Raw genomic sequence first — 47590 nt, forward strand, 5'->3', positions numbered from 1 at the left:
CAAGTCAGAGCTGGGTTTGGAGTCGCCAAGGCTATGGTTTTGGGACAACCGCATGAAGCTGATGAGTATCGTCACCTTGGTCTATGACTTCATGCTCCAGATATTGCGCAACTGGAAAGGCTGGGTTCCTCTTTTTTTAAGAAATTACTGTCATAGAACTGGAAAGCGGTACCGAGATGCCTTGGTACCGCTCTACAGACTTAGAATGGCCATCTCGATTTGCCTCACTTTAATGTGGGCTCAAAATTCGGGATGACTCATGTTTTTGTTTGCTAAACAACATCATTCAGACAATCTCCGCAAAACGAAGTAAGTTTACACCAAGTATGAACTTACCCCTTTTCTTAGCCAGGAATGTTGCCAAGGGCGGCACCCAATCGATCTCTCGAACGATCATTGGCATTGCCGTAGCGGCGGTGGCAATATCAATGGCCACAATGGTCCTGGCCAGCGCGTTGATTTCTGGATTTAAATCTGAAATATCCACTAAAATTTTTGGCTTTTGGGGGCATATCCATATTACGGCGGATGCGGCAAGTTATCGGATACTGGATAGCTACAATTATCCTATTTCGACTAAGCAGGATTTCTACCCGAGCCTGGATACTATTAGTCAGGTAAAGATGGAGCCATTCGGTAGTTCACTGGGGCTTGAAGCTGGAGAAGCTGAATCAACTAAAGGAGGTGTTAGCCATATCCAACAATTCATTGTTCTGCCGGGGGTGGTTTCTGTTTACGCGAAAGGGGAGCGATTACCAACGCAGGAGGCCATGATTCTGAAGGGAATCGCTGAAGACTATGACTGGGACAATTTTGGACGCTACCTGGAAGAGGGAGAGCGCCTGGTCGTTTCTCCGGACTCTACTAGCAAGAGCATCATTATCAGCTCAATTACGGCCAAAAGGCTTAAGGTCGGCCTGGGAGATCGGATCGACTTCGCTTACATCAGCAGTGACCTTAAGGAGCGGCCGAGGGCATTTACCGTTACGGGCATTTATAAAACGGGATTAGAGGAATACGACCGCCAGTTTGCGCTGGTAGACATTAAGCAACCCCGGGCTCTACTTGGATGGAAAGATGATCAGGTGGGCGGATTCGAAGTAACCATTGATGATCTCGACGACCTGGAACTACTCAGCAATTACATCCACTACGAAGTCTTGCCCCAGGATTTGTACGCTGAAAGCATCCGACGGAAAGTGAGCGAACTGTTCAACTGGCTGGACATCCAGGATTATAACTGGGCGATCATCCTGACGTTGATGATCATCGTAGCGATCATCAACATGATGACGGCGCTGTTGATCCTGATCCTGGAAAGGACGAATATGATTGGAACGCTTAAAGCGTTGGGACAAAACAACTGGAGCATCCGGAAGATATTTTTGTACTACGCCGGCTTCATTATTATTGGTGGCTTACTGCTGGGTAACGGTATTGGCCTTGGCTTATGTTGGATTCAGGATACATTCGGCCTGGTCCACCTGGATGAGGAATCCTATTATTTATCCGTAGCCCCAATCGAGGTGGATTGGCTGACGATCATGGGGCTGAACCTCGGCACGTTCCTGGTCACACTCGCGTTTCTGATTGTTCCTTCTTACCTCGTTACCCGGATTGATCCGGTGGAGGCAATCAGGTTCAAGTAGTTTGACTTTCAGGATACGTTGAGGGTAGCGCTCACATTATCTTGGCTATCTCGGCTTCCAGTTTGCCCTTTTCTTCTCTTTTCAGGAACTTCCGGACAACCTTATTTTTGCCGATCCTGCCTTTACTGTTTTGGTGAAAGGCCATGACCGTGCGTACCGCGGCGAGATTAGTGGCCAGCAGATCGTCATTTCCGGACTCAATGATTTGGCGCGGCCGCAGGTGCAAAACAGGCTTATAGGCAGGGTCGGTAGGGTTAAAGCGAGGTTCCTCCAACTTTTTAAAAAGTTGGAGCAGGTGCCTGCAGATTCCCTACGGATACAGCAAATACGGCGCTCTTTGCTGTCCGAAGGCGGTGATGTTATCAGTGATACTTGCCTGAATCTGATGTGCCTGGTTACCGTTCTCGATCATGGTTCGTAGTTCAGGTCCACCGGCCAGCAGGTCAAAGTGGTCCGGACGGGTAAAAAACTTGATTCCCTGCTCCGTAAGGTCCTGATAAGCACGGATCAGATGGTCTAATTGCCACTCGGCCTGGCGGAGTTCCTCAAGGCTCATTTTACTGAGGTCTACGCCCCGGCAAAGTTCCCCGTTTAATTTGGGGTCGGCGCTTCCCGGCCCCGGGGTAGGGGTGAAGCGGATATCTCCGTACCGGAGTTTTGGGTGCCCGTACAGCTGGAATTGTTTCCGGGTTCCCCGGCCTACAGAAACGGCCGTTCCTTCGAAGAAGCACAGACTGGGGTAGAGATAGATGCTGTGCTGGTTAGGCAGGTTAGGAGAGGGGGGAATTGGTAAGTCATACACCTGTTGGTGATCATAACCGGGCATGGTGATTACCTCCAGCTTTGCTCGAACACCTCCCACAAGCCAACCTTCCCCATTTACCATTCGGGCAAACTCGCCTACTGTCATCCCGTGAACGACGGGAATAGGTGCAATACCAATGAAGCTTCGGGCTTCAGGATAATCTAGCGTCCGCCCGGCGGTATAATGGCCATTCGGGTTTGGCCGGTCGAGGACCATGACCGTTTTTCCCTGCTCAGCGGCGGCCTCCATGACGTAATACAGCGTCGAGATGTAGGTATAGAACCTGGCGCCGACGTCTTGAATATCGAAGAGGACCACGTCGATGTCGGCAAGGTCAGCAGCCGAGGGCTTTTTGTTTTTGCCATAGAGCGACTTGATGGGTAGGCCCGAGCGTACGTCCCGACCATCGGCAATGGTGGCTCCAGCGTCTGCAGCTCCGCGGAAACCGTGCTCGGGGGCGAAGATCTTTTTCAGGTCCAGTCCCAGACTTTGCAGGCTGTCAACCAGGTGCGTACTACCGATGGTGGAGGTTTGGTTAACGACAAGGGCGAGGCGCTTGCCCATCAGCATAGGGACGTAGGTCCCCGTTTCCCAGGCGGCCGGGCGGCCTTTCTCCCCTTGCTCCTTTACCTCTTCCCCTTTGGGAACCGAGCCGCCAGGCGAGGATAAGGGGGGCTGCACCTGCGTCCGCGCCTGATCAGAAACGACAGAATTACTACAATTTGCGGTAATTGCAAGTAAAAAACAAAAAAATATACCTACCTTGGCCATTGTATTAGTATTTAGTGGGTAGTCCATAGTGGGGAGTAAGTATTCAGTAGTGGATAGTAGCATTGTAAAACTTCCAGCTAACCTTAATTGTCAATTACTATCCACTACCTACTAATGTAGTCACTCAAAATGAAAAACAAAGAATACGCGATCATCGACGTGGAAACCACGGGTGGCAAAGCCAGTCGCTGCCGGATCACCGAGATCGGTATTGTGATCTTTGATGGGGAAAAGGTAATCGAAACCTACGAAACACTCCTTAATCCAGAAACATATATCCCCGCAGGCATCACTGAACTGACTGGGATAACGATGGATATGGTGAAAGATGCGCCGAAATTTCACGAAGTGGCTAAGCGGATCGTAGAATTGACACAAGACCGGATCTTTGTTGCGCACAATGCGCGTTTCGACTATGATTTTGTTAAGGAGGAGTTTCGCCGCCTTGGCTACACGTTTACCCGTAAGCAACTTTGTACGGTTCGCCTGACGCGTAAGACTTACCCCGGCCTGAAGTCCTACAGCCTCGGCAACCTGGTAAAACACTTTGGCATACGGCTGGACAACCACCACCGTGCCCTGGCTGATGCAACTGCCACCACCGAATTATTGCAGTTCTGCCTCGCTGGCCCAGACTCCGCAGAACAGGTTTCACTGCTCGTTAACCAGGGCATCAGTGAGACGAAACTGCCAAAGCAAATGAAGCTGGCGCAAATTGAGAACCTGCCGGATGAATGCGGAGTCTACTACTTTCATGATGATACCGGCCGGGTGATCTACGTTGGTAAAAGTAAGAACATTCGTTCCCGCGTTGCCCAGCATTTTAACGATCGGACCGGTAAAGGTAAACTGATTGCCAGCCAGGTGGCAGAAATCACCTTTGAGTTAACGGGGTCCGAGTTGGTTGCTCTCCTCCACGAAAGCGAAGAGATTAAGCGATTACAACCCGGTATCAACCGGGCGCTGCGCCGCACAAAATTCCAGTACGCCATCATCTCGAAACTCAACGAAGCCGGTTACCGGTGTTTCGATATCGTGAAAAACACGGCCCAGGTACGCAAGGAAGAAGATGTGATCAGTGAATTTCCCACCCTTACCAGAGCTAAGGGGCGACTGGATTTTGTCCGTAAGCAACAGGAGCTTTGTGGCATATTAACCAAGCAGCAAAGTGGAAATATCTGTTTCTACTATCACCTTAAGCAGTGTCGGGGCGCCTGTCACGGCGTTGAAAGTCCTGAGGAGTACAACCTCAGGGCGGAGGAAGCCCGCCTTCACCTCCGTAATGTATTCGACTACGATTTCCTGCTCTTTGACCGTGGGCGTGCACATGATGAAGAAGCTGTGGTCCTGGTACAGAACGGCAGGTACCGTGGGTTCACCTACGTGAATAAAGAACAGGCGCATGATGCTGAATCGATTCTTGAAGACATCAAATACCTGGAAAGCCATCCGGATACCGCGCGCATCATTCAACGGTTTGTGGCCGAGAAGGGCGGGCGATTGGTGGATTTGGCTACGGGGAAGCGACGCAGTTTAGTCTAGCAGTTTGGTGGTCTTGTTGTCTTGTAGTACCGCCGCATGAGGCAGCTCGCTTGTGGCTAAGGGCATTTCGCGTTTAGGTGATAAATAAAATTTGCCGACGCACCCTCGGTAATTTTTCTAGACTACCAGACTACCGCCGAATAGCCACCACAGGGTCCAGTCTGGCAGCCTTCCGCGCCGGATACGTGCCGAAAACAATACCGATCAGTAGGGCAACCACACTAACTACGAGTAAGGTGTTCAAGGAGAAGATGGCCCGGAATTCCAGATCGTCGACAAAATAATTAAGGATTGGCGCAGCAACCAGTGCAACAGCCATACCCAGTAGAACCCCGAAAAAACAGCCGATCGCAGAGATGGCTACAGATTCGGACAAAAACTGAATGATGATGTTACGCCGGTTGGCACCCACAGCCTTACGAACACCGATTTCCGGGGTACGTTCAGCGATGGACATCAGGAGCACATTCATTACACCTACACCGCCGACGACTACAGCAATACCGATTAAAAATCCCATCACCAAACGAAATACAAGAATACCCTGTGCCAATTGCTCAAGGTAGCCCGTGCGGGTAAAACTTTCGGTTGGGTCGGAGATGTCGGCAAATTGCCGCTTCATCCAGGCGTCAGTAAACTTTTGGGCGGCGAGAACTTCATTGACATCGGCTAGGGCAATGTTGAGGGTGGGGTGGGGGGTGGCGGCGTCGGCCAGAAGCGTCAGCGTTGAAAGTGGGAAACCGATGGACAGAGATTCCGGGTCATCAGTTTTTACGATGCCGGCAACGGCCAGGGAGTCGCCCAATAAGTAGATCTGTTGTCCGATGGCCCGGTCGAGGGAGGCACTGTCGCCAAGAATCCGGCTGGCCACCGTCTCGTCCACGATGACCAGTCGTGCTCCCGTTGCGGCATCCGCCTCAGTAAGGTACCTGCCGTGCAATAGAGAACTATCTTGAACGGGATCCAAATGAGGCAGGGTATAGGCCTGGTACCTGAGTCCCATCTTCGTGCTGTCGCGAGTATAACCGATGGTGGAGTTATTGTAAGTGAGTTGCGTGGTTGCCGCGTAGGGCAGGGAGTCCATTAATTTGGCCACCAGGGCTTCGTCAATGGTCGCGATGGTATCCCGTTCGGTATAAATCCCGTCGACGCGCGTACCGGTATTGGCTCGGATGAGCAGGTTCTCGAGAGAACTGCCTGCGGAGATTTGTTCCTTGGCGTATGCCTCCAGTCCATCGATCATGGCAAGCATGGCCACCAGAGCACCAACGCCGATGATGATGCCCAGTACGGACAGGAAGGTCTGGAAAAAATTGGTGCGCAGGTTGCGGAAGGTCTCTGCGAAAGCACGGGAAAAGGCGGACATCATAGCTTAGGAATCTGTTGCCCGCTAAGGTAAATCTTGACTCCGGCGGAAAGGTATTTCTTCTACGAGCGGTGAGTTATAGTAGCCTAAGGACTTTTTTAGCGGGATCGCAGGTGCAAAGGAGCGCTAAGAAGCCATCTTTTTGGATAAGCTGAAGGCAATGTATGCTCGCTCCAATAATTTTTTTTTGCACCTGCGGCCCCGCCACTTTATGCATATCTGATGGCCCGGTCATCAAAAGGGCAGGCCTTTCCTGTCGTATTACCGACCGGTGTTGTTGATTGTAGCGACCGAAACATCGGGCGAAGACGTTCCACTTATTATTATCCGTTATCTTACCCGTGTACTCCAACGCTTCGTTGCTGAAAACCAGTAGTGCATTTTGTCCGTTACCTCTTGAAGAAGGGGCAATCGACTTCTTAAAAAATTGGACCCAATGGCAAAACGAATACTTTTTGTGCTTCCCCTGCTGATGCTGGGCTTCCTGATGAAGGGCCAGCAATTTGCTCAATACAGTATGCCCTGGCAGGATCCTGTACAATTTAATCCGGCTTATGCAGGTCTTGATAATTCACTCAGCATTACCGGAGCTTACCGAACCCAATGGGCTGGCCTCGAAGGGCAACCGGTGGGCCAGCGACTGAGTGCGCACCTCCCCATCTATTACCTGAGTAGTGGCTTTGGGATCGAGGTCGAACGCGACCAGCTCGGTGCCCGTCAACTGAACAGCTTTGGGGTTTCCTATAATTACCAATTGGTACGCGGGGCTTCAGTTTGGTCGGTAGGGCTATCGGCCAGAATGCTGCAACTTGGCCTGGACGGAAGCATTTTACGCACGCCCGATGGATCTTACGAAGACCCGAATACAATCATCCATAACGATGACTTGCTGCCAACCGGGGCAGTGGATAACAGTTCTCTTTCGCTTGGTGCCGGGATTTTTTACCAATCGGAGAAGGTTGAAGGCGGCCTGTCTGCCCGCAACCTTAACTCGGCAGTAATTGCCTTTCCTGGGGTAGATTATGTACTTAATCGGGAATACCACGCTTATCTGCGGTTAAAATTTGATCTGGTACGTAACTGGGAACTCCTCCCAATGCTTTATGCCGTGAGTGACGGGACGCAACATCAAACTACGGCCGGTGCCACTTTCCGGTTCCGTGAGAATGTTTTTGCCGGAGCGGCATACCGAGGGTACAGCGGGCCTACCTCCGATGCGGTAGTTGTGATGGGCGGACTTAACATTAACGAGAAATTCTCAATGGCTTACGCCTACGATATCACACTCTCTCCAATACGCAGTGTGCAAAACGGAAGCCATGAAATCAGCTTGAAATACAACCTGCGTCAACGCATCGGGGCCGGTGTACCTCCCCCCGTTATCTTCTATCCGCGCGCCAAAGAGTAAGAGATTGTGTTAAAAGTTGGTTTAGGTGCCAACTTTAATACTACGACGGCAGAATAGATCGTTTCCGTCACGTACGTAGCTACCTTCTTGGTTGTTAAAACTTTTCCAACTTGTCTGGAAAGTTGTTTAGCCACGGTAACTCGTATATCTTTGCAACGCTTTTGAAAACTTAAGAGGAAAAACTCGGGTCTTTTAATGAAGAATTTTATTTACCTCCTCCTGGCCGCATCCCTTATGGCCCTCTCTCTATCCAGCTGTGGTAGCCGCGAAACCGGCGAACTGGTTGGCGCTCTTGATCGCCCTGACTGGAAAGGCATCCTGCCTTACGGCATGGTCTACGTTCCACCGGGCACTGCCCACGTTGGCAATAGTGATCAGGATATCTCGGGAACATTCATCCAACGTCCAAAGGCCATTACCATTAATGGCTTCTTCATGGATGATACCGAAATCACCAACAACGAATACCGCCAGTTCATCTACTGGGTTCGGGATTCCATCGCTCACGACATGATGGGAGACTTCGATGAAAACGGTAACATCGATTGGGAAATTGAACTGGACTACGCAGACGAAACACTGGCCGACCTTTGGTTGGACGAAACTTTCGCCGGTAAGCGCCAGGTCAACACTAACCTCTACGAGTACACGTACAAAGAAGCCGATTGGGGCGCTGCCGCCCGCGCACGTCCTGATGGCCGTAGTGGAGAAGGAATGAACTCCTTCATCACCGAGCGTACGGTAAACATCTACCCAGATACACTGGTGTGGGTACGTGACTTTGCCTACAGCTACAATGAGCCAATGGCACGTAGCTACTTCTCTCACCCAGCTTACGACGATTACCCAATTGTTGGTGTAGACTGGCACATGGCCCGCGCCTTTAGCTACTGGCGTACCTCCCTGTGGATCACCTACAATGAAGATATCATTGAAGAGTTCCGCCTGCCAACCGAGTACGAATTCGAATACGCTGCCCGTGGTGGCAAGGAAAATGCTCCATACCCATGGGGTGGTCCTTATGTTCGTAACACGAAAGGCTGTCTCCTGGCCAACTTCAAGCCTGGCCGTGGTAACTACCCCGATGATGGTGGTGCTTACACCGTAGCAGCTGATGCGTACTACCCGAACGACTACGGCCTTTACAATATGGCCGGTAATGTTGCGGAATGGACCATTACCCAGTTCAACGAAAATGCAGGAAGCTTCATCCACGACTTCAACCCGGATATTCGCTACAATGCCAAAGAAGAGGACCCCATCGCACTTAAGCGGAAGGTTATCCGTGGTGGTAGCTGGAAAGACGTTAGCTTCTTCCTCCAGAACGGAACACGTACTTACGAATACCAAGACACTACGAAATCTTACGTCGGCTTCCGTAATGTAATGTCTTACACCGGTCGGTCTATCAACGACTTTTAGGACAGACTTCTATCCCGAACCTCGACAAAAACGGTCATCTCCAGCATGGGGGATGACCGTTTCTGTTTTGGGGTGAAGCGTTCTTTAACGTAATGGTGAAGTGGCCTGCATTGCCTCTTGACGAAGGCGCCTGCTCTACCTGTTTCTCTTATAGTTTATATTAGATTAAGATAATTATAACCTATCTTGGGGAAACAAAAAGACTACCCCACACCGTTTTCTCAGCGCAAACCAACATCAAATTATGTTAAAGAACTTTCTACTCCCCCTGGTCATACTATGTCTCACGGGAAGTTTAATGGCGCAGAAGACTTTCCCTACTCCGGATCTGGTTACCATCGACCAACAAACAGTTGCACTGTCAGACTATGTGGGTAACGGAAAACCTACGGTAATTGCCGTCTGGGCGACCTGGTGCCAGCCCTGTCATATGGAGCTGGACCATATGAAAAACTACCTGAATAAGTGGGAAGACGAATACGGTGCACAGTTCCTTGCCATCAGCATTGACCAACGGTACATGATGAACCGGATCAAACCTTTAGTAAGCCGTAAAGGCTGGAAATACAACATCCTGGTTGACCCAAATGGTCAGCTGCAGTCAGCGCTGGGCTTTCAAAGCATTCCCCAAATGTACATCCTGGATGGAACGGGTAAAATTATCGAGCAATTCAGCAGATATGAAAATGGACAGGAAGCTAAGGTAGATCGTCATTTAAAGCGGCTGGCTTCAAAATAAGCTAACAGTACCGTTCAAAAAAAGAACGCCGTGCCAGGAAGCAATTCCGGCACGGCGTTCTGATTTGTACTTGCGTCCAACGACTATACGTCTACTTCAAAAGTAAGCTTTACGTTTACCCGAAACTTGTCGACTTTGCCGTCTTTTACGGTAGCAGATTGCTCGTTGATGTAGACGGAACGGATGTGACGCACAGATTTAGAGGTAGACTCTACTGCATTCTTAATGGCGTCTTCGTAGCTTTCGCCACTTTCGCTTAGTACTTCGATGACTTTAAGGACTTTGCCCATTGGTAAGGAATTTGTGATCGTCAGAAAATTGACAATCGGATTTATTCTCTTTCTAGGATGCCGACGAGGAGGAACGCGGGTGTTTTGCCCCGTTCAACTTCCACCCGGAGGTCAAAGGAACTTCCTGGTGGACAATCGTAGGAAATTAAAGGAAACGCATCGGGACCATTATCCATGGCTATAATACGCTGCGTTTCATTTGCCAAATATAAGTCAATGTTCTGAAGAATTCGGCTTCCGGTGGCGGCAATAATTTTTGGCCCGGGGCCAGGACGAAGCCCAATAATGGAGATCCCTTCATTTTCGGATAAGGAATATCCAAAGGCACACCATTGGGTCGGAGTGGCTAGCCAATTCGTTCCGGAGTAGGCTGCTTTAACATCTTCAACGGAATTGAAAAAGGAGGTCGCAACCTCCCGGTATTCACTTTCGAGGATCGACCGGCCGGCAGCGCGAAGTAGACAAACCGCTACAAACTCCCGTGGATGGCGGGAGCTGACCAAGTGGACCTGTAATTGATAGGTACCTGCGTAGTCCGTCCGAAACTCAATGATTGGCGTGGCATCTGGTTCTTTATCTGCACCAATGACCGCTCCGGAAGAGTCGCGTAGGTAAAGGTCTGTGTCTTCTTCGTCCGCCGTAGTAGTGGCGATGAAAACATAGTTGGTATTTGCTAATAGGCTTACGTTGAGGCTGATGGTTTTACCAGTCTCAAGCGATGCTACAGCCATGTTCAGCCCGGGGCGCCACTCCACGCCCGAAAGGGCTACCATGAGGTTGGCTTTTTCGAAAGCAGCAGTAAGCGCCCCGCGGGGGCTGTCCCGCTGAGTATCCTCAATTGGTTGTCCCGCCAGCAACTGACTGCTCAGAAGTAGTAGCAGGAAGAACAAGCGAGCAGCTGTCTGGTACAGTAAATTTCTAATGGGATAACTCATGGATGTTCTAACGGGAGCCAAGGCTAATCAGTTTCATGATGGTACTGCTGGTTCGTGCTCCGGCCCCCGCTAATTGATCGCTCAGTTGCATTTGTGCACCGGAAGCCGATTTACGCGATTCGGTGTTGAGGAGAAGTTCCAGCACGCGAAGAAGCTCTTCTGGTGTTTGTACGGTAAAGGCCCCTCCTAGTTGCATTGCCGCTCCGGCTTCGGGAAATTTGTGATGTTTGGGACCAAACATTGCGGGGAGGCCATAAGCCATTGGTTCCAGCGTATTGTGCAGACCTGTTTTAAAGGCACCACCAATGTACGCGAGGTCGCCGTACCGATAGGCACGACTAAGCACACCGATGGTGTCAAGGATCAATACCTTGCTATTAAGGGCTGCTGCGGCATTCGTATGGGTGTAGCGTAAGGCATTGAAAGCGGCGGACCATTCAGCAATTTCTTCCTCGTGGAGTTGATGGGGGGCTAGCAACAGCCGGCAATTGTCGGGAAGTTTTTTCCATACAGCTTTCCACAAGTCAACGTCTGGCGGCCAGACAGAGCCGGCAATAATCGTCACGCCAGATGCTTTGGTGAAAGATTCAAGTATGGGGTCCGAAAATGAGCTTTGCGCTAATTGCCGGGTGCGATCCATCCGGGGATCACCGGCTACAACGATGCTGTTTTTAGGGTAATTTCCCCGCTTGGAGAGCAATTTTTGGTCGTTTGGTGTTTGTACGGCGATGGCGGAAAAGAAACGAAGCATTTTGCGCCACCAGCCTCCCCAGGGCCGGAAAAATGGTTGATCGATGCGGAAGCTTGCGGCAACCAGAAAGGTGGGGATATTTGCCCGATGAAGCGCCCTAAGGTGAAAGAACCAGAATTCGTACTTAACGAAAATGGCCAGGTCTGGTTGAATGTCATCCACCCATTTACTGGCTCTGCCGGGGCCATCGGCGGGTAAGTAACCTACGAAATCTGCCGCATCGCTGTCTTTACACCGTACGTAGCCGCTGGGGCTGAAAAAGGTGAGCAGTATTTTATGCTCAGGGAGTTGCTGGCGTAAAGCTTCAAGTACGGGCTGCCCTTGTTCCCACTCTCCGAGGCTGGCACAATGCATCCAAAGGAGGGGATGTTTTCTTTGGCGAGGCCGCAGGTGCAGGGGAAGGTTGGCAGAAGCAGGGTCTTGCCTGCCTCCCACCCAAAGCTTCGCTTGCTTCACGCCTAAGACTGCCGCTAGCCGTATGGCGAGATGGTAAGCAGATATGGCCAGGTAGTAAAGAAAGGTTTGCATGCAGGTTGCAGGTTGCAGGTTGCAGGTTGCAGAACTGCAACTGGCAACACTTGCTAGTAATATATTTGGCGCCCCTCTCCAAAGTAGAAAGGAATGATCAGGCCAGCCTTCACACCAAGGACCAAATCTGTCCTGCCCTCTTGTGATGGAGGTCCTCCGGTGGGGATGTCAAAGTTTCGCAGCCCTTTAGTAAAGCCTGCCGTTATTTCTCCACCGATATAAAAGTTAAGCCTGCGATCGAGGGCTAATTGCTGGAAGCCAACAAACTGATGAACGGCCAGGCCTCCGGTTAGCCGGTCGTAACCCGGTTCTAATTCCGGAGCGACCTGGGGGACGCCCTGTATGGGGTCCTGCTGGAGACGAATACGATGAAAAAAGTAGCCGATACTGGTCTTCACGTGAATGCCCGCCCGCTTGTTTTCACCAATGCTCAGGGTATAACCCAGGCTGGGGCCGACAAACAATTGGCGTTGACGAAGTTGAATGTCAGCCGGTTCCCGCTGGTTTCCGATCAGGAAACCTTCTCTGGTGCGCAAGTCCGCCAGGACATCCTCTTTAACCTGGTCGCCAAAGCCATACTGTGCCCGTACGCCAAATTCGAAATTGGTGCCGACCGGCAACCAGTACAGTCCACCGTCGATCGACCAACCATTACCGAATCGGTTGACTAAATCACCACCGCTGGAGTAAGGACCATAACCAAGATTGACCATCAAGGCCCGGTCAAGGTTTCTGGCTCCGGCAAGGCCTTGAGCAGTTAAGGGCACAAAGCATACAATCAATAGTAGGGATAGACTAATCCGTTGGATTAGTTGGGGGAATCTTTGCATAGGGACAAAGGTAAGAATTGTTGCAGGGTCGCTTCGCTCCCCTTACAGGTCGCAGCCACTCACTTCGTTCGCTGTTGCAGTGCGCCTTCGGCGCATTGCAGGTTGCAGTTACCGCACTCGCTTTGCTCGGTAGACGGCCTGCGGCCCTGGTAGAAGGTAGATGGTAGGCTACCGCACTTGGCAGCTCGCTTCGCTCGTTTCTGACAAGTTCTTTGAAAAAAATGTTGAAAAAATTTGCTCTAATTGCCTTTTGTCCTTTTTTTCCTGCAACCTGCAACCTGCAACCTGCAACCTGCAACCTGCAACCTGCAACCTGCAACCTGCAACCTGCAACCTGCAACCTGCAACCTGCAACCTGCAACCTGCGTCACCCCATCAACTTCTCCTTCTGCTTCTGGTATTCCTGTTGCGTGAGCACACCGGCATCGTGGAGCTCCCGGAGGCGGGTGATCTGCTCAAGCAGGTCGGGACCGGGAGGCGGAGCATCGGTCGACAACGGAGTGGTCGGCGGGCGATTGAAGTCTTCCAGGACTTCTTCTTCAACAATCTCTGGGGAGGCTCTTACCGCTGGCGTCGTCAGCTCAATCAAATTAAGGCGACGGAAGTTATTCTCGCGAAAGGTCGCGTAGCTGGAGTGCTTGCGCAGCGCAGAAAGGGCTGGGTGCTTCTCGATGCGCTCCGGTTTCGGCAGGCCGAAAGTAACGGACAATTCAAGGTGGCGAAGGGCTTCGCCAAACTGACCAAGTTGAGCGTAGGAGCAGGCTAGATTAAAGTGCGTGCCCGCGTCTCCGAGGTCGTTGTTGGCAGCATCGAGGAATGCTTCGATGGCCAGGTCATAATCACCAGTACGGTAATACCGGATACCTTCGGCTTTGAGACTTTTGGTGTTAGCCGGGGGCAGAGCAGCGAATCCCTGTGGCTGTCGGCTGTTTGCCAAAGCTTCTTTATCGTATTTGGCCTGCCACTTTTCTTGTGGGGTAGCCCAAAAAACGATGGCGGTAAGTACGGGAGCAAGGCACAGGGTTGCCAGCAGGATACCGAAAACTTCTTCTACATCATTTGGCGGGTTAGTGTTGAGAATCGCAATGATGCCCCAAAAACCTGCAAACTGTAAAGCACCCCGGAACCACTGACCGAGGTAGAAGCGGTGCACGCCAAAGACGCCCAGGAAAAAGGCGAAAAATCCGGCAAGGGTTTTGTTCAGCATAGTAAGAGTAAGATAGTTGTTATTCGGAACCGTGGCAGGGCAAGATAAGAAGGCTTACTTATAGATACGGTTTCGAATGGAAAAGGATGTACGATGAGTCCATTTTTTTCGACGGGAACACGACTCCACTCCACCAGTACCTTGCTCCTTTAACCATTTTTGCACCTGCGGCCCCGCCTGGAAAGTAAATAATTGAAGGATAGAATAAGCTACCGCTGTTTCTACTCACTGCGCTTTACTTGTTCGCCCGGTGAGGGAGCGCAGCGAGCCGAATGGTATTTGCGGTCGCTATTCTCTCATTCAATTATTCAAGCATTCACTTCAGCTCTCCGTGTTGATATCGCTTCCTTCAGTGTCTCTTCCACTCCCAGAAAGCGGAAGTAGGGTAGAATTCGCTCTATATTATCGAGTGTCGGACGGTCCTCGGCAGTTTTAATGGAGCGAAGGAAAAAGGCTTCTTGCTGCGCACCCAAAGCAGGTTGTCGGGCAGCTTTCTTCAGGGCTGCCACGTTCATCAACCGATACCGGGAATGGAGACTGTGCCGGACCAGGATATCGACCATGGCGGCCGGATCCGCCAGGCTATCTATTTGCTCACCGATGATGTCGATGGCCACGGTGGATATCTTGTCGAACCTGGAGTCCACCAATTCTCCCAGGCGTAACTCAATGCCTAACGGTAAAGCTGGTGGCAGGTTGGCAGATTTGACAATGGCTTTTAGTTGTAACAGAGCATTTCGCTGCAACCGGGGCTCTGTCCGTTTCAGGTAGTTTTCGATGGTCTTCAAAGCGTGTTGTTGTGAAGTTTCCACGACCAGTTTCAACCAGTTTTTTTCCAGCAGTTGTGGCCAGGTTACCTGGGCCGTATCGGTGAAATGTTCTGATGCTACCTTTTCGTTCATATCAGCCAGGGAGATGCCTGAGCCTGGAGCCGCGAATCGGTTGATGACCCCCAACAACAGGTCGAGGACGAAGTAGTTACCTTCCTTGTTGAACTGCTTAATCAGGTGAGCGACGGGATTTGGAACGTCATTAGCAGAAAGTAAGCGATAGACTTCGAGGGCCTGCTCCGGATGGTCTTCAAGAACCTGCAGAGTAAGGTTTACCACGTCGTCTCCCCGATATTTAAGCAGCATTTCCAGGTAGAGTTCCAGCAGGTCCCGATGGCCGGATAAGGAAGGGTACAGTGCCAGGAAGCGTTGTTTACTAGCCTCGTCGTGGTAGGTTGACAGCCCCTTCAGTAGCCCTTTTGCTGCAATATGGCGACCAGGCAATTCTAGTTGGGAGAATACGTACTCGCGAGCGGAATCGGTGTGCAGGTTTCCAAGTAATTCGAAGGCAGGCAGTAGCGTTTCTCCGTCCAATAAAGGTATAAGGGCTTGCAACCAGGGTTCGAGCACCGTAGCATTGTCCGGGCCAAAATGCTTATCCGCAATAGTTTTTCGGGCCAGGAGAGTTAGTTCGTTTTTCGGGTTTTGGGCCAGCAGGAGCAATAGTTTTTGCTCGTTAGTATTTCGCTTCTGCCAGAATTCAGCCCGCAGCCGCCACGGAGGTAAAGGCCCTTCTTCGTTCAGCGCCCCGGGGCGATGAAGGGAAAAAGCTTCCTGCAGATTCTGATAGCCGGGAAATTTTTTTCGCTTCCAGACGATGAATTCAAGCGGATAACGGAGATAGTTTGTCAGGTCTTCAAAATAGTTGCGTACGGCTTCCCAGTTGTCACCATGGGTGAGCCTGAAAACTGTTTCAGGTAATTTGGCTGCGGCGGATTCCACGTTCACGATCTCCCCTCGTTCGGTGAAGGTGACCAGGAACCCGGCGGGGCCGTAGGGAGTGGTTAAGTGGATGGTGGAAGTCATTAGGTTTCAGGTTGCAAGTTTCAGGTTGCAAGTTTCAGGTTGCAGGTTTCAGGTTGCAGGTTGCAAAGGGATGACGGTACATGCAACCTGCAACTTGCAACTTGCAACCTGCCTACTTACGTTTCCCTTCTTTCAATTCAAAGTTGAACCCATCTTCTTCCAGTTCCCGGTACCTTCCCTCATCAAAGCTGTAAAGCTTGGCGGGCCGGTGGGCTACACCTTTTTGGGAGCGGCCGAGGTCTTTAAGCAAATTCATGGAAAGGATCTTTTTACGGAAATTCCGTTTTTCAAGGTCCAGTTCCCAGATGGCTTCGTATAGGTGCTGCAGGTCCGTAAGGGTGAATGCCGGAGGTAATAGTTCGAAACCGATGGGGCGACTGCGGATGCTTCGCTTGAGGCGATGGAAAGCTACCTGGACAATCTCTTCGTGATCGAAGGCCAGGCTCTCGATATCACTTACGCTGTGCCAGGCGACTTCCTGCGCCACGCCGGCAGCGTGGAGCTCAAAATCTTCCACCTTTACCAGGCTATAGTAAGCGATGGTAATAACGCGGCCGAAATCATGCCGGCCGGGGGTGCCAAAGGCTTTTACCTGTTCGAGGTATACGTCCTTCAAGCCGGTAACTTCTCTTAAGACACGCTGCGCTGCGGCATCGAGATCTTCGCCTTCCCGAACGAAATATCCGGGCAGACCCCAGTAATTGTCAAACGGTGCTTCGTTACGCCGGATGAGGAGGATTTTTAACTGACCATTGTCAAAACCAAAAATTACGTTGTCAACAGTGAAAGCAGACTTAAAGTATGCGTCAAAGCTTTTTTGCGGTTGGGCCAAAATGGAATAAACTTACGTGTGGGGGTAAAGATAGTGTGAAGTGTACAATAACCAGTGGTTTAATACTTCCCTTCGGGAACATTCAGCCTGGCTGTTACCTTTACCCGTTAATAACCAACTTTCCTGATGAACCAACCCGGCCCAAATTCTAACGCTCCCATTCTTACTGAAAGTCAGCGAGCGGTACCTCAATTAAAGTGGATAGACGGTTTTAGCCGCCTGCTGGACACTAAATTCAGAATACCGGGTACAGACATAAGGTTTGGCGCTGATTTCCTGCTTGGGCTCGTACCCGGTGCCGGAGATATGGTGTCGTTGGCCATGTCTGGCGTCCTGGTGGCAACAATGGCCAAAAACGGTGCCAGCGGTATGCTGGCCGCTAAGATGCTCTTCAACGTAGCTTTGGACGCCCTGGTGGGGTCCATTCCTATATTAGGTAACATCTTCGATCTCTTCTACAAGGCAAACTACCGGAACGCTGTTTTAATGCGGGAATATTATGATGAGGGCGAACACCAGGGAAGCGTTTGGCCCGTCGTCATCGGCGTATTGATCGGGCTAGTGATTATCTTCGGATTATTGATCTGGGCACTCGCAGCAATGGTCGGCTGGGTGTTAAGTTAAGTGTGGAATACACCCAGTTCGTTAAAATAAGCATCTGGTATACGGGACGGTAAAAGCTGAACGCTAATATCAAATACCCAATTTAGCAGATTATTCAGGCGGTTGCTTGCAACTTGGACTGTACACTACGATATTGTGAGTACCTAAACACACCCAGTATGAAATACCTTTTTACCCTCTTGGCCATATTGGCCATTACTCTTTCTGTCTCCGGCCAAAAGGAGACAATCAACCTGGAAGCTTCCATCTATTTTGCTTCGGCGAGCCACCAGCCGGCCGAAGTGGAGATGAATAAGCTGGCGGAGTTTGCCGATAAGCTTACGAGCTATGCCGATTACACACTGAAGATCGAGGCCTTTACCGATGAGCAGGGAACAGATGATTATAATGCTGCCCTGGCCCTCCGTAGAGCAGATGCCATTGCTAAAGCCCTGGCCCTCCGCGCCGTCGTCGCTACGACCACCAAAGTGATTACTTACGGAGAGGAACTGGCCCGGACGAATACCACCGATGATGCCGAGAGGCGCATGGACCGACGGGTAGATCTTGTAGCTACGGTTGTTCGTTGGACTGATGCCGCTGCCGCCATCCAGGCGGCCCGTGCAGGCCAGCTGCAAAGCCTTACGATTGGTGATCCAACCGTACGCCAGACGATCTCCGGCAGGAATGGTGGTGTGTTTATGATCGAGGGCAATAGCTTTGTTCGGGCAGACGGAACTCCCGCAGAAGGAGCCGTATCGGTGGAACTCGTTGAGGCCTATGACCTGTCGGACATGATCTTAGCGGGCCTGACCACTACCTCCGCCGGCAAACGATTGGCCACCGGTGGAATGGTCAACATCACCGCGACCGATGCCACCGGAGCGGCTCTACAACTGAGGGATGGAATCGCACTTACTGCTTCTATCCCAACGGATGACTTTAACGAGCGAATGCGGATTTTCTCCGGTGCGGAACATAATGAAAGTGGCGCGCCTACGGACTGGGCGCTGACCGAAACCGGTGTTGCTCCCACCGCAGAAGCCTTTTTCGTCGTGGATAATGCTCTATTGGACATCGATGTCTTTCGGGTCTCTGCCGAGAGGGCCGTTGGCCAGCGTCTGGCGGTTTGGAGAAGGACTAACCCTGAACCTAAGAAGCCGAAGCTTTTACGCCCTAAAAGCACGAATAAGCCACCGGTAAAGGTAAATGTTGAAAAAATCGCTTACGAGCCAAAGGGCCTGAAGAAAATCTTCATGTCAAAGCAAAAGCGGGCAGAAGAAACTGCTAAAAAGAGAGCAATAGCGGAAAGAACTTACCAACGGCGGCAAGCGCGCTATGAGGAAAACCTCGAATATGAGCGGACTCGCCCCGCACGCAACCAGGAAATACAAGAAAATTATGAAAAAGAGCTTGCTACCTGGGAAATTGCCTTCGAGGCAGCTAAAAACGGCTATACAGAGGAGGCGACTCAGATTCTTTCAGCTGAGGCAAAAAAGCGTCGGGAAGCCTACCTGGCAGCCCGCGAAGCCCGGATTGCCGCCTTGGGCGATGAACTGGCTGGAATGGAGGACCTCTCCGGCCGTAGCGGCGACGTTAGCCGGTATTTCTTTAGCGTAGCCCGCCTTGGCTGGACCAACGTCGATATTTACACCTCAGATGAAGACCCGATCCAGGTACTGGCCTCGTTGCCGAACAGCACTGAAAGGGCGACCGTCGTCATGGTCCCGACCGATCGCCGAAGTGTGATCGCTTATAACCCTGACGGCGAGGGCAACTGGAAACGAGGCGGTATTCCGCGGGGCGTTGCCTACCATGTTGTTGCCTACCAGGTATTGAACGGACAGCTGATGATGGCGCATCGGTTTGTTGATGCTGCCGACGATAAGACAGTGGAGACGCTCAGTTTCGAACCAGTCGCGGTTACGGAGTTGAAGGATAAGCTGGCGGGGATTTTGGGGAGCTGAGTTAGTTCATAGTTTAGTAGTTCATAGTAGATAGCCTGCGGTCAGTCCTGCTACCCACTATGAACTACTAAACTATGCACTAAATAAGGCGCGGCCGCAGGTGCAAAAAAAGTTAAAAGAGCGGGGTAACGGTGTCCTTCACCTCTGAGGAAGATCGGACGCAGCGCTTTACAAGCGTAAGGGCTAAACCCTGTTGTACTTGAAGTGTTTTCAGTAAATGCAACCCCTGCAACCCCTGCAACCCCTGCAACCCCTGCAACCAGAGCGAAGCGACCCTGCGACTGGAGCGAAGCGACTTTTGCAACGCATCGCCCTGGGTGGCGGCTGCCATTGGTGTACCGAAGGCGTCTTTGTTTCCCTGCGCGGCGTAGCCCGCGTGGAGCAGGGGTGGGTGGCCTCCACGCCACCGCATGATGCTTTCTCCGAAGCCGTCATCGTTCATTATGACCCGGCGGTCATCTCCGCTGAAGACCTCATCGCCGTCCATCTGGAAACCCACGCGGCCACAAAAGCGCATGGACTACGCCACCGCTATCGGTCGGCGATCTACGCTTTCTCTCCGGAAGACGAAAGACGGTTCTCGACCATTCTCGCCAATCAGGCGAAGGACTTCACCGACGCACTCATAACCCAGGTGTTCCCTTTTGTTGATTTCAAGCCCTCCCTACCCGGGCACCAGGACTATTACCGGACGGACCCGGAACGGCCGTTTTGTGTGCGGTTTATTGCGCCTAAGTTGGAGATGCTGCGGGAGCGGCGGCCGGGGCTGTTACAGGAGCAATAGTAATAAGCTAAATTCAATAAACAGGAGCTGCTTTTCTTGATTACAGCCATATTACGGAGCCTGGTAGCTTACGTATATTACAATACATGGAAATAAAACGTATATTTATTACAAATAAGGTTGTATCGCCTTAGTAAACACCAAATTACTCACACACATACCCATTTAAATAGACGCCATTATGAGATTTGTTTTTACGTTGGCTGCAGCCCTGCTGTTGGCCCTACCTTTTACGGCCCAAACCGAGAACCTGGTTCTTAATGCCGGCTTTGAAGCTACTGAGGTAGCGAAGTCCGAACTTAGTGACCAGCAACCTATAGCAACAGCTACTAGCTGGACCTCAGCCAACGCCATGCCAGCAAGCCTGTTTACCAGCGATGGTAAGAACATCAACGATTCTTACGGGTCCGACTGGCCGTTTGCTGCACATGACGGAGACCACGTTGCCGGTATCGAAATTTACGGCAACCAGCGTGAATACGTGCAGGGAACGTTGGCCCAGCCGCTGGAAGTCGGCAAAGCCTATAGTTTCTCTTTTTACGTTCATTACCACTGTTCCGGAGCCAACGGTATTGGGATTGCTTTTCTACCATCTGCCGTACAGACGGACGATAATGGACTTCTTTCCCTTATTCCAGTCACCTATCAGAAAGATCTCACCCGCTACGAGAAAGGTAAATGGGAGATGATTTCGGGAACCTTCGTCGCTCGTAAGCCATACCAGTCTTTCATCATTGGTAACTTCTTCTCTGATGATGACACCAAGGTCCAGGCGGATGCCTTTGACCACTTTTATGCCTACATAGACGATGTGTCCGTTCGGCCGTCAAATGGTAGTACAGAGGGAGAGACGAGCGCAGACGCCGCAGCTTGGGAAGGCAATGTGGAAAAGATGGCAGGTAAGGAACTTTCCGTCAAAGTTCCGCTAATGGAAAAACGTTCTCTCGGGGAGCTCACCTTTTCTTCCGGCAGCAGTCAGCTCAATGCGGCTTCCCGCCAGCTGCTGGATGACCTCATCGCTCAAATGGAAAATACGCCAGCAGCGCTGATCTCCATCGCTGGCTACGCCAGCACCGATGGGCCCGCAACACGCAATCAGGCGCTTTCCGAAGACCGTGCTTTTCGGGTGTTTGATTACCTGATGGGGAAGGGTTTTGCTCCGGAGCGTTTTATCGTAAAGGGGAATGGTGAGGCTGCAGAACCTGGCCCTGAACAACGTAAAGTGTTGATTTCCTTGGGGGCGGAGTAGCTTCTTGATTCATTTTCGTTAAATGATGCTGCGCCAACTTGCTCTCGGGTAGGCTAAGGCTGCTTTGTCAAATTCTAAGCTGCTGGAAGTGTCTACGATGTCTTCCTGCAGCCTAAGTTGAAGTAGCTGCGGGAGCGGCGGCCGGGGCTCTTGGTTTCCCGGCCTTCAGGCCGTGAAGGTTCACCGACCTTCAGGTCGGAAGCCTTCGGCCTAGAGGCCAAAGGCACCCCCACGGCATAAATGCCGGGCAACGATCATTCTAAAAGGTAAGTCAACTCCGCCCGATCAAAGTCCAACCCGCCGCCAGCGCCAATAATATCCTCCGCCAGCTGTTTTTTCCGCCGTTGTAGCTTGTTGATCTTCTCCTCGATGGTATCCTTGCTGAGGAACTTGCGGGCGAAGACGTTGCCCTCCCGACCGATCCGGTGCGCCCGGGCAATGGCCTGATCTTCGATGCTGGGGTTCCACCAGGGGTCAAGGATGAAGACGTAGTCGGCAGCAGTGAGGTTGAGGCCGGTACCGCCGGCCTTGATGGAAATGAAGAAGGTCTGTACCGTCGGATCCTCCTGAAAGCGTTTAACCTCGGCGGCGCGGGTTTTGGCGTTAACCGAGCCGGTGATCCAGGCATGGGGCTCATTAGTGGCCAATAGCTTTTCGCGGAAGAGCTCCAGGTGTTTGACCATGCTGGAGAAGATGAGGACCTTGTGGCCGGCCCGACGGATGATGTCCCACTGCTCTAAGACCTCGGAGAATTTACCGGCGTCTTTGTCGTAGTCCTCGTCCATTAGTACGGGGTGGTTCGCCAGCTGGCGCAGGCGCGTCAGCGTCTGCACTACGCGGAGTTTGTACTGTCCGTCGTTGGGGGTGAAATTGCCCAGCAGCGCATTGCGGGCGGCAGATTTTTCCGACTCGTAGGCTTTGCGCTGCGCTTTGGTCATTTCGCAGTAGAATACCTGGACGTCAAGTTCGGGGAGGTCGGGAGCGACCTCCTCCTTGGTCCGACGCAGGAGGTGGGGCATGACTAGTTTGCGGAGCTGCTCCTTCTTTAGCTCGTCGTCGTGGAGTTCGATGGGGGTGATGAAGGCCTTCTTGAAGAAGGCGAAGTGTCGCAGCAGGCCGGGGTTGATGAACTGCATCTGACTCCAAAGGTCCGACAACGAGTTTTCAATTGGGGTGCCAGATAGGCTGATGCGGTGGCTGGCCTGCAGCTCGTTAAGTGCTTTGAATACTTTGCTCTGACGGTTCTTTATCTGCTGGCTTTCGTCCAGTACGATGTATTCAAAGTTGATTTGTTCCAGGACTTCCTTGTCGCGGAGCGCCGTCTGGTAGGTCGTTAGGATCACATCGAAGCGGCGGAGTATGCGCGGGTCTTTGGTCCGCTGTTGCCCGGTGTGTGTTTCAACGGTCAGGCTGGGGGCAAACCGTTCCAGTTCGTTGCGCCAGTTGAATACCAGGGAGGCGGGGAGTACGATCAGGGCGCGTAGTGGCTGGAGGAATTCTTCGTCGGGGGCGGGTTGGGCGAAAAGGTCTAGTTGTGGGGCGGGCATATTGTCGCCTCTCCCCCGGCCCCTCTCCCCCGGAGAGGGGTGACCCTTCGCTGGTGGTTTTTTCCCGAACTCACTGCTCTTTGGTCCTTCCACTGCACCTGCGGCCGCGCCCAACCGCTCCTTCGCATATAAGAGCACTGCGATGGTCTGCAGGGTCTTGCCGAGGCCCATATCGTCGGCCAGGCAAGCACCCAGTTGTTCATGGTGGTGGCGAACCAGCCAGCGGGCACCTTCCAGCTGGTACGGCCGCAGCTCCGCCTTGAGTTTATTACTGGGGCGGAAGGCTTCTGCCATGGCCGCAGCCTGTGCAGTGTCGCCCACTTCGAGGCCCAGCGGTGCGAGCAAAGGCGCCTGGGAGCGAGCCATCCGTACCTTTTTACCTTCCACTTTGGCGAATTGCAGCCCAGGCCGGTATTTGGCAAACCACTCCTCTGGTATGAGGAAGATATCCCCATCGGGCAGCGGAAATCGCCGGTCTTCCTTCTGAATGAACCGTACGATCTTAGCAAAGGGGATCTCGTGGGTGCCAACGATAACTTTTCCCTTCAGGTCGAGCCAATCATTGTCTTCGTTTACCTCCAGGCTGATCACCCCTTCCAGGGTACTGAACTGACTTCCTGCCTCTTCGGCCCGAATGACTTCAACGCCCGCCTGTTCCAGGTCATGGCCGTTTTCGAGCAGCCACCGTAAAGCGGCAAAATGACCATTGTCATCGGGTAGTCTGAGGGCGTTACTCCCGGGAACGGGTTCTAGTCCCTGATCGAGCAAAATCGCCAAGAGCTCCCGCTCCTGGTCGGTGTTGCGGACAATGCGGGCCAGCCGAAACGGCGGTTTTACGTTATAATCAGCCGCTGAGGTTTCGGGCGTACCAAGCGGGAAAGCTTTGCGACCGTAGACGAATTCAGGGTAGAGGTAATATTTCTCCTCGAAAGGATGGGGGCGGACGGCCACTCGTAATTTAGTTGGAGCGATTATTTCTTCATAGTGAAACCCTTCCGCGACGATGGGGTTTCGCTCGGCGATCCGTACCACAAACTCCCGCCAGTATTTTTCTTGTTTGTCCGCAGGTACCTGCACACCGTCTCTACTCAGGAATGGCTTAATCTGGTCGCCGTTGAGCTGGCCCAATTGTACCAACTCTTTGTCGAGCACCAGCCAACCCGGGGTAGGGTGGTTGGTCAGTATTTTCAGGTCATGGAAGCGGATGGGGCTGGATTTACCCGTGTGGTCGATCAGCCGAAACTGGTAATTGATGCCGTCGTCATCGATGATGAACCTGAGCTCCGGGGTGGGAGGAGAAACGGCAAAAGGCGTAAGATGGTCATCGGGTGCCTTGCGAGGGTCCATCCCCACGGCAACCGGCCAGCCCTGTTGGCGGCAGATGCTCAATATTTCTGCTGAACGGTGATGGATGTACCGGATGACGTTAATCCGGTCCTTGTTTTTATCCGATAACAAGCCCGCCAGGGTCGGTACTTTCTTGGCCCCCTTGCGATGGGCTTCTGCGAGGTTGCTTTGGCGGAGGTTTTCCACCAGGGTGAGGGCCCGCTCCAGCGGAGCAGTCAGTTCAATGTCGTAAATACCCAGTCCCGAAGCCTTGGCCGTATGCTGAACGTGCGCCAGCCGACCAGCCTGGTTTCGCCCCACTACGTAGGCCTTGGGCAGGTAAACTCCGGTACGGAATTCCGTAAAATTAAAAAGGACGGCGGCGGGGTGAGGCACGTAGTTTTTTTCTTGGGGGTGGGGCTAAAGGCGGCAAATATAGGATTTAGTGTTCAGGGTTCAGGGTTCAGGGTTCAGGGATCAGGATTTAGTGTTCAGTAATCAGTATTCAGGGACCAGGAATCAGGAATTAGTGTTCAGGGACCAGGGACTAAACATCCGTGTTGAGCGCTGTATCCTGAATTCTAAACACTGAATATTGTTGACTGAATCCTGATTCCTAAAAGTCAACGGCCAAACCAAAAGAAGGTAAAAAACTACCTTCATCTTCTGGAATTATGATGAGGCTTGTCGGTGTTACCAATTCTCCGGTTTCGTTGCGGTCAAGACCGTAACTTGGCGGCGCGGGTGCCACGGCAGCCAGTACGTTTTGTACCTCCAGGAAAACGTTGAGGCTCAATGCCTTGAAGTTCCATTTTTTGTCGATCCGGATATCCAGTTGCTGGAAATTCTCCAGGCGGTTACTTCCGAGGTTGTCGTAGTCAAGAATGAAAACGGGATAGGTTTCCAGCGAAGCATCAACGTCAGTAGGGGCAAAGGGCGACTGCCCTACGAAGCGGTACCTGCCGCTGATTTCCCAGTTGCGGGGCGCTTTGTAGCCACCCGTCAGGGAGAAAAGCTGGCGACTGTCCCAGGTGCTGGGCCGGTAAACGCCGTCCAGGCCGGTGAATTCGCTCCGGTAAAGGGTGAGTGCGGCAATCACGTAGAAGTTTTTATAGAGCTTCTGCTGGTAGAGGAATTCTGCGCCGTAGCTCCGTCCTTCTCCGGAGGAAACGATGTCTTCGTTACCGAGAATAGAGAAATCTGCGCCCTTATTCGCCAGCGAAACGCCGTCGACGACCGAGACGGCGTAATTGCTGTACTGTTTAAAGAAGCCTTCCACGCTTAGCTTGCCGAAACCAGCCACCCGGCGTTCCACGCCCAGACCCAGGTGGTTGCTGGCCGTGTAATCCACGTCTCTGTTGGCAAAGGCGCCGGTGGCGTCGCGGAAACCCAGCACGGTGTAGGGCAGGATCTTGAAGTAACGGCCCACCGTCCCGTTCAGCCGCCAGGCACCGGTGGGGTCGAGGCGGTAACTCAGGGAGGCGCGCGGGCTGAGGGTTCGCAGGAAATGGTTATTGACGCCTCCATTCGTAAACGTATTTCCGTCCATTCGCAGGCCTAGGGAAACGTCCAGTTTGCCGTCCAGTACCGTCGTGTTCGCCTGGCCAAAGAGCCCGATCCGGAAGAAGTCCAGGTCAGTAGAGAATTGCTGGTCGCGCAGTAAGTCCTCGGTGGTGTTCGTGTAAACCGCTCTGGTGAGGTTGCCGCCCCCGGTGATGGACCAGTCGCCAACAAAACGCGTGTAAGCGTACCGCAGCTTCTGCTCCGTCTCCCGGCTGGCGGTTTCCAGCAGCAGTCCGGTCTGCGCTTCGTTATCGGTGTATCGGCTGAAGGTATTGTCGAGCACGTTGATGCTGGCGGTGGTGGTCATCAGGCCTTTACCGTTTTTGAGACGCCTTTTCCAGCCCAATCCCGCCGTCGTAGTCCATTGTTTGATGATCGGGACCTGCTCGAGCTGGGCCGCGCGCTCCGGCTCGAACTCATCGTCGGCCTCAACGGAAAAGTCGTCGATGCTGCCAATGCCCGTCAGGTACACCGTATTGTATTCATCAATTTCGTGGTTGATCTTGTACTGGTAATCGTAGTAGTCCGGCCGGATGGGCAAACCGATCGCTGCGAAAAGAAACTGAAGGTAGCTGCGCCGTACCGACAACAAATAGCTGGTGTTGGATTCCGTCCTGTCCTTTTTTAACAGCGGCCCTTCGGTCGTGAGGGCAGCCTCGCTGGCGCTGATCCGCAGGTTTGTCTGGCGCTCCCGGCGGTTACCAACCCGCTGGTCGAACTGCAGGACACCACTCAGGGGGTTGTCGTAGCGTGCATCGAAGGCCGAGCTGGCCAGCTCCACGCCTTCGATGAAGTCAACGTTCAGCAGGCCTACCGGACCGCCTGCGCTGCCCTGGGTGCTGAAGTGGTTGATGTTCGGAATCTCGATGCCGTCCAGGTAGTAAACGTTCTCATTGGGCGCACCTCCGCGGATGATCACGTCGTTGCGGAATCCCGCTACCGACCCCTGGATACCCGGTAAACTCTGTACCACCTTTGCGATGTCATTATTCCCGCCCGGGTAGGTCTTGATCTCATCGGGCGAAAGCCGCTGCAAAGAGAGTGGTGTGGTGCGGCTGGTTTGAAATGGATTAGCCCGTACCACGACCGTTTCCAGTTCCGTCTGCGTTTCCCGGAGTTCAAAATTGATGGCGTCATTACCTTTCGACTGTACGATGACGTTACTCCGTGTCACTGTTTCGTAGCCCAGGTAGCTGGCTGAAATATTATAGCTGCCTGGCGTAATACCGGTCAGCTCATACTTTCCGTCCAAATCCGTAACGGTTCCAATTTGCCCGTCACCAATTTTTACGGTTACACCAATCAAAGGTTCGGCAGTGAGGCCATCAATGACGGAACCGTAGATACTGACGGTGGTCTGGGCGAAGACAAAGGTGCAAAAGAAGTTAAAGAGACAAAGTAAAGTAATACGCATAGTCAACTTAATAAATGGAATGAACCACCAGCTCTTAAAGGTAGCGTGAGGAATAAAAGTTACCGCTTCAACGCCATCTTACTAAAGTGGTTCTTGTCTATGCCCGCCGTTGCTAAACAATCCCCGCCTTTATGCGCTTAACCTTAGCATCACCATCTAGTTGAAACTACCATCGAGTTAGCGGATCATATACTTTTTGTCTTGCTGGGCATCATTCTCCCGCTTGTCCTGCTCGTTTCAGGAAACCGGCGACGTAAGGCCTCGCCGCTGCATTGGTCTCCAAAGATGAAAATTCAGCTTTACTACGGCAATGGCCTCCTGCTTTATGCGATGGCCGCAGCCGTGTTGTTGGTTACCTGGCTGGCTGGCCGGCCACTTAAATCGGTCGGGCTGGGATGGGGGGATATTCCTTACGACCTTACCGCTGTACTGCTGCTGGCAGGTTTTCTGGTGCTTTACCTGGCAGACCTTTACCTGGAGATGGGATCTGCGGTCAGCAGAGAGGAAACGCGGCGGGAATTCAGTAAGCTCGGATTCATGCCTGCCGCTGCGGGCCAGTTTCTGCACTTTATTTTCCTGGCCGTTGCTGCCGGGGTGGGAGAGGAGATCGTTTATCGGGGGTTTATGATCAGTTACCTGACCAGTTTACTTGGAAGCACCGGTTGGGTGTTTGCTGTGATACTGATTTTCCCCGCCATCACCTTCGGCCTTGGCCATGTTTACCAGGGCTGGAAACCAGTAATGAAGATCATGGCCATGGCGGTGCTGTTCGGTTTCTTCTACTTTCGCACCAATACCCTGTGGCCGCTGATGCTGTTGCATACGGCGATTGATGTATTGGGGGGGCTGCTTAGTTGGTATTTGCTGGGGAAGGAAGAGGTTAGTTTATAATGCAGTCGTTCATAGTAGGGCAGAGGTTATCGACTGCGAATTACTGAACTATGAACTAAATAGGGCGCGGACGCAGGTGCAAAGGAAGGTTTAAGGAGCAAGGCAATTATCGTAGGCAAAGGAATGTTAAGGCTTTCTCGGAAAAATTATAAACACTTGTTTTGAAAATATTTCTCCTAGACGTTTGTAGGAATAAAAAACAAGTATTACCTTTGCGTCCGCTTCGAGAGAAGAATGGCTGTGTAGCTCAACTGGATAGAGCACTTGACTACGAATCAAGAGGTTTCAGGTTCGAATCCTGACACGGTCACTAACGACAAGGAAGATTTTCTTCCAATGTCTCCTTAAGCAGGCCTCGGTCTGCTTTTTTATTCTGACCTAATCAGGTCCTTAACGTATACAGCGATGTCTAAAGTTTGTAAACTCACGGGTAAGAAGCCGATCAGCGGCAACAACGTTTCTCACTCCAACCGGAAGACGAAGCGTCGTTTCGTACCCAACATTCAGAAGAAGAAGTTCTTTGTACCGGAGACGGGTGAATTCGTTACCCTACGGATCTCCACTTCTGCTATGCGTACCATCAACAAGCTTGGTGTAATGGCATACGTTAAGAAGCTGGAAAGCAAAGGCATTGAAACCGGCGTTAAGTTCTAGTAACTGCCCGCAGTACACAGAACCACTAACCATTACAATCTACCATTCCCATGGCCAAGAAATCAAAAGGTAACCGCAACCTCATTATCCTGGAATGTACCGAGCACAAGGCCACTGGCCAGCCCGGCACTAGCCGTTACGTCACGCAGAAGAACCGGAAGAACTCTCCCGATCGTCTCGAACTGAAGAAGTACAACGCTGTACTACGTAAAGTGACCGTACACCGCGAAATTAAGTAAACACGAAACTTATCCGACGCGACCATCGTTGTTTCGGTAAATAAATCCTTTCAGCCATGGCTAAAATATCGAAGAACGCGCGGACGGGGCAACGTGCCGCAAACGCTGGCTCCGGCCGCGACTACATCAAAGTAGTGAAATCTGTCAAGAACCCCGACACTGGTAAGTACGCTTACAAAGAAGTGATGGTCCACAAAGACAAGATTGACGAATTCATGAAGGAGAAATAGTATCCGCTAATTTCTCCCTGAACCTAAAACAGCCCGGAACCGCTCACGCGGCCCGGGCTGTTTTAGGTTCAGGGAGAAACAAGTGGATGAGACAACCAACCGCGTAGATGGAGTTGTGCTAATACTGATATTTATCCGTTAGTCCTGAAATCCGTAATTTCGCCACCCTTCTTTTGACTCCCTTTCCCCTTACTCCCTTCCCCCCCCTTACTTATGACCAACGATCAGCTAAAAGAACTGAAAGACCGTCTTTCCCTCCTGAAGGGCTACCTGGATGTGGAAAAGCGCAGCTTTCAGGTCGAAGACCTCACGCAGCAAAGCCTGGATCCTGATTTCTGGAACGACAGTAAGGCCGCTGAGGCCGTCATGAAGCAATTGCAGAGCAATAAAGGCTGGGTAAAGCAGTATGATGTGGTGGCCGAAAAAGTGGATGACCTGGAAATTCTGCAGGAATTTCTTAAAGAAGGGGAGGGGACCGAAGAAGAAGTTGAGCGACGTTATGAAGAAACCGTAGCGGTTCTTGACGACGCAGAGTTTCGCGCTACCCTCAACCGTCCCGAAGACGAACTCGGCTGCATCCTGGAAATCAACGCCGGTGCCGGAGGCACCGAGGCCAACGACTGGGCCGAGATGCTGCTGCGCATGTTCACTATGTACTGCGAAAAGAACGCCGGTTATAAGGTCAGCATGGCTAGCCGGACCGACGGCGATGCCGCAGGCATCAAATCCGCCACCATGGAAATCCAGGGCGACTTCGCCTACGGTATGATGAAGGGGGAAAACGGGGTACACCGCCTGGTACGCATCAGCCCCTTCAACGCGCAGGGTAAGCGACAGACCAGCTTCGCCTCCGTCTTTGTTCACCCCCTGGTCGACGATACCATTGAGGTAGAGATCAATCCGGCGGACCTTCGTTGGGACACCTTCCGCGCCTCCGGCGCAGGTGGCCAGCACGTAAACAAGACCGAATCCGCCGTGCGGGTGACCCACGCCCCCACGGGCATCGTGGCGGAATGCCAGGACGAACGCTCCCAGCACAAAAACCGCGACCGGGCCATGAAGATGCTCCGCAGCCGCATCTACGAACTCGAGCTGAAGAAGCAACAAGCGGAACGCGACGAGGTCGAAGCCGGTAAAACCGCCAACGAGTGGGGCAGCCAGATCCGCAGCTACGTCCTCGATGACCGCCGGGTGAAAGATCACCGGACCGGCTGGCAAACCAGCCAAACGGACGCGGTACTCGACGGGGATTTGGAAGATTTTTTGAAGGCTTACCTGCGTTGGTCGGGAGAGGCTAAGTAAACGTTATTCCGGTTGAGGACTTGTAGCCCGAACGCGAACGGGGCAGTAGGCTCCCGGAGCGGATTAGGTGAGAAACTTTGGGGTGATAGCTTACCTGATGAAGGTGAAACAAGGAGCGTATGCTATACCGGTGCTTAAGCCAATTAGCTTAGAACAGGCTTTTTTCAGGCACAATTACCAACCCCCGATCCGGCCTTATCAAGGTATACCCAATTCCCATTCGTAGCGAGCTGACCGGAGGGCCATCGTAGAATTCGGCAGTAGTAATATTGATGTCGTAAACCGGATAGATGAGTTTGCTGGAACTGCGTTGATAGTCCAGCCGGAGGTGGAACCGACCTGAGGAGAGGCTTGCCCCGAAGTTAAGGCCGGCATCCATTTGGTTCAGGCGGCGAGTATCACGGGAGAGGAAGTATTCTTCACTGCTGATGAGCAGTAAGGATAGGTACGGGCCGGCACGCAGAGAAAACTGCGGGCTGAAGTGGTAGATCATGGATGGCATTGCATCGAGGTAGTGCCCACGGGTAGCAACGAAAGGAAAAGTGAGGCCAGCGGCAGTCTGATCTGAAATTACTAGGTCATAGCCACGACTCATGTACTGCAGTCGGAGCTCCCAGGCGAAGGTGTTCTGCGGTGGGGCGTACTCCAGGGCCAGCGCCAGGAATCCTCCGGCGGAGGCCTGTATCTCGGCGCGTTGGGTAGTGGGGACATTGGAGCCCAGGAACGGCGGTACCATGACCGAATTTTGCTCTACATTGAAAATAGGGTGAGCGTAGCCCGCGTCCATACTTAATTTGAATTGAGCGGATAGCTGGGTGAAACAACAGAGGAAGAGAATTGATAAGGTAAGCTTCATATTTATCTGGTTTTAGTGCCTTTAAATAACGGTAACCTGCCGAAAATTTATTCCGGCCTTAATAATTAAAGATTTTTCCACACGGTGAATTTGCTGTTGCTTTAGCTCCCTCCTCCTCCCTCTATGGACCTGGATTCCCTACCTGATGAGGGTAAAGCCAAGGCCTGCCTGCAGGGCGCTGATGGGGGAGGGTTGTTCAACGGAGAGGAGTAGCACACTAGACTGACCGTCAAGTCCTCCCGTATAATCATATTCGCGAAAACTTCGCTGGTAGGCAGCGTAAACATAGGCTCGGCCAAAGTGTAGACGGCCCGCTACCTTGATACCGTAATCGTGTGTATTGGTTCGTCGCTCACGTTCTATCACGAAAGGATTATCCTCGAACTTACGTCCTAAAGAAAGGAAGGGGCCGATACTGGCGGAAAACAACCTTCTGGGGCGGTAGGTAAGTCGTGGTGAGATGTCCAGGTAGTCTACGTGGGAAGGGTGTGACAAGCTATGCTCTTGTTCGCCGTTTGCTAGTTCGATCAGGTGTTCATAGCCTCTTCGGGAATAGCTCATTTGTAGGCCTCCGGAAAAATTGGTGTTTGCTGGAGCATAATTAACTTCCAGGCCTGCGGAGGCTGAATTGAGGGCATTCAGGTAGCCGCCTTCGCCAGTAAAAATGATGTCGCCGACCAATTCAGGCTGCTGGTTGAAGGTGCCGAAGGAATAGCCAGTGTTTACGGAAAAAGTAAACTGAGCGAGCATTTGGGCGGGGCCGCAGGTGCAGAGCAGGGCGAATAAGAGCAGGGCTTTGGTCATCGGTCTTTGTTTAAGAATTGTTTCTGAAACGGTAATTTGCGGATGCTAATTAAAGCCTTTCTGATTTTAACATCGTTTTTCCGTGTATGCGAAACTTACTTACCCTGCTCCTACTAATCTTTCTCTGCACCAGCGGCCGCGCCCAAACGCCGATCAATTTTGGACAATCCTACAAGTTGCACTCCGAAGTACTCGATGAAGGTCGCCTGATCAACGTTCTGTTACCCACTGAATACGCCGACTCAACGGAAAAGGAATACCCGGTGATTTATCTGCTCGACGGCGCTACCAACGAAGACTTCTTCCACGCTGCCGGCCTGATGCGCTACTTCGATGACCACGAGATGATGCCCCCGACGATCCTCGTCGGCATCGCCAACGTGGACCGAAAACGAGATTTTACCTACCCTAGCAAAGACCCACGCGACGTCCGTGACTTCCCCACTACCGGGGGCTCCGAAAAATTCATCGAATTCCTCCAGCAGGAATTGCCGACTTTCGTCGACACTACCTTCCGAACCACCGATCATCGTACCCTGGTGGGGCAGTCATTAGGTGGCCTGCTGGCCACCGAGGTGCTCCTGAAATACCCCGGCCACTTCAACGACTACGTCATCGTCAGTCCTTCCCTTTGGTGGGACAAAGAGCAACTGTACGTCGATATGGACTCCCTGGTGACGGCCCTTGACGTCTACCCCGAACGCCTCTTTGTTTCCGTCGGCGAAGAATACCCCGTCATGGTCGATGGCTCCCGGAAACTCGCCCGTTTAATGGAGAAACACACCAAGTCCACTTTTCTGCCCCTGATGGACGAAGACCACAACACCATCCTGCACGAAGCCCTCTACCGGGCTTTCGACGGCTGGTATGACCCTACGGTGCTGCAGCCCTACCACTTCGCCAATGCCTGGAACGGACTGAATCTGCGCGCTGCTCCCAGCCTGGATTCGGCGGTCGTGGGAAAGCTGGAGTACGGTGCCAGCCTGGGCATCATCAGCCAGCAGAAAGAAGAAACCGTCATCGACGGGCTCACTGGGAAGTGGACTTACATCGGTGCGGATATTGGCCGGGGGTGGGTTTTTGATGCGTTTGTTTCGCCGGTGCGGGTGTTTAAGGAAGGGGAGACTATCAAGGAGTATGCTAATCGAAGTTTAGCTCTCATTGATACGTTGGAATATGGCAATCAATCGGATCACGAAAGCTCAGCACACAGAATGGCCATAATGAGCGACTTGAAAGGGAACCAATACATTTACCATCAATTTTGGGAGGGCTGTGCGATTGAACTAAGGCTAACGGGTTTGACAGGAAACCAACTAACGGTAGCTGCCTCTAATTATTTACGAACGTTGGGTATATCTGAAACGCTCATTAAGGAGTTGAAGCAAAACAACAGTATTGGTCGGTATGCCCCTCGTCATTTACAAAGGGATGGCAGATATCTTAATATCTGGTTTGATGAAGATGGAACCTTATCTATTTATCGAGCATGTAATGGTGTTGAGTAAATGCGATCTTTCCTACTCCGCGTAAACCGTAAACGTATCCCGCACACTGGTAATTCCGGTAAATATCCCAAACCCATTGGCAATGTTCGTCCGGTTCTCCGTTAGCCCGCCGAGACCATCGCCGGGGTCTTGGTAAAGCAATACGTATTCCGGATTGACGCGATAGACAATGATCTCGTGCCGGCCGAAGTAGTTGATTTCCCGCCGCACGTCGAGGCGATAGGTTTGGTCGATAGAGGGAGCCGTTTGAATTTGTGGCAACGGTGGTCGGTCGGAGGCCGCGAACAATTCGTTGATTACGTCAGGGTCGTTTTCGATGTTGGTTACCTCTACAAAGTAAAAAGCACCGACATCGCCCGTCCAGGTTGCCTCGAAGGGGTCGGGCATGGTCTGGTTCTGCAGGTCCGCAAAATCAAGGATTCTTGTTCGGCCGATGGACGTAGCGGACAGGGTTAATCCCGTTGGTGGCGTAGGCACGAAAGTCTGCGCCGAAACTTCTTTACCGTTGTAGGTCAAGGAAAAAGCGTAGGTCTGTTCTTCTTCAAAAACCAAGTCTGGGTTGTGGTAGTAATGTTCGTCACCCTGAAAGAAAAGTGAATAGACATTGCCGTTTTCATCGGTAATTACCGGTTCGAGGTTACTGAGACCAGGTAGTTCAGTTTCAGCATTAAAGGGGATGACGCGGCTTATCTTGATCGAGTCTGCTGGCTGGCCACCGAAAAGAAAGGCCTCCACTACAATCTCGTCAATGTCGGCGACTACGGCTTCCTCCTCTTCACAGGCGGTCAGGAATAATAAACTCATTAAAAAGCTGGAAAGTAAAACTGGAAATTTCATGTTATTGAATTGTGGGGTTGGGAGAGATGGGAGTTCCTGGGTAGGAATAGCAGCGTTTTACCTACCGGATGGACCAGTTGAAGCCAAGACTAGGTGTAAGTCCCAGTAAGTTCACGTTGGTCTCCAGAATCTGGCCCTCCACTACGTCGAACTCTTTGTACCACACGTTCTTTCGGTTATAGGCATTAAACAGGGAGAAGGAGGATTTGGCCCGCCCGCCCATGAAGCGCCCCATATCGTAGTTGACCGATAGGTCCAGGCGGTGATAATCGGGTAAACGAAGAGAATTCTTGGTGCTAACGGCAAAAAGGTCCTGGGTGCCGCCGTCCAGAAGTTCCACGGTATAGGCACCGAGCGGTGCGGTATACGGTTTGCCGGTTGCATAGATAAGCGTTGCGCCGAAGGAGAACTTACTTTGCTCCGGTTGGTAGAGCGCCACGATCTTTGCTTCGTGGGTTACGTCGTGAGAAGCAGGAAAGGGATCTTCGCTGTAGGCTTCGAAGTCGTATTCAACCCGCCCGAGGGTGTAGCTGAGCCAGCCGGTGAGCGGTCCGGCTTTCTTTTGCAACAGGAATTCGATGCCTTTACTGGTGCCACTGCCGGTGAGGAAGCTTTCGCTGAAGTCAAGACTGGCGTTGCGGCCAAGGCCCGTGGAGGAGAAGCGGGTAGAGTATTCCGATAGGTTGTCCAGGATCTTATAATACCCCTCTACGTCGAAGAGCCAATCGTTGGTTTCGTAGCTGGCACCGAGGATAAACTGGTCGGAACGACCAACCGGCACCCGTTCATCGTCGGCCAGAATCCAGAAGTCCCGGCTACCCTGAGAGATGTCCTCCCGGATGATCCGGTTGGCAAACTGGTAATAGCGCCCGGTCGCCGCTTTAATCTTTAGGCGTTCATTGGGCAGGTACTGCATTTGAAGTCGGGGTTCCGCATAAACTTGCTGGGTTTGGTCAAAGTGCGAAACCCGTAGCCCTGGAACGATGATCAGCTTGTCCTGAATCGTGATACGGTCTTGTAGGTAGAAACCCGAGATCAATCCTTGGTCGTCCCGCGCCAGGATGGAAGTAGTGTCGTTTTGAAAGTAATCATACTTTATGTCCATGGCCGAAGCGAAGGCGCCGAAGCCCAGCTTGTGGCTTTTACCAAGCTGCCATTCCCAGTCCCATTTAGCGGTAAGGTCAACCAGGTCATTCTCTTCCACCGTACCGGTCCGGAGACTGAGCGAGGAGGTATCTGTTTCGATGTTAACGGTGGTTGTCCGGTCTCGGAAACTGAAATAGTTGGAGCGGGAGATCAGGGCATTGCTGTACAGTTTATCGTTCCAGCGTCGGCTCCACTTCAGGCTGGCACCAGTATTTCCCCAGTCTGATAAATCAACGACTGATCGTTCGAAGTTGCTGCCTTCGTCTCCTCCAATACCTCCGCCACCGGGAGGGCCACCCCTTCCACCGAAGCCGAAGCCTGCTGCGTCGTTGTCTGCGCTGTTGTCCAGCTTATCCTTGCCGCTGTAAGTGCTGAGGGAGAAAACGTCCTTTTTCGTCCGGTAAGTAACCTTGCCGTTGATGTCATAGAACCAGGAACTAGGCGCCACCTCGGCAACGCCACGCCGGAAGCCAGGACCAAAAGCAGGGGTGTCTTCCTCTGTACCGTCATCCTCTTCGGTACCGGTTTCGCCACCGTCAGAAAGGTTAAGCAGTTTGTCGTAGAGGCTGGTCTGGAAAGACCGCCGGCCAGTCAGGATGATCGAGCCCTTTCCGTTAGCAAAGGGTGACTCTACAAATGCGTTGGCGCTCAGTAAACTAAGGCCGAAGCCTGCATTGAATTCTTCCGTATTGCCGTCCTTTCCCGTAATGTCGACAACACTAGATAGCCGGCCGCCATACTTACTCTCAAAGCCGCCCTTGAATAATTGCACGTCTTTGATCGCGTCGCTATTGAAAGCGCTGAAAAAACCGAATAGGTGATCGACCTGGTAAACCGTGAAACCATCAAAGAGAACCAGGTTTTGGTCAGGCGTTCCGCCGCGGACATAAAGGCCGGAGGAACTTTCGTTGGAGCCACTCACGCCCGGTAGCAATTGCAATGACCGAAACACATCCCGTTGTCCGAGGCTCGGTATGGTTGTAAGTTGAGCAGGGTTAACCGCCAGCTGGCTGATGCCGGTGCTGGCCTTCATCATTTGATCTTCCCGGTTAGCCGTAACGTTGACCTGCTGGAGCAACTGGCTGGCTGGGGTCATCCGAATTTCCACGGCGTTGGCCGACAGGTCGGGATGCATGCGGAATAAAGTGGTTTGATAGCCCAAATAACTCACTTCCAGTAAGACGGTATCGGCGGGCACCTTCAACAGAGCAAAATAGCCGTCAACGTTGCTAGTCGTCGCCTGGGTGGTGCCCTTAATGGAGACAGTGGTGAAGGGCAGGCTCTCGCCAGAAACAGCATCTTTGATGATGCCGGATAAGGTGAAGTCAGTCCGTTTAGGAATAGCCGTCGAGGCGAAGGTGGCGGAATTTGCTTCCGTAGCGGCACTCCGTTTGAAAATGGTCACCCGGTTGGGCTCTTCGAGAGAGAAGTCTAAGCCAGTGTCAAATAGCAGTAAGGGCATTGCCTCGCTCATGGGCATTTTTGAGAGGTAGACATTAACAATCACTCCCTTAGTGTCCGCCTTGTCATAATCGAAGACGAGGCGATAGTTGATCTTAAGGTCGAACAGCGCAAGGTCGAGCGATTTATTTTTGAAATTTCCCTCGACTTTCTTTTTGGCTAGTTGCTGGGCACTCATTCCTCCGGTGCACAGGAGAAGAAGGCCAAAAAATGTCAATGCTCTTATCATGTTGGTTTGATTGTTTGCGATAGAAGAGCAGTGTAGGCTTTGTCGGGGTTGGTACCTCCTGCGTACCTCGAGTAGCAGGTTATCCAGTGACTGAAGGGCTGATCAGGCGCATATCCAGTAGAGGGATTAGGGCGCAGCCGCAGGTGCAAGGTGAATTAGTTGAGAAGCAGGGTAGGGAAGCCTGGTCACAGCAGCGGGTAGCTCATTTAGGTTGAATAGGGCAAAAGCCTGTTAAGTATCTGGTAGTTAGTGTTTTAGGGTTTCGTGGGGAGCCCATTTTGTGCGCACAGACACAGTAAGTGCTTCAAATCCTTCGCTCAGCGCCCTGTATTTTTTGAAGATTCTTGAGTGGTTTTCTGGCCGTTAAAGCCTCGCGTAGATCATTTATCGGCAACGTTTTGAAGTTTTTCTCCTGATTAAAGGCCATTCATCATCGTATCCCGATCACTTTGTCGAGCCGATATGGAAGTTGTCGGTGCGTGGCTACTCTCGTTAATTTAAGTCTTGGTTTCGGTCAGTATTGCGATAGGGGCTGACTCATAGAAAGCAAGCATAGCCGTTACGACGTGCAGCTTTTACTTCTATCAGTTTAAATCGACCAATTGGCAAAAGTCAACGAGTTTCACAAGCCATTGATAACTAGAGTATTATTGGCGCTGCCCAAGTTTGTATCACTTCTTTTCAAAAAATACTTTCAAAAAGCTTTCTCAATTGAAGTAGAGCACGTAAATTTGCGTCCGCTTAGGGAAGGAACAATGGCAACATTGCAACTTCCTCCCAACAAAATGTTGTTGGGGGCTTATCTGAGATTGACTATAAATGCGCTTTGTAGTTTGTCAGATGTTCACCCGGAGACATAGGTGAGTGGCTGACCGCCCTTGGGCAGCCGCGCAGCGCAACCATCCGGTTTGCTGCACTAACCTGTTTTCGTTCTTACAGCAATGGCTTTAAGAAAACACCCGGAGACGTGGGTGAGTGGCTGAAACCACCGGTTTGCTAAATCGACGTACCGCAAGGTACCGCGGGTTCGAATCCCGCCGTCTCCGCCATTTAAATTTCTGAAAGCACCAGCTGCTTTCTTCGGGGTATAGCGCAGTCCGGTTAGCGTACCTGTTTTGGGAACAGGAGGCCCCAGGTTCGAATCCTGGTACCCCGACGATTAAAAGGTCATCAACTTCATTGTTGATGGCCTTTTTTCGTTAAATGACCATAATATCATTGAGGCGAATGGTGACTACTTCCATATTTAGAGTCTTAGGTGATGTAAATTATTCTTAGCATGAATGCTGGATTATCCCACCTCACGTTCGTTATTCTTTTTGTATTTATCTCTTTCCCTCTTACTGCTCAAAAAGCGCGCTACGCAAGTTTTCTGGAGAAGGGAGAAGAGGTCTTGTTTGAAGACTACCAGACACTGTCCACAAAGCTGAAAGACGGTACTTTTCGTTACCGGCAATTTTTTCCAGAGAAAATGCTGATGACGGATCTCACTAGTTACACAGATAGCAGAAGGTCGATTCTCCAAGGCCCGCACCGGGCTTGGTTCGATAACGGCCACCGGAAATTAGAAGCTACCTATGAGGACGGTCTGCTGCAGGGGCCATACCGCGAGTATGCCTATTCCAATGACTCACTGATTACCCTTGGGCAATTTGCCTATGGAGAAAAAGAAGGGGAATGGGTTAGCTATTATAGTTCGGGTTCCGTGCGGGAAAAGAAGCACTACCTGAAAGGAAAACAAGAAGGAGAATTTATCGCCTACGATACTTTGGGCGTAATTACGGAACAAGGTTTGATGCAAGCCGATACCGTCTTTTCCTATTCTATCGAAAAAGCGCCCAGTGACCTGGAATCGATGCCCCGATTTCCCGGCTGTGAGGAGATCGAAGACAAAGACGCTCAAACGGCATGCGCCAAACGAAAAATGCTCGAATTCGTTTATGCTACCCTCAGGTATCCGGCACGCGCAGCCGAAAAGGATGTGCAGGGAAAAGCGGAGGTACGCTTCGTAGTTGAAAAAGATGGCAGCATTACCGAGATTGAAGTGAGACGCGGTTTGAACAGTGACATCAGCAGGGAATTGGAACGAATTATTAGTAAAATGCCCACCTGGCACCCTGGGTATAAACAAGGTGAGCCAGTACGCGTACAGTTCTTTTTACCGGTGACTTTTAAACTGCAATAGCGGGATAGTCTTATATTTTGGCCATGAAACTATACCTCTGTGCCACGGCCATCCTCCTGCTAACCCTCTCCGCCTGCTCCTCTTCCACCTCCGATGCACCTGCGGCCCCGCCCAAAACCAACATCATCTACATCCTGGCCGATGACCTTGGCTACGGCGAACTGGGCGTAATGGGTCAGGAAATCATCGAAACGCCCAATCTCGATGCCCTGGCCAACGGAGGTATGCTTTTTACCCAACACTACAGCGGTGCCCCCGTCTGCGCGCCCGCCCGCGGCGTGCTGATGATGGGCCGCCACACCGGCCACGCCTACGTGCGCGGCAACCACGAAGACGGTGCCCGGGGCGACGTCTGGAACTTCCAGGCCATGTTCGATAACCCCCGCCTGGAAGGCCAGGCACCCATCCCCGATTCACTGATCACCCTGGGCGAAGTACTGCAAGGTGCTGGCTACACCACCGGCCTGGTTGGCAAGTGGGGCCTGGGAGCGCCCTATTCCGAAGGGGTGCCGAACAAGCAGGGATTCAATTACTTCTTCGGTTACAACTGCCAGCGGCAGGCGCATAACCTGTACCCGACGCACCTGTGGGAAAACGAAAGCAGGGTCTTCCTGAACAATGAACTACAAGCACCCCACGTCAAGCACGAGCAGGACGAAGACACCCCGGATTCTACCTTTTTCAACCAGTTCCTGCAGCAGGACTTCGCGCCGGATGCGATGCAGGCTAAGGCCCTGGAATTCGTCCGTAACAATGCCAATAATCCGTTTTTCCTCTACTACGCTTCCCCCTTGCCACACGTACCACTTCAGGCGCCGAAACGTTGGGTGGACCACTACCATGAAAAGATTGGCACCGAAGCAGACCCTCCCTACCGAGGCAAAAGCTACTTCCCCAGCCAGTACCCCAGGGCGACCTACGCTGCCATGATTTCCACGCTGGACGAGCAGGTAGGAGAACTGGTGGCTGAGCTGAAGACCCAGGGCATTTATGAGAACACGCTGATCATCTTTAGCAGTGACAATGGCCCGACATACGCAGGCGGTGCTGATACGGAGTTTTTCAAAAGCGCAGAACCCTTCCAAACGAAGAAAGACCGGGTCAAAGGCCACGTCTACGAAGGCGGCATCCGGGTGCCGATGATCGCCCACTGGCCGGGGACCATCGCTGCTAACGGAACTTCTTACCACATCTCCGCCTTTCAGGACGTGTTGCCAACCCTGGCAGAAATTGTCGGCGTTGAGCCACCAATCAACGACGGAATCAGCTTCTTACCAGCCATGAAAGGTGAAACCCAACCGGCGCATGATTACCTCTATTGGGAATTCCCCGCCTACAAAGGCCAGCAGGCCGTACGCAAAGGAAACTGGAAAGCGATTCGGAAAAATATGCACGACGGTAACCTCACCCTGGAGCTTTACGACCTGAGTAAAGACGTAAAAGAAGCCAACGATGTAGCGGCTGATAACCCGGACATCGTCGCCGAAATGGAGGCGATCATGGAGCGGGAGCACCTGCCCAGTGAGATTGACAGGTTCCGGTTTGCGGTATTGGGGGAGTGATTGGAGCTGTTAGCCCGTTGGAGCTATTGGTCTGTCAGGCCGTCTCGCCTCAACAGACCAATAGCTTCAATAAGGGCGGGGCCGCAGGTGCAATGCAAGTTGAAAAAAAGCAGGCGAAACGGCCCCGTACTTGCAGGAAACCCAGCTTGAAATTATCTTAGGCAGACAAAACAGCCGGGAGTCAACTCAAGCCGAAAACGGTTAATCTGGACTTGCCGAATCTTCCCGTCGGCCCAAAGCCCCCTGGGTTCAATCACGATTACGCCACGAGTAGCCGCGAAGCGAAATCATGTTGACCAGGTAACAGAGACAACCCGATAACCCGACAACTCGCCCTTCATGCAAACCAACGCCCACAAAGACATCCCCGGTAACCCTTCCACCGCCAAAAGCAGTAAGGTCCGGCTACGTGAATCCGCAACGCCCGATTCGTTACGGGTACTGACGATGGACCAGTGGGAGTTCTGGCGGACGAACGGCTACGTTGTGATTAAAAACGCCGTTCCCCGCTCTCAAGCAGCTGCGACCGCTGACTTCCTCTGGGAATTCGAGGAGAAAGACCCTGTTGATCCTTCGACCTGGTACACAGCGCCCCGCGCTGAAATGAAGATGAAGGAATTGGCAGGCACCGGAATGGTGGAAGTCTACAACCACCAACACCTGTGGAACAACCGGCAGATGCCTAAGGTCTACGATGCCTTTGTTGACATTTGGGGCACCGAAAAACTATGGGTAACCATCGACCGGGCCAACCTTAATTTTCCCATCCGCCCCGGCTTCGAATACCGTGGCTTCATTCACTGGGATTACGACCCCGAAACCCGCCCCCAAAACGTACAGGGCGTACTGGCGCTGGCCGACCAGCTGGATACCGAAATGGGGGGCTTCCAGTGCATCCCCTGGCTCTACCGTAACTATGATACCTGGAAGTTGACCCAGCCGGAAGACCGCGATCGTTTTAAACCCGATACCTCCGGCCTCGAAGCAGAAATCGTCAAAGTCCCCCTGGAAGCCGGCGACCTGTTGATCTTCAACAGTACCGAGCCGCACGGTATCCGGCCGAATAACTCAGAAGACAAGGTCCGCATTGCCCAGTACCTCTCCATGATGCCCGCGCAGGAGGAGAACGAAGAACTGCGCCAATGGCGCATCAACTCGTGGCAAAACCGTATCGCTCCGGAAGGCTACGCTTTCCCCGGTGATCCGCGAAACTGGGAACAGGATCGCTATGAGACGGCTGAGCTGTCGGTGTTGGGACGGAGATTGCTGGGGCTGGATACTTGGTAGCCTCTCACTCCCTAGCCCGATTATACCAAACCAAAACCAACGTCAAACCCAAAACACCAACCAAGGCCCCCCAGAGGAACGCTTTGCTATTTTTGGCAGGCTGCAGTTCAAGTCCGGTCTCCGTACCGTAATAAGTAAGCCCGGCCCAGAGGTAGGGGGACTTTTCTACGTCCCGCATTGTTGCATCATCAAGGTAACGAAGCTGGGCCAAATGCAGGGCCTTTCCCTTTGTCTCTCCCTGGCCAAGCGTCTGGTAAAAGGTGCTGAGTACTTGTCCGCCAGATCGGGCGTTCACGTTCCACAAGCTGGCAATAACACTGGCGGCACCTGCCTGGATGAACCCACGGCCAAGCCCCAGCACCCCCTCTCCTTTGGCCAGTTTGCCGATATTGGTCTGGCAGGCGCTGAGTACAACAAGGTCCGCGTTGAGGTCCTGATGGTAAACTTCCCGCAGGAATAAGGGCTGATCATGAAAAGCGATCAAAGGCGCTCCGGCATCAGTGGAGGCAAATGCATGGGTACTCAGGTGCAGGATGTTGGCGTAAGCGGCTTTTTCCCGGAACCGGGCGAGGGTCGCGGCTTCACTCGTTAGCAGTTCAACCTGAAAGGATTCCGTTATCTGTTGTAGTTCGTCTTGACTGAAGGGCAGGGGAGGGTAGGCCAAGGTTGCGCTGCCATTCACGAAGGGTGCAAAGGCGACTATGCGGTCGCCCGATGTATTTGCTGGTTGCTTTCGGGAAAGAATACTGGCGGAATGCCCGTAGGAAACGGGGTGTCGCCGGACCAGGTAAGGCAATCTGCTCAGTTGATTAGCGGTAGAAACCTCCTCCGTCAGCAGGGCTGGAAACGGTACGTAGGTGAGTGGCCCGTCAGGAATGATGAGTAAGGACTGATTGGCGGGCAACGACAAGGGGGCCAGGAAGGCCTGATAAACCGTAAAGGCTGCCGCAGCATATCCCGCGGGGTCATTCTGGATGTCCGTAGGCTTGGAGAAATAGGCCAATAATTCGGTCGCAATCTGCTGCAAACCATCAGTTTTACCGAGGTTGAAAGTCTTTAGCCCGCTTTGGTCCAGGTATAACGCAAAGGTTTGTGTTGGCCCCATAAAGTAATGGAGGAGCGCCTGACCGGTAGAAACAAGTGTGCGCTCATGAAAGGTTGTTGGGGCAGGTACTACTACGTTTTCCGTCAATGCGCGGTAATGGGGGAAACGGCTGCGTAGTTGACGGCGGAACTCGGAGAGGTTGCCTTGGGCGGAGATCACCGCTTGTAAGGCCTCTGTTCGGTCTTGCGCTTCGGAGGTTCCCATCTCCGACTGCGCTCTGGTTACGGCCCGTGCCAATTGCTTTTCACGTTGCCTCAGGGTATCCGGCAGTTCCCGGAGGGCGTCGCTTCCGCGAATGGCATCGTAGAGTAAAACGGCTTTACTCTTTTCGAAGAAGAAGAAAGCGTCTTCGGGCAGATTTGCCTGGTGGCAGTGTTTGATGGCCGACTCATAAAAAGCGGCGGTTTTCTCCCGCCAGAAAAACTTGGAGGCTTGTCCGCTGTGCTGTTGACGAAGGTCATCCAATAAGGCGTCGCCCGTACGATAGAGCTGGGACAGGGCTTCGGCTATCTCTGCTCCCTTACCGTCCATGGCATCCAGCGCCCGCGCCTGATCATTAATGTATAGAAACAGGTCCTGCTGGTTGTCGGCATATCTTAGTTCAGCTAATTGCGGAACGTCAGTAATGTTAACCGGACTGTATTCCGGTAAGAGGGTCGCCTGCGCTTGCTGAAAAAAGGCGGCTGCTTCTGCAGGCTTTCCTTCTGCTAGATAAAGGCTACCCCAATGATCGTCATTTTGGGCCTTGTATTGAGGTATGTTGGCTTGTATTGCGGCCAATTTTCCCTTTGTCAAAAAAGTCCTGGCCTTAGAGAGTTGCCCGGTTTCGATGTACAAAAGGGCCAGTACATTACATCCGTTAGCGAGTTCGGAGGTGATGTCATTGTCTGCATAAATCTCCAATAGTCCCAAAAGTTCTTTTTCTGCTGCCGGGTAATCTTTCAGTTTCTGCTGGGTGACGGCCATGTTGAAACGCGGTACCAGGCTGTTGCCGAGGTACCAGCCAAAATTGTCGTCTTCCAGCCTGATGAGCCCCCGGTATAATTCTGCACTCCTTTCTAGGTAAGGACGAGCGGCTTCTAAAGAGTCTTGCTCGAATAATATACCCCCTAACTCGGCGTAGCACAGGGCTTCTAGGTCATACTTGCGTAGCATCGTAACTTCCGTAGCGGCTCCCGTTTCGGTCATGGCGACGCGTAACTGGTTTTTTGCCGCAGCAAAATCCCCGATGCCCGAAAGCGCTTTTGCCAACTCGATGGCTGTAGTGGGTGGCCGGTGAGTTTGGTCTGGTGGCAGGTCTAGCCCCCTGTAAATCGCCAACGCCCGCTCCAGGTAAGGGCGGGCGGCGGCGTAGTCTGATCTTCCATTGAGCGCCCTGCCAGCGTTGAAATTGGATTTTCCAAGGTTAATGTCCGGCGTATCGCCCAGGGCCGCTTCGCGGTCCCGAACGGCAAGGCGGGTGTAATAGACGGCACTATCTAGCTGCTCATTCTGGATATAGGTGACGCCAAGGCTGTGGTACCTGGCCCCCCGGGCCAGCAGAGAATCCCTGCTTTGACCGGGCAAAAAGGCTGGGCAAAGGGCTAGAGTCAGTAAGCTGATTCTGGTTAGAAGCGTAGCAATTTTTCTGTCCATTGGTAATCTTGGCCGTTGATTTGAAGGAAATATATCCCCGCGCTCAACCTGGGTAAGGTAATACTTTGTGGTACGCCAGGTGCCCAGGCCGGCATACTTGCTTCGTAGATCAGCCGTCCGCTGCCATCAAGCAGCCGTAGTTGGGCGGCGGCGCGCGGGAGCAATGAATTAATAAAGAGCAAAGACTGGCCGGGGTTGGGGTACACCTCAAAGCCCGGGGCTTGTAAACGTTGGTCCGTCGTTGCTACCGGATCACAGACACAGCTCTCGGTGTAGACCAGTTGTTTACCGTCTCTGGCGACGGGTTCCAGGGACAATGTTGGGGTGGCTGCGTTCAGGACGATGGTTCTGACGGTGTCGAAGTTGAAACCAGCGCCAAGCTCATCTCGTAAACAAGCATACACAATGGCGGCTTCGGCGGTTACCATGGGCGTGGCCATGGAGGTGCCGGATTTAAAGGTGCCGCCACCGCGGGGCCTGGCACTGAAAATGTCAACACCGGGCGCTGTAATATCAACGAAGAGGGGAGAGAAATTGGAGAAGCCGGCCCTTTCTACGCCTACGATGACGTCTACGTCTCTGATATATTGAGTAGCAGCAACGGTAATAACATTTGGGGCGGAATAACAAGCGGGGTACTGACGGGTATTCCGGAGGTCGATTCCTTCATTTCCGGCTGCACTGATGATCAGAATGTTTCTTGTCGCTGCAGTATCAATTGCGTTCCCCAAAATTATACTGGAGTCGCCAAAGAAACCCCAACTATCGTTGATGATGTCAATATCGTCTAAAGACGCTTGGAAGGTGGCACAAGCGACGGCAAAGAGGGTAGAAACGCCGTTATAATCGTGGGTCTTATAGGATAGAAATTCATAACCACAGCCATTGGGGGCATGTTCATCGAGGCTGTCAGCAATAATGCCGGCTACATGGGTGCCGTGACCATTATCGTCGTAAGGGTTATTGTTCTTGTCTACATAATTCCAGCCAATGGCATCGCCTTCGAGGCAGTTCAGGTTGTCGCTGGCCGAACCGGGCAGGTTCGTTCGATTTACTTTTACGTGCGGGCTGATTTTCAGGTGCTCGTAGTCGATACCCGTATCGAGAATGGCAATACGGAGGGCACTCCAGTCTTCCGTCCCCTGGTTGCTGGCGAGGGTATTAAAATCGGCAGTGGTGAGCGGGGCTGAGGGCACTGGCGTTACGGGGACAGGCTGGGTGAGGTTATAAGTGTTGAGGTCTACACCATCCACCATTGTCTTTGACTTTGCTTTGATGATGTTACTCAGAATATCGGTAGTTCCGGTGGCATCCTCTTGCTGGCCGCCCTGGCTGATGAACATGGAGCCGTCAATTTCCCAGACTTTTACGAAGTCGCAGGCGCAGGAATCAACTGCGCGGGCACCGAATTCTTCCCGCAGGGAATCCTGGAAGCCAGGGCTGGCATCCGGGGCAAACTGAATGACTAACTGGTTTGGAACGTAAGCACCGCCAGCGGGGCTGACCCTGTAGGGGTAGCCTTGGTCGCCGAGGTATTGCCCCAGGGTGTCAGGCGTCAGGGGTAAAGGAGCCGAATCGAAAAAAGCAACATCGTCGATCAGCCAGAAGTAGGAGGGGCCGGTGGAAGCCAGGACAACGCGTGCATCGCTTACGCCTATCAGCTCCGGGACGTGCAGCATCACGGTGTCGTAGGGCGCGGTTTCTACGCCCGCCACCAGTTGTTCGTTGAGGGGGATGGTTCGGAGAAGGGTCGTATTGTCATACAGCTCCACCCATACGTGGGTACTGTCGGTGCCGATTTTGTTCCGGCGATAATACTGGTGAAAGGACAGGTAAACGTCAGGTTGTCCGACGAAACTCCGGGAAGGAGAGCGGAAGCGAGTTGTATCCCCTACCATTCCGGGAGAAGAAATAGCGACGGCACGGTCACCCGAACGGGATTGGATTCGGCTGCGGCTGCCCCAAAAAGGGGTGTTGTTCGCCTGCCCATTAATGCGCAGGCTGACGTTGGGGGTATTGATCCCGTTCCAGGAGGCCCAACCAGTGAGGCCGAAGCCGTATTCCACCCCGATGAGGTTTTGGGCGAGGCCGCAGGTGCAAAGGGAGAGGATTAAAAGCAGTGTAGGGAAAGAACGTTTCATGGTGTTGGTGTTTTTTAAGTTGCAGGTTATAAAAGTTCGCTTCGCTTTTGTTGCAGGTGTTGCAGAGTCGCTTCGCTCCCGTTGCAGGTGTTGCAGAGTCGCTATGCTCCTGTTGCAGGTGTTGCAGAGTCGCT

The 47590-nt window shown here is 52.4% G+C and carries 36 protein-coding genes and 3 tRNA genes; 21 read left to right on the plus strand and 18 right to left on the minus strand.

Annotated elements, in window-relative coordinates:
* Nucleotides 1–326: 326 nt before the first annotated feature.
* Nucleotides 327–1649: an ABC transporter permease gene (locus B036_RS0123725; RefSeq protein WP_071596808.1), complete on the plus strand. Its 1323-nt coding sequence runs from the start codon at nt 327–329 to the stop codon at nt 1647–1649.
* 31 nt (nt 1650–1680) lie between these two features.
* Here the strand turns inward: B036_RS0123725 and B036_RS0123730 are convergent, their stop codons facing one another.
* Together B036_RS0123730 and B036_RS0123735 are read right to left on the minus strand one after the other, a co-directional pair.
* Complete coding sequence (locus tag B036_RS0123730; protein WP_020571239.1) at nt 1681–1923, minus strand: hypothetical protein; 243 nt, start codon at nt 1921–1923, stop codon at nt 1681–1683.
* A gap of 36 nt (nt 1924–1959) precedes the next feature.
* Nucleotides 1960–3252, minus strand: coding sequence for an exo-beta-N-acetylmuramidase NamZ family protein (locus tag B036_RS0123735; RefSeq protein WP_211217432.1), 1293 nt, complete (start codon nt 3250–3252; stop codon nt 1960–1962).
* A 102-nt stretch (nt 3253–3354) separates the two neighbouring features.
* On the opposite strand from B036_RS0123735, the gene B036_RS0123740 reads away from it, so the two are divergent.
* Nucleotides 3355–4767 carry an exonuclease domain-containing protein gene (locus tag B036_RS0123740; RefSeq protein ID WP_020571241.1) on the plus strand — a complete coding sequence of 471 codons (1413 nt, stop codon included), beginning with the start codon at nt 3355–3357 and terminating at the stop codon, nt 4765–4767.
* Nucleotides 4768–4897: 130 nt separating this feature from the next.
* Here the strand turns inward: B036_RS0123740 and B036_RS0123745 are convergent, their stop codons facing one another.
* On the minus strand, nt 4898–6136 hold the full coding sequence (locus B036_RS0123745; protein ID WP_020571242.1) for an ABC transporter permease: 1239 nt from the start codon (nt 6134–6136) through the stop codon (nt 4898–4900).
* 433 nt (nt 6137–6569) lie between these two features.
* On the opposite strand from B036_RS0123745, the gene B036_RS0123755 reads away from it, so the two are divergent.
* The 3 genes from B036_RS0123755 to B036_RS0123765 all read left to right on the plus strand — a co-directional run bounded on the left by B036_RS0123755 (nt 6570) and on the right by B036_RS0123765 (nt 9702).
* Complete coding sequence (locus tag B036_RS0123755; RefSeq protein ID WP_026232293.1) at nt 6570–7541, plus strand: PorP/SprF family type IX secretion system membrane protein; 972 nt, start codon at nt 6570–6572, stop codon at nt 7539–7541.
* Between the two features lie 195 nt (nt 7542–7736).
* Nucleotides 7737–8963, plus strand: coding sequence for a gliding motility-associated lipoprotein (locus tag B036_RS0123760; protein ID WP_020571245.1), 1227 nt, complete (start codon nt 7737–7739; stop codon nt 8961–8963).
* 244 nt (nt 8964–9207) lie between these two features.
* Nucleotides 9208–9702 carry a TlpA family protein disulfide reductase gene (locus B036_RS0123765; protein WP_026232294.1) on the plus strand — a complete coding sequence of 165 codons (495 nt, stop codon included), beginning with the start codon at nt 9208–9210 and terminating at the stop codon, nt 9700–9702.
* An 83-nt stretch (nt 9703–9785) separates the two neighbouring features.
* Here B036_RS0123765 and B036_RS0123770 read toward each other — a convergent pair whose 3' ends face one another.
* From B036_RS0123770 to B036_RS0123800, 7 genes are all read right to left on the minus strand, one after another.
* Nucleotides 9786–9992, minus strand: a complete 207-nt coding sequence (locus tag B036_RS0123770; RefSeq protein ID WP_020571247.1) for a dodecin family protein — start codon at nt 9990–9992, stop codon at nt 9786–9788.
* A 41-nt stretch (nt 9993–10033) separates the two neighbouring features.
* On the minus strand, nt 10034–10927 hold the full coding sequence (locus B036_RS0123775; RefSeq protein WP_026232295.1) for a hypothetical protein: 894 nt from the start codon (nt 10925–10927) through the stop codon (nt 10034–10036).
* 7 nt (nt 10928–10934) lie between these two features.
* Nucleotides 10935–12206 (minus strand): 3-deoxy-D-manno-octulosonic acid transferase, encoded by a 1272-nt coding sequence (locus tag B036_RS30810; protein ID WP_020571249.1) that lies wholly within the window; start codon nt 12204–12206, stop codon nt 10935–10937.
* A gap of 53 nt (nt 12207–12259) precedes the next feature.
* On the minus strand, nt 12260–13036 hold the full coding sequence (locus tag B036_RS0123785) for a hypothetical protein (protein WP_157472364.1): 777 nt from the start codon (nt 13034–13036) through the stop codon (nt 12260–12262).
* A gap of 367 nt (nt 13037–13403) precedes the next feature.
* On the minus strand, nt 13404–14243 hold the full coding sequence (locus B036_RS0123790; protein ID WP_020571251.1) for an NINE protein: 840 nt from the start codon (nt 14241–14243) through the stop codon (nt 13404–13406).
* 308 nt (nt 14244–14551) lie between these two features.
* Complete coding sequence (locus tag B036_RS0123795) at nt 14552–16099, minus strand: hypothetical protein (RefSeq protein ID WP_020571252.1); 1548 nt, start codon at nt 16097–16099, stop codon at nt 14552–14554.
* Between the two features lie 112 nt (nt 16100–16211).
* On the minus strand, nt 16212–16931 hold the full coding sequence (locus B036_RS0123800; RefSeq protein WP_020571253.1) for an NUDIX hydrolase: 720 nt from the start codon (nt 16929–16931) through the stop codon (nt 16212–16214).
* A gap of 126 nt (nt 16932–17057) precedes the next feature.
* On the opposite strand from B036_RS0123800, the gene B036_RS0123805 reads away from it, so the two are divergent.
* From B036_RS0123805 to B036_RS0123820, 4 genes are all read left to right on the plus strand, one after another.
* Nucleotides 17058–17555, plus strand: a complete 498-nt coding sequence (locus B036_RS0123805) for a DUF4112 domain-containing protein (protein WP_020571254.1) — start codon at nt 17058–17060, stop codon at nt 17553–17555.
* A gap of 158 nt (nt 17556–17713) precedes the next feature.
* Complete coding sequence (locus B036_RS32585) at nt 17714–19501, plus strand: OmpA family protein (RefSeq protein ID WP_020571255.1); 1788 nt, start codon at nt 17714–17716, stop codon at nt 19499–19501.
* Between the two features lie 217 nt (nt 19502–19718).
* Complete coding sequence (locus B036_RS0123815) at nt 19719–20285, plus strand: peptide-methionine (S)-S-oxide reductase (RefSeq protein ID WP_020571256.1); 567 nt, start codon at nt 19719–19721, stop codon at nt 20283–20285.
* 181 nt (nt 20286–20466) lie between these two features.
* A complete protein-coding gene (locus B036_RS0123820; protein ID WP_020571257.1) occupies nt 20467–21534 on the plus strand; it encodes an OmpA family protein in 1068 nt (355 codons plus the stop codon).
* 254 nt (nt 21535–21788) lie between these two features.
* Here the strand turns inward: B036_RS0123820 and B036_RS0123825 are convergent, their stop codons facing one another.
* Together B036_RS0123825 and B036_RS0123830 are read right to left on the minus strand one after the other, a co-directional pair.
* Nucleotides 21789–24803, minus strand: coding sequence for a DEAD/DEAH box helicase (locus tag B036_RS0123825; protein ID WP_020571258.1), 3015 nt, complete (start codon nt 24801–24803; stop codon nt 21789–21791).
* Nucleotides 24804–25023: 220 nt separating this feature from the next.
* Nucleotides 25024–27384 carry a TonB-dependent receptor gene (locus tag B036_RS0123830; protein ID WP_020571259.1) on the minus strand — a complete coding sequence of 787 codons (2361 nt, stop codon included), beginning with the start codon at nt 27382–27384 and terminating at the stop codon, nt 25024–25026.
* Nucleotides 27385–27669: 285 nt separating this feature from the next.
* Between B036_RS0123830 and B036_RS0123835 the strand changes: the two genes are divergently transcribed.
* The 6 genes from B036_RS0123835 (at nt 27670) to prfB (ending at nt 30700) form a co-directional block, all read left to right on the plus strand.
* Entirely contained in the window at nt 27670–28275 is a 606-nt protein-coding gene (locus B036_RS0123835; protein WP_044103717.1) for a CPBP family intramembrane glutamic endopeptidase, read from the plus strand.
* 236 nt (nt 28276–28511) lie between these two features.
* A tRNA-Arg gene (locus tag B036_RS0123840) sits at nt 28512–28585 on the plus strand.
* Nucleotides 28586–28680: 95 nt separating this feature from the next.
* Nucleotides 28681–28929, plus strand: coding sequence for a 50S ribosomal protein L28 (gene rpmB, locus B036_RS0123845; RefSeq protein ID WP_020571261.1), 249 nt, complete (start codon nt 28681–28683; stop codon nt 28927–28929).
* 50 nt (nt 28930–28979) lie between these two features.
* Nucleotides 28980–29168, plus strand: coding sequence for a 50S ribosomal protein L33 (rpmG, locus tag B036_RS0123850; RefSeq protein ID WP_020571262.1), 189 nt, complete (start codon nt 28980–28982; stop codon nt 29166–29168).
* A gap of 56 nt (nt 29169–29224) precedes the next feature.
* On the plus strand, nt 29225–29398 hold the full coding sequence (locus B036_RS33080) for a DUF4295 family protein (protein WP_020571263.1): 174 nt from the start codon (nt 29225–29227) through the stop codon (nt 29396–29398).
* 213 nt (nt 29399–29611) lie between these two features.
* Entirely contained in the window at nt 29612–30700 is a 1089-nt protein-coding gene (gene prfB, locus B036_RS0123860) for a peptide chain release factor 2 (protein WP_020571264.1), read from the plus strand.
* Nucleotides 30701–30848: 148 nt separating this feature from the next.
* Here the strand turns inward: prfB and B036_RS0123865 are convergent, their stop codons facing one another.
* On the minus strand, nt 30849–31556 hold the full coding sequence (locus B036_RS0123865) for an outer membrane beta-barrel protein (protein ID WP_026232298.1): 708 nt from the start codon (nt 31554–31556) through the stop codon (nt 30849–30851).
* Between the two features lie 138 nt (nt 31557–31694).
* The gene (locus tag B036_RS0123870; protein WP_020571266.1) at nt 31695–32360 is read right to left on the minus strand and encodes a hypothetical protein; all 666 of its coding nucleotides are present in this window, start codon (nt 32358–32360) and stop codon (nt 31695–31697) included.
* Nucleotides 32361–32446: 86 nt separating this feature from the next.
* Here B036_RS0123870 and B036_RS32590 point away from each other — a divergent pair, with 86 nt between their 5' ends.
* Nucleotides 32447–33868, plus strand: coding sequence for an alpha/beta hydrolase-fold protein (locus B036_RS32590; RefSeq protein WP_020571267.1), 1422 nt, complete (start codon nt 32447–32449; stop codon nt 33866–33868).
* A gap of 12 nt (nt 33869–33880) precedes the next feature.
* Here B036_RS32590 and B036_RS0123880 read toward each other — a convergent pair whose 3' ends face one another.
* On the minus strand, nt 33881–34705 hold the full coding sequence (locus B036_RS0123880; protein ID WP_026232299.1) for a DUF4249 domain-containing protein: 825 nt from the start codon (nt 34703–34705) through the stop codon (nt 33881–33883).
* Between the two features lie 61 nt (nt 34706–34766).
* Nucleotides 34767–37541, minus strand: coding sequence for a TonB-dependent receptor (locus B036_RS0123885; RefSeq protein WP_026232300.1), 2775 nt, complete (start codon nt 37539–37541; stop codon nt 34767–34769).
* A 961-nt stretch (nt 37542–38502) separates the two neighbouring features.
* Here B036_RS0123885 and B036_RS0123895 point away from each other — a divergent pair.
* The 5 genes from B036_RS0123895 to B036_RS0123915 all read left to right on the plus strand — a co-directional run bounded on the left by B036_RS0123895 (nt 38503) and on the right by B036_RS0123915 (nt 42575).
* A tRNA-Ser gene (locus B036_RS0123895) sits at nt 38503–38590 on the plus strand.
* Between the two features lie 32 nt (nt 38591–38622).
* Nucleotides 38623–38697 (plus strand) — tRNA-Pro (locus B036_RS0123900).
* Nucleotides 38698–38820: 123 nt separating this feature from the next.
* Nucleotides 38821–39726 (plus strand): energy transducer TonB, encoded by a 906-nt coding sequence (locus B036_RS32595; RefSeq protein WP_020571270.1) that lies wholly within the window; start codon nt 38821–38823, stop codon nt 39724–39726.
* Between the two features lie 23 nt (nt 39727–39749).
* Nucleotides 39750–41288: an arylsulfatase gene (locus B036_RS0123910; protein WP_020571271.1), complete on the plus strand. Its 1539-nt coding sequence runs from the start codon at nt 39750–39752 to the stop codon at nt 41286–41288.
* Between the two features lie 339 nt (nt 41289–41627).
* The gene (locus tag B036_RS0123915; protein WP_020571272.1) at nt 41628–42575 is read left to right on the plus strand and encodes a phytanoyl-CoA dioxygenase family protein; all 948 of its coding nucleotides are present in this window, start codon (nt 41628–41630) and stop codon (nt 42573–42575) included.
* A gap of 4 nt (nt 42576–42579) precedes the next feature.
* Here the strand turns inward: B036_RS0123915 and B036_RS0123920 are convergent, their stop codons facing one another.
* Together B036_RS0123920 and B036_RS0123925 are read right to left on the minus strand one after the other, a co-directional pair.
* Nucleotides 42580–45315, minus strand: coding sequence for a CHAT domain-containing protein (locus tag B036_RS0123920; RefSeq protein ID WP_020571273.1), 2736 nt, complete (start codon nt 45313–45315; stop codon nt 42580–42582).
* Nucleotides 45288–47456 (minus strand): S8 family peptidase, encoded by a 2169-nt coding sequence (locus tag B036_RS0123925; protein WP_020571274.1) that lies wholly within the window; start codon nt 47454–47456, stop codon nt 45288–45290. Before B036_RS0123925 ends, B036_RS0123920 begins: the two co-directional genes overlap by 28 nt.
* Nucleotides 47457–47590 lie beyond the last annotated feature (134 nt).

The sequence above is a fragment of the Neolewinella persica DSM 23188 genome, from assembly GCF_000373105.1.
In the GTDB taxonomy this organism is placed as follows: Bacteria; Bacteroidota; Bacteroidia; order Chitinophagales; family Saprospiraceae; genus Neolewinella; species Neolewinella persica.

Excerpts from the sequence above, each read along its gene's own strand:
- B036_RS0123770 (WP_020571247.1), bottom strand. The coding sequence starts at position 9,992 with ATGGGCAAAGTCCTTAAAGTCATCGAAGTACTAAGCGAAAGTGGCGAA.
- B036_RS0123910 (WP_020571271.1), top strand. The coding sequence starts at position 39,750 with ATGAAACTATACCTCTGTGCCACGGCCATCCTCCTGCTAACCCTCTCC.
- B036_RS32595 (WP_020571270.1), top strand. The coding sequence starts at position 38,821 with ATGAATGCTGGATTATCCCACCTCACGTTCGTTATTCTTTTTGTATTT.
- B036_RS0123865 (WP_026232298.1), bottom strand. The coding sequence starts at position 31,556 with ATGAAGCTTACCTTATCAATTCTCTTCCTCTGTTGTTTCACCCAGCTA.
- B036_RS0123815 (WP_020571256.1), top strand. The coding sequence starts at position 19,719 with ATGCAACCCCTGCAACCCCTGCAACCCCTGCAACCCCTGCAACCAGAG.
- B036_RS0123835 (WP_044103717.1), top strand. The coding sequence starts at position 27,670 with ATGAAAATTCAGCTTTACTACGGCAATGGCCTCCTGCTTTATGCGATG.
- B036_RS0123755 (WP_026232293.1), top strand. The coding sequence starts at position 6,570 with ATGGCAAAACGAATACTTTTTGTGCTTCCCCTGCTGATGCTGGGCTTC.
- B036_RS0123925 (WP_020571274.1), bottom strand. The coding sequence starts at position 47,456 with ATGAAACGTTCTTTCCCTACACTGCTTTTAATCCTCTCCCTTTGCACC.
- B036_RS0123830 (WP_020571259.1), bottom strand. The coding sequence starts at position 27,384 with ATGCGTATTACTTTACTTTGTCTCTTTAACTTCTTTTGCACCTTTGTC.
- B036_RS0123790 (WP_020571251.1), bottom strand. The coding sequence starts at position 14,243 with ATGCTGAACAAAACCCTTGCCGGATTTTTCGCCTTTTTCCTGGGCGTC.
- B036_RS0123745 (WP_020571242.1), bottom strand. The coding sequence starts at position 6,136 with ATGATGTCCGCCTTTTCCCGTGCTTTCGCAGAGACCTTCCGCAACCTG.
- B036_RS0123820 (WP_020571257.1), top strand. The coding sequence starts at position 20,467 with ATGAGATTTGTTTTTACGTTGGCTGCAGCCCTGCTGTTGGCCCTACCT.
- B036_RS33080 (WP_020571263.1), top strand. The coding sequence starts at position 29,225 with ATGGCTAAAATATCGAAGAACGCGCGGACGGGGCAACGTGCCGCAAAC.
- B036_RS30810 (WP_020571249.1), bottom strand. The coding sequence starts at position 12,206 with ATGCAAACCTTTCTTTACTACCTGGCCATATCTGCTTACCATCTCGCC.
- rpmB (WP_020571261.1), top strand. The coding sequence starts at position 28,681 with ATGTCTAAAGTTTGTAAACTCACGGGTAAGAAGCCGATCAGCGGCAAC.
- B036_RS0123765 (WP_026232294.1), top strand. The coding sequence starts at position 9,208 with ATGTTAAAGAACTTTCTACTCCCCCTGGTCATACTATGTCTCACGGGA.
- B036_RS0123880 (WP_026232299.1), bottom strand. The coding sequence starts at position 34,705 with ATGAAATTTCCAGTTTTACTTTCCAGCTTTTTAATGAGTTTATTATTC.
- prfB (WP_020571264.1), top strand. The coding sequence starts at position 29,612 with ATGACCAACGATCAGCTAAAAGAACTGAAAGACCGTCTTTCCCTCCTG.
- B036_RS0123870 (WP_020571266.1), bottom strand. The coding sequence starts at position 32,360 with ATGACCAAAGCCCTGCTCTTATTCGCCCTGCTCTGCACCTGCGGCCCC.
- B036_RS32585 (WP_020571255.1), top strand. The coding sequence starts at position 17,714 with ATGAAATACCTTTTTACCCTCTTGGCCATATTGGCCATTACTCTTTCT.
- B036_RS0123735 (WP_211217432.1), bottom strand. The coding sequence starts at position 3,252 with ATGGACTACCCACTAAATACTAATACAATGGCCAAGGTAGGTATATTT.
- B036_RS0123915 (WP_020571272.1), top strand. The coding sequence starts at position 41,628 with ATGCAAACCAACGCCCACAAAGACATCCCCGGTAACCCTTCCACCGCC.
- B036_RS0123725 (WP_071596808.1), top strand. The coding sequence starts at position 327 with ATGAACTTACCCCTTTTCTTAGCCAGGAATGTTGCCAAGGGCGGCACC.
- B036_RS0123785 (WP_157472364.1), bottom strand. The coding sequence starts at position 13,036 with ATGCAAAGATTCCCCCAACTAATCCAACGGATTAGTCTATCCCTACTA.
- B036_RS0123795 (WP_020571252.1), bottom strand. The coding sequence starts at position 16,099 with ATGACTTCCACCATCCACTTAACCACTCCCTACGGCCCCGCCGGGTTC.
- B036_RS0123805 (WP_020571254.1), top strand. The coding sequence starts at position 17,058 with ATGAACCAACCCGGCCCAAATTCTAACGCTCCCATTCTTACTGAAAGT.
- B036_RS0123760 (WP_020571245.1), top strand. The coding sequence starts at position 7,737 with ATGAAGAATTTTATTTACCTCCTCCTGGCCGCATCCCTTATGGCCCTC.
- rpmG (WP_020571262.1), top strand. The coding sequence starts at position 28,980 with ATGGCCAAGAAATCAAAAGGTAACCGCAACCTCATTATCCTGGAATGT.
- B036_RS0123740 (WP_020571241.1), top strand. The coding sequence starts at position 3,355 with ATGAAAAACAAAGAATACGCGATCATCGACGTGGAAACCACGGGTGGC.
- B036_RS32590 (WP_020571267.1), top strand. The coding sequence starts at position 32,447 with ATGCGAAACTTACTTACCCTGCTCCTACTAATCTTTCTCTGCACCAGC.
- B036_RS0123885 (WP_026232300.1), bottom strand. The coding sequence starts at position 37,541 with ATGATAAGAGCATTGACATTTTTTGGCCTTCTTCTCCTGTGCACCGGA.
- B036_RS0123920 (WP_020571273.1), bottom strand. The coding sequence starts at position 45,315 with ATGGACAGAAAAATTGCTACGCTTCTAACCAGAATCAGCTTACTGACT.
- B036_RS0123775 (WP_026232295.1), bottom strand. The coding sequence starts at position 10,927 with ATGAGTTATCCCATTAGAAATTTACTGTACCAGACAGCTGCTCGCTTG.